At 62.8% G+C, this 56,704-nt stretch carries 52 protein-coding genes (2 of these 52 running past the window's edge); 27 read left to right on the top strand and 25 right to left on the bottom strand.

Going from position 1 to position 56,704, the window contains the following annotated elements:
* From NKH97_RS07620 to NKH97_RS07590, 7 genes are all read left to right on the top strand, one after another.
* Window positions 1–723, top strand: partial view of an ABC transporter substrate-binding protein gene (locus tag NKH97_RS07620; RefSeq protein WP_127258460.1) — the 3' portion only. Its footprint begins 282 nt before the window's first position; 723 of the gene's 1,005 nt are visible here — the last part of the coding sequence; its start codon lies beyond the left edge, outside the window; its stop codon occupies window positions 721–723.
* Between the two features lie 12 nt (window positions 724–735).
* Entirely contained in the window at window positions 736–1,563 is an 828-nt protein-coding gene (locus NKH97_RS07615; RefSeq protein WP_023812354.1) for an ABC transporter ATP-binding protein, read from the top strand.
* On the top strand, window positions 1,550–2,401 hold the full coding sequence (locus NKH97_RS07610; RefSeq protein ID WP_023812353.1) for an ABC transporter permease: 852 nt from the start codon (window positions 1,550–1,552) through the stop codon (window positions 2,399–2,401). Before NKH97_RS07615 ends, NKH97_RS07610 begins: the two co-directional genes overlap by 14 nt.
* 4 nt (window positions 2,402–2,405) lie before the next feature.
* Window positions 2,406–3,704, top strand: coding sequence for a cytosine deaminase (locus tag NKH97_RS07605; RefSeq protein WP_352795951.1), 1,299 nt, complete (start codon window positions 2,406–2,408; stop codon window positions 3,702–3,704).
* Window positions 3,704–5,107 (top strand): FAD-binding oxidoreductase, encoded by a 1,404-nt coding sequence (locus tag NKH97_RS07600; RefSeq protein WP_352795966.1) that lies wholly within the window; start codon window positions 3,704–3,706, stop codon window positions 5,105–5,107. The genes NKH97_RS07605 and NKH97_RS07600 overlap by 1 nt, the downstream gene beginning before the upstream one ends.
* A gap of 205 nt (window positions 5,108–5,312) precedes the next feature.
* Window positions 5,313–5,894, top strand: a complete 582-nt coding sequence (locus NKH97_RS07595) for an NAD(P)H-dependent oxidoreductase (RefSeq protein WP_128304399.1) — start codon at window positions 5,313–5,315, stop codon at window positions 5,892–5,894.
* Complete coding sequence (locus NKH97_RS07590; RefSeq protein ID WP_352795948.1) at window positions 5,894–6,481, top strand: NAD(P)H-dependent oxidoreductase; 588 nt, start codon at window positions 5,894–5,896, stop codon at window positions 6,479–6,481. The genes NKH97_RS07595 and NKH97_RS07590 overlap by 1 nt, the downstream gene beginning before the upstream one ends.
* 100 nt (window positions 6,482–6,581) lie before the next feature.
* Here NKH97_RS07590 and NKH97_RS07585 read toward each other — a convergent pair whose 3' ends face one another.
* From NKH97_RS07585 to NKH97_RS07565, 5 genes are read right to left on the bottom strand one after another with little or no spacing between them, the layout of a single operon-like run.
* A complete protein-coding gene (locus tag NKH97_RS07585) occupies window positions 6,582–9,032 on the bottom strand; it encodes a GcvT family protein (protein ID WP_352795946.1) in 2,451 nt (816 codons plus the stop codon).
* Window positions 9,029–10,210 (bottom strand): pyridoxal phosphate-dependent aminotransferase, encoded by a 1,182-nt coding sequence (locus tag NKH97_RS07580; protein WP_352795944.1) that lies wholly within the window; start codon window positions 10,208–10,210, stop codon window positions 9,029–9,031. Before NKH97_RS07580 ends, NKH97_RS07585 begins: the two co-directional genes overlap by 4 nt.
* Window positions 10,203–11,108, bottom strand: a complete 906-nt coding sequence (locus NKH97_RS07575) for a homocysteine S-methyltransferase family protein (RefSeq protein ID WP_352439853.1) — start codon at window positions 11,106–11,108, stop codon at window positions 10,203–10,205. Before NKH97_RS07575 ends, NKH97_RS07580 begins: the two co-directional genes overlap by 8 nt.
* Window positions 11,105–13,558: a GcvT family protein gene (locus tag NKH97_RS07570; protein ID WP_352795942.1), complete on the bottom strand. Its 2,454-nt coding sequence runs from the start codon at window positions 13,556–13,558 to the stop codon at window positions 11,105–11,107. Before NKH97_RS07570 ends, NKH97_RS07575 begins: the two co-directional genes overlap by 4 nt.
* Window positions 13,559–13,578: 20 nt before the next feature.
* Window positions 13,579–14,166, bottom strand: a complete 588-nt coding sequence (locus NKH97_RS07565) for a helix-turn-helix domain-containing protein (RefSeq protein ID WP_502895795.1) — start codon at window positions 14,164–14,166, stop codon at window positions 13,579–13,581.
* 180 nt (window positions 14,167–14,346) lie between these two features.
* Here NKH97_RS07565 and NKH97_RS07560 point away from each other — a divergent pair, with 180 nt between their 5' ends.
* A complete protein-coding gene (locus NKH97_RS07560; protein ID WP_023812343.1) occupies window positions 14,347–15,051 on the top strand; it encodes a nitroreductase in 705 nt (234 codons plus the stop codon).
* A gap of 11 nt (window positions 15,052–15,062) precedes the next feature.
* Here the strand turns inward: NKH97_RS07560 and NKH97_RS07555 are convergent, their stop codons facing one another.
* The 5 genes from NKH97_RS07555 to NKH97_RS07535 form a co-directional block, all read right to left on the bottom strand.
* Entirely contained in the window at window positions 15,063–16,505 is a 1,443-nt protein-coding gene (locus NKH97_RS07555; protein ID WP_352795939.1) for an MFS transporter, read from the bottom strand.
* Between the two features lie 168 nt (window positions 16,506–16,673).
* Window positions 16,674–17,276: a sarcosine oxidase subunit gamma gene (locus NKH97_RS07550; protein WP_023812340.1), complete on the bottom strand. Its 603-nt coding sequence runs from the start codon at window positions 17,274–17,276 to the stop codon at window positions 16,674–16,676.
* Window positions 17,269–20,277, bottom strand: a complete 3,009-nt coding sequence (locus tag NKH97_RS07545) for a sarcosine oxidase subunit alpha (protein ID WP_352795937.1) — start codon at window positions 20,275–20,277, stop codon at window positions 17,269–17,271. Before NKH97_RS07545 ends, NKH97_RS07550 begins: the two co-directional genes overlap by 8 nt.
* A complete protein-coding gene (locus NKH97_RS07540) occupies window positions 20,274–20,588 on the bottom strand; it encodes a sarcosine oxidase subunit delta (RefSeq protein ID WP_023812338.1) in 315 nt (104 codons plus the stop codon). The genes NKH97_RS07545 and NKH97_RS07540 overlap by 4 nt, the downstream gene beginning before the upstream one ends.
* A 17-nt stretch (window positions 20,589–20,605) precedes the next feature.
* Window positions 20,606–21,865, bottom strand: a complete 1,260-nt coding sequence (locus NKH97_RS07535) for a sarcosine oxidase subunit beta (RefSeq protein ID WP_023812337.1) — start codon at window positions 21,863–21,865, stop codon at window positions 20,606–20,608.
* Window positions 21,866–22,105: 240 nt separating this feature from the next.
* Between NKH97_RS07535 and NKH97_RS07530 the strand changes: the two genes are divergently transcribed.
* The 12 genes from NKH97_RS07530 (at window position 22,106) to NKH97_RS07475 (ending at window position 37,268) form a co-directional block, all read left to right on the top strand.
* Window positions 22,106–24,592, top strand: coding sequence for a mechanosensitive ion channel family protein (locus NKH97_RS07530; protein WP_023812336.1), 2,487 nt, complete (start codon window positions 22,106–22,108; stop codon window positions 24,590–24,592).
* 154 nt (window positions 24,593–24,746) lie between these two features.
* Window positions 24,747–25,010: a hypothetical protein gene (locus NKH97_RS07525; protein ID WP_023812335.1), complete on the top strand. Its 264-nt coding sequence runs from the start codon at window positions 24,747–24,749 to the stop codon at window positions 25,008–25,010.
* 202 nt (window positions 25,011–25,212) lie between these two features.
* Window positions 25,213–26,646 (top strand): UbiA family prenyltransferase, encoded by a 1,434-nt coding sequence (locus NKH97_RS07520; RefSeq protein WP_352795934.1) that lies wholly within the window; start codon window positions 25,213–25,215, stop codon window positions 26,644–26,646.
* A gap of 2 nt (window positions 26,647–26,648) precedes the next feature.
* Window positions 26,649–28,001: an FAD-binding oxidoreductase gene (locus NKH97_RS07515; RefSeq protein ID WP_352795932.1), complete on the top strand. Its 1,353-nt coding sequence runs from the start codon at window positions 26,649–26,651 to the stop codon at window positions 27,999–28,001.
* A gap of 124 nt (window positions 28,002–28,125) precedes the next feature.
* On the top strand, window positions 28,126–28,575 hold the full coding sequence (locus NKH97_RS07510; protein ID WP_352552501.1) for an EamA family transporter: 450 nt from the start codon (window positions 28,126–28,128) through the stop codon (window positions 28,573–28,575).
* On the top strand, window positions 28,572–29,579 hold the full coding sequence (locus NKH97_RS07505) for an NAD-dependent epimerase/dehydratase family protein (protein WP_352795930.1): 1,008 nt from the start codon (window positions 28,572–28,574) through the stop codon (window positions 29,577–29,579). Before NKH97_RS07510 ends, NKH97_RS07505 begins: the two co-directional genes overlap by 4 nt.
* 104 nt (window positions 29,580–29,683) lie before the next feature.
* The gene (locus tag NKH97_RS07500) at window positions 29,684–31,114 is read left to right on the top strand and encodes an aspartate aminotransferase family protein (protein ID WP_352795964.1); all 1,431 of its coding nucleotides are present in this window, start codon (window positions 29,684–29,686) and stop codon (window positions 31,112–31,114) included.
* Window positions 31,115–31,122: 8 nt separating this feature from the next.
* Window positions 31,123–32,355 (top strand): hypothetical protein, encoded by a 1,233-nt coding sequence (locus NKH97_RS07495; protein ID WP_352795928.1) that lies wholly within the window; start codon window positions 31,123–31,125, stop codon window positions 32,353–32,355.
* On the top strand, window positions 32,352–33,110 hold the full coding sequence (locus NKH97_RS07490; RefSeq protein ID WP_352795926.1) for an FkbM family methyltransferase: 759 nt from the start codon (window positions 32,352–32,354) through the stop codon (window positions 33,108–33,110). The genes NKH97_RS07495 and NKH97_RS07490 overlap by 4 nt, the downstream gene beginning before the upstream one ends.
* Window positions 33,111–33,265: 155 nt before the next feature.
* Complete coding sequence (locus tag NKH97_RS07485) at window positions 33,266–35,827, top strand: GcvT family protein (RefSeq protein WP_352795924.1); 2,562 nt, start codon at window positions 33,266–33,268, stop codon at window positions 35,825–35,827.
* A gap of 84 nt (window positions 35,828–35,911) precedes the next feature.
* Window positions 35,912–36,760 carry a DUF1194 domain-containing protein gene (locus NKH97_RS07480; RefSeq protein WP_352795920.1) on the top strand — a complete coding sequence of 283 codons (849 nt, stop codon included), beginning with the start codon at window positions 35,912–35,914 and terminating at the stop codon, window positions 36,758–36,760.
* A 166-nt stretch (window positions 36,761–36,926) separates the two neighbouring features.
* Window positions 36,927–37,268 (top strand): peptidase inhibitor family I36 protein, encoded by a 342-nt coding sequence (locus NKH97_RS07475; RefSeq protein WP_023812325.1) that lies wholly within the window; start codon window positions 36,927–36,929, stop codon window positions 37,266–37,268.
* Window positions 37,269–37,344: 76 nt separating this feature from the next.
* On the opposite strand, the gene NKH97_RS07470 is transcribed toward NKH97_RS07475, so the two are convergent.
* From NKH97_RS07470 to NKH97_RS07460, 3 genes are all read right to left on the bottom strand, one after another.
* Window positions 37,345–38,283: a GlxA family transcriptional regulator gene (locus NKH97_RS07470; protein WP_348625597.1), complete on the bottom strand. Its 939-nt coding sequence runs from the start codon at window positions 38,281–38,283 to the stop codon at window positions 37,345–37,347.
* A gap of 345 nt (window positions 38,284–38,628) precedes the next feature.
* Window positions 38,629–38,763, bottom strand: coding sequence for a hypothetical protein (locus NKH97_RS07465; protein WP_023812324.1), 135 nt, complete (start codon window positions 38,761–38,763; stop codon window positions 38,629–38,631).
* A 338-nt stretch (window positions 38,764–39,101) separates the two neighbouring features.
* Window positions 39,102–39,287 carry a hypothetical protein gene (locus NKH97_RS07460; RefSeq protein ID WP_013531162.1) on the bottom strand — a complete coding sequence of 62 codons (186 nt, stop codon included), beginning with the start codon at window positions 39,285–39,287 and terminating at the stop codon, window positions 39,102–39,104.
* A gap of 218 nt (window positions 39,288–39,505) precedes the next feature.
* Here NKH97_RS07460 and NKH97_RS07455 point away from each other — a divergent pair, with 218 nt between their 5' ends.
* A complete protein-coding gene (locus NKH97_RS07455) occupies window positions 39,506–40,405 on the top strand; it encodes a LysR substrate-binding domain-containing protein (RefSeq protein WP_127291815.1) in 900 nt (299 codons plus the stop codon).
* A 27-nt stretch (window positions 40,406–40,432) separates the two neighbouring features.
* Here NKH97_RS07455 and NKH97_RS07450 read toward each other — a convergent pair whose 3' ends face one another.
* The 10 genes from NKH97_RS07450 to NKH97_RS07405 form a co-directional block, all read right to left on the bottom strand.
* Window positions 40,433–41,380: an alpha/beta hydrolase gene (locus NKH97_RS07450; protein ID WP_128304386.1), complete on the bottom strand. Its 948-nt coding sequence runs from the start codon at window positions 41,378–41,380 to the stop codon at window positions 40,433–40,435.
* Between the two features lie 233 nt (window positions 41,381–41,613).
* Window positions 41,614–41,793, bottom strand: a complete 180-nt coding sequence (locus tag NKH97_RS07445; protein WP_348629751.1) for a hypothetical protein — start codon at window positions 41,791–41,793, stop codon at window positions 41,614–41,616.
* Window positions 41,794–41,986: 193 nt separating this feature from the next.
* Window positions 41,987–44,137 carry an ASKHA domain-containing protein gene (locus tag NKH97_RS07440; RefSeq protein WP_352795916.1) on the bottom strand — a complete coding sequence of 717 codons (2,151 nt, stop codon included), beginning with the start codon at window positions 44,135–44,137 and terminating at the stop codon, window positions 41,987–41,989.
* A complete protein-coding gene (locus NKH97_RS07435; RefSeq protein WP_023812319.1) occupies window positions 44,088–45,062 on the bottom strand; it encodes a methyltetrahydrofolate cobalamin methyltransferase in 975 nt (324 codons plus the stop codon). Before NKH97_RS07435 ends, NKH97_RS07440 begins: the two co-directional genes overlap by 50 nt.
* 141 nt (window positions 45,063–45,203) lie before the next feature.
* A complete protein-coding gene (locus NKH97_RS07430; RefSeq protein ID WP_352795913.1) occupies window positions 45,204–46,295 on the bottom strand; it encodes a methylenetetrahydrofolate reductase in 1,092 nt (363 codons plus the stop codon).
* Window positions 46,292–46,930 carry a methylenetetrahydrofolate reductase C-terminal domain-containing protein gene (locus NKH97_RS07425; protein WP_128304382.1) on the bottom strand — a complete coding sequence of 213 codons (639 nt, stop codon included), beginning with the start codon at window positions 46,928–46,930 and terminating at the stop codon, window positions 46,292–46,294. Before NKH97_RS07425 ends, NKH97_RS07430 begins: the two co-directional genes overlap by 4 nt.
* The gene (locus tag NKH97_RS07420; protein ID WP_023812316.1) at window positions 46,923–47,225 is read right to left on the bottom strand and encodes a virulence factor; all 303 of its coding nucleotides are present in this window, start codon (window positions 47,223–47,225) and stop codon (window positions 46,923–46,925) included. The genes NKH97_RS07425 and NKH97_RS07420 overlap by 8 nt, the downstream gene beginning before the upstream one ends.
* A gap of 203 nt (window positions 47,226–47,428) precedes the next feature.
* The gene (locus NKH97_RS07415; protein ID WP_128304381.1) at window positions 47,429–48,208 is read right to left on the bottom strand and encodes a formyl transferase; all 780 of its coding nucleotides are present in this window, start codon (window positions 48,206–48,208) and stop codon (window positions 47,429–47,431) included.
* 93 nt (window positions 48,209–48,301) lie between these two features.
* On the bottom strand, window positions 48,302–48,877 hold the full coding sequence (locus NKH97_RS07410) for a DUF4893 domain-containing protein (RefSeq protein WP_352795910.1): 576 nt from the start codon (window positions 48,875–48,877) through the stop codon (window positions 48,302–48,304).
* 112 nt (window positions 48,878–48,989) lie between these two features.
* Window positions 48,990–49,619 carry a DUF1638 domain-containing protein gene (locus NKH97_RS07405; protein WP_352795908.1) on the bottom strand — a complete coding sequence of 210 codons (630 nt, stop codon included), beginning with the start codon at window positions 49,617–49,619 and terminating at the stop codon, window positions 48,990–48,992.
* A 64-nt stretch (window positions 49,620–49,683) separates the two neighbouring features.
* Between NKH97_RS07405 and NKH97_RS07400 the strand changes: the two genes are divergently transcribed.
* Window positions 49,684–49,824 (top strand): EncA/B family entericidin, encoded by a 141-nt coding sequence (locus tag NKH97_RS07400; protein ID WP_352795906.1) that lies wholly within the window; start codon window positions 49,684–49,686, stop codon window positions 49,822–49,824.
* A gap of 84 nt (window positions 49,825–49,908) precedes the next feature.
* Here NKH97_RS07400 and NKH97_RS07395 read toward each other — a convergent pair whose 3' ends face one another.
* On the bottom strand, window positions 49,909–50,607 hold the full coding sequence (locus NKH97_RS07395) for a cobalamin B12-binding domain-containing protein (protein ID WP_352678289.1): 699 nt from the start codon (window positions 50,605–50,607) through the stop codon (window positions 49,909–49,911).
* A 274-nt stretch (window positions 50,608–50,881) separates the two neighbouring features.
* Here NKH97_RS07395 and NKH97_RS07390 point away from each other — a divergent pair, with 274 nt between their 5' ends.
* The 5 genes from NKH97_RS07390 to NKH97_RS07370 all read left to right on the top strand — a co-directional run bounded on the left by NKH97_RS07390 (window position 50,882) and on the right by NKH97_RS07370 (window position 56,187).
* The gene (locus NKH97_RS07390; protein ID WP_127382453.1) at window positions 50,882–52,456 is read left to right on the top strand and encodes a trimethylamine methyltransferase family protein; all 1,575 of its coding nucleotides are present in this window, start codon (window positions 50,882–50,884) and stop codon (window positions 52,454–52,456) included.
* A gap of 89 nt (window positions 52,457–52,545) precedes the next feature.
* The gene (locus NKH97_RS07385; protein WP_352795903.1) at window positions 52,546–53,241 is read left to right on the top strand and encodes a 4Fe-4S dicluster domain-containing protein; all 696 of its coding nucleotides are present in this window, start codon (window positions 52,546–52,548) and stop codon (window positions 53,239–53,241) included.
* A 125-nt stretch (window positions 53,242–53,366) separates the two neighbouring features.
* Window positions 53,367–54,044, top strand: coding sequence for a FadR/GntR family transcriptional regulator (locus NKH97_RS07380; protein WP_352795901.1), 678 nt, complete (start codon window positions 53,367–53,369; stop codon window positions 54,042–54,044).
* Complete coding sequence (locus NKH97_RS07375) at window positions 54,041–55,345, top strand: CynX/NimT family MFS transporter (RefSeq protein WP_352795899.1); 1,305 nt, start codon at window positions 54,041–54,043, stop codon at window positions 55,343–55,345. Before NKH97_RS07380 ends, NKH97_RS07375 begins: the two co-directional genes overlap by 4 nt.
* 104 nt (window positions 55,346–55,449) lie before the next feature.
* A complete protein-coding gene (locus NKH97_RS07370; RefSeq protein WP_352439871.1) occupies window positions 55,450–56,187 on the top strand; it encodes a dienelactone hydrolase family protein in 738 nt (245 codons plus the stop codon).
* Window positions 56,188–56,328: 141 nt separating this feature from the next.
* Here the strand turns inward: NKH97_RS07370 and NKH97_RS07365 are convergent, their stop codons facing one another.
* A protein-coding gene (locus NKH97_RS07365) for a DUF308 domain-containing protein (RefSeq protein WP_352795897.1) crosses the window boundary here: on the bottom strand, window positions 56,329–56,704 show its 3' portion. The gene runs 182 nt beyond the window's last position; 376 of the gene's 558 nt are visible here — the last part of the coding sequence; the start codon falls outside the window, past its right edge; the stop codon is at window positions 56,329–56,331.

Below are 56,704 nucleotides of genomic sequence, written 5' to 3'. Positions count from 1 at the left end.
CAGCAAGGCATTCCGATGCGGGTGGTGGCGGCGGATTTCCAGAAGGACCCGCAGGTCATCATGTCCCATCCCGGCGAAGGGCTCGACAAATGGGAGGACCTGAAGAACGCCGACCAGTACATATTGGGTGACGAGGGCGTGCAGACCTTCTTCCAGTGGATGGTCATCGAACTCGGCTTCGATGCCTCCAAGCGCGCGCCCTACACCTACAACACCGCTCCCTTCCTCGCCAACAAGAAGTCGATCCAGCAGGGCTACGTCACCTCCGAGCCGTTCGCGGTCAAGAAGGAAGGCGGCTTCGTGCCGAACCAGTTCCTGCTCGCCGACTATGGCTGGGACACCTACTCGACGACGATCGAGGTGATGCAGGACACGATCGACAAGAAGCCGGAGGTGGTCCAGTGCTTCGTCGATGGCTCCGCCAAGGGCTGGTACAAATATCTCTACGGCGACAACAAGGCCGCCAACGACTTGATCAAGAAAGACAATCCCGACATGAGCGACGAGCAGATCGCGTTCTCGATCGAGCAGATGAAGAAGTTCGGCCTGGCCGATTCCGGCGACACCGAAAAGCTCGGCATCGGCGCCATGACCGACGAGCGGATCAAGAGTTTCTACGACAAGATGGTCAAGGCCAAGGTCACGCCAGCCGGCATCGACATCAAGAAGGCCTACACGCTGACCTTCATCAACAAGGGCGTCGGGCTCGAGCTGAAGAAATAGGCCGGTCCCGGCATGATAAGGGAAAAAGTGGCGCCAGCGCCGGCTGTGTCGGGTACGGCCCCGACGCTTCTGGCGCTGCGCGGCGTCGGCAAGGTATTTTCCAACGGCGTGACGGCGCTCAGCGACGTCGACCTGACCATCCGGGAAGGCGATTTCCTCAGCCTGCTTGGGCCGTCGGGGTGCGGCAAGTCGACGGCGCTGCGGCTGATCGCCGGCCTGTCGACGCCGACCTCCGGCGTGCTCGACTGGCGCGGCGGTGGCTCGCTTGACCGTTCGAACATCGGCTTCGTCTTCCAGGAGCCGACGCTGCTGCCCTGGGCCAATGTTTTCGACAATGTCTGGCTGCCGCTTCGGCTGAAAGGCATTTCGCGCGCCAAGGCGACACCGGCGATCACGGAGATGCTGGCGCGGGTGCACCTGACCGGTTTCGAAGACGCGGTGCCGCGCGAACTGTCCGGCGGCATGAAGATGCGCGTCTCGATCGCGCGGGCCATGGTGACCAAACCGCGCGTGCTGCTGATGGACGAACCGTTCGCGGCACTCGACGAGATCACCCGCTTCAAGCTCAACAACGATCTCCTGGAACTGTGGCAGGACGAACGCTTCACCGTCGTTTTCGTCACCCACAGCGTCTTTGAAAGCGTGTTCCTCTCCAACCGCGTCGTCGTCATGGCGGCGCGGCCGGGCAGGGTGTTCGACGAACTCGCCATCGAGGCCACCTATCCGCGCGACGAGGCGTTTCGCACCTCGCCCGACTACGCGGCACTGTGCCGTCAGGCCTCCGATGTGCTGGTCAAGGCCATCAATTCAACAGCAGGCGCGCATCATGACGGCCATTGACGAGCGTGTGCTCAAACTCGACCCCGAGGAAGCACGCCGCGTGCGCCAGGAGCGGTTCGAACGGATCGGCCGCTGGGTGCTGCCGCTGGCGATCATGATCCTGGCGATCTGGCTGTGGGATCGCATCTGCGTGTGGAACGCGATCCCGCAATACATCCTGCCGCGTCCCGGCGTGGTGCTGTGGACACTCTACAACGATGCCGGCCTGCTGTTTTCCTCGCTGCTGGTCACCTTGCGCATCACCTTCCTCAGCCTGGCTCTGGCCGTCATCGGCGGGGTCGGGCTGGCGGTGCTGTTCGCGCAGTCGAAATGGGTCGAGATGTCATTCTTCCCCTTCGCCATCGTGTTGCAGGTGACGCCGATCGTGGCGATTTTCCCGCTGATCAACATCTATGTGAACGACCAGACGACCAAGCTTCTGCTGTGCGCCTGGATCGTCGCCTTCTTTCCGATCCTGTCCAATACCACGCTTGGCCTCAACTCCGTCGACCGCAATCTGCGCGATATGTTCAAGCTCAACGGCGCGACGCGTTGGCAGCAGTTGCGCTATCTCAGGCTGCCGGCGGCGATGCCCTATTTCCTCGGCGGATTGAAGATCGCCGGCGGCCTGTCGCTGATCGGCGCCGTGGTGGCCGAATTCGTCGCCGGCACCACCGGCCAGTCCTCTGGCCTTGCCTCGCGCATCATCGAGGCCGGTTACCGGCTCAACGCGCCGCGGCTGTTCGCGGCGCTGTTCCTGATCTCGCTGACCGGCATTTTGATCTTCCTCGTGCTGTCGCTGATTTCGCATCTCATTTTGCGGCGCTGGCACGAAAGCGCACTGAAGCAGGAGCGCTAGGCCCTTGATTCCGAACACAGGTTCATACCGGCTCGCCAATGTCAGGCTTCACGCATCCCTGACCCCAGGCCTTGGCGCTGCTCTCGACAGGGATGGCTTTGCGCTTGCCGACGTCACTATCGCGGACGGCAAAATCGCAGGCATTGCCGCCCACGGTCGTGCAGCGCCTGCTGATGCCGTCGATCTGGGCGGCCGCATCGTGCTGCCATGCTTCGTCGACTGCCACACGCATATCGACAAGGGCCATATCTGGCCGCGAAAGCCCAATCCCGACGGCACGTTCTTGGGCGCGCTGAATGCCGCCGGCGCCGATCGTGTGGCACGCTGGAGCGCCGAGGACGTTGCGAAACGGATGGATTTCTCGCTGCGCTCAGCCTACGCCCATGGCACCAGGGCGCTGCGCACGCATCTCGACAGCGTCGCGCCGCAGGAGGAAATCTCTTGGCCGGTGTTCGAGGCGATGCGCGAGGCATGGCGCGGCCGCATCGAGTTGCAGGGCGCCTGTTTGCTCGGCATCGAAGGCGTACGCGACAAAAAGTGGTTCGACAGGCTGGCAAAGAGGGTTGCCGCGGCAAAGGGCGTGCTCGGTGTCGTCACCTATATGGTGCCGGACCTCGAAGAACTGCTCGACCATGTCTTCGTGCAAGCCATCAAGCATGGCCTCGATCTCGATTTCCATGCCGACGAGACCGATGACATCTCCGCCATATCGCTGAAGAAGATCGCCGAGGCTGCTCTCTGGAACGGTTTCGAAGGCAACATCCTCGCCGGCCATTGCTGTTCGCTGGCGCGCCAGCCGGACCTCGATGTGCTCGACACGCTGGACAAGGTGGCGAAAGCGGGGCTCGCCGTCGTCTCGCTGCCAATGTGCAACCTCTATCTGCAGGACCGGCGCGGCGACCAAACCACGCCGCGCTGGCGCGGCGTGACGCTGCTGCACGAGATGAAGGCGAGGGGCATTCCGGTGGCAGTCGCTTCCGACAACACGCGTGATCCCTTCTACGCCTATGGCGATCTCGACATGTTGGAGGTCTACCGCATGGCGACGCGCATCCTGCATTTCGATCATCCGGTCGCCGACTGGCCGCAAGCGGTCACCGCGACGCCGGCCAAGGTGATGCGGCTTGATGGCTTCGGCACGCTTGCCGCCGGCGGCGATGCCGATTTTGTCCTGTTTAAAGGCCGAAGCTGGACGGAATTGCTCTCGCGGCCCGAATCGGATCGCATCGTGGTGCGCGGCGGCAAGGCGATCGACCGGCAATTGCCCGACTATGCCGAACTCGACGAACTGATGGTGGAATGATGGACGTTTCGGCGCTCAAACGCGATCTTGACGGACTCAAGGTCGACGACAACCCGGCCATCGTCCAGCAGAAGAGCCGTGATTTCTACTGGTACAGCCCGGTGCTGAAGCAGCAACTGGACCATGTCACCGGCGATCTGATCGTGACGCCAAGGCATGAGACCGAACTGATACGCGTGCTTGCTACGTGTCATCGCCATGGTGTGCCGGTGACACCGCGCGGCAGCGGCACCGGCAATTACGGCCAGGCGATGCCGCTCTCCGGCGGCGTCGTGCTCAACCTTGCCGAGATGAACGAGATCAAGTCGATCGCACCGGGGCGCGTGGTGACCGGACCGGGGGCCGTTCTTGCCGATATCGACAAGGCGACGCGGGCGCATTCCGGGCAGGAGCTGCGGCTGTCGCCCTCCACCTACAACACCGCCTCGATCGGCGGCTTCATCGCCGGCGGTTCGGGCGGCGTCGGTTCGATCAATTTCGGCGGATTGCGCGATTTCGGCAATGTGCTGCGCCTGCGGGTGGTGACCATGGAGGCCGAGCCGAAAGCGCTCGAACTCACCGGCGAGGATCTGCACAAGGTGACCCATGCCTACGGCACTAACGGCATCATATCGGAGGTCGAGATGCCGCTGACCGCGGCCTATGAATGGATCGACGTCATCGTCGGCTTCGACGCTTTCATGGATGCGGCCCGCTATGGAAATGCACTGGCGTGCCAAGACGGTATCCTGACCAAGCTGATCACGCCGATAGCGGCACCCGTGCCACAGCTTTATTTCAAGCGGCATCAGAAATTCCTGAAGCAGGGGCAGAGCATCTGCGTCGTCATGGTGGCGCGGCACGGGCTGGATGCCTTCCTGGCCTTTAATCGCCGTGCCGGCGGCGAGGTGATCTTCAATGCAGCCTCAGCGACGCTGGACGAGAAAAAGGGCCTGCCACCGGCCTATGAGCTGGCCTGGAACCACACCACACTGAGGGCGCTGCGCGTCGATCCTTCGATTACCTATCTGCAGTCGCTCTATCCCTTTCCCAAGCAACTGGCGCTGGTCGAAAAGATGGATGCGATGTTTCCGGGCGAGGTTTTCTCGCATCTGGAATTCGTACGGCTGGACGGCAACATCACCTGCTTCGGCCTGCCGCTGGTCAAGTTCACCAGTGAAGCAAGGCTCGACGAGATCGTGCGGCTGCATGAGAAGAATGGCTGCCCGATCTTCAACCCACATCGCTACACGCTGGAAGAGGGCGGCATGAAGCAGACCGACGCGGTGCAGCTTGCCTTCAAGCGCGAAACCGATCCGCAAGGCCTGCTCAACCCCGGCAAGATGATCGCCTGGGAGAACCCGGACTATGACTACCGGTCGGGCCGGACATTCTTGTTCAAGGGGTTGCAGAGGATGGGATGAGGACAGGTTTGCGCTTGAACACCCCCCTCTGTCCTGCCGGACATCTCCCCCGCAAGGGGGGAGATTGGCAGCCTTTGAGTCGCGACCATTCTGCGGCGTCGACAGTTGGCGAAAGCGATACGGCAGTCCGATCTCCCCCCTTGCGGGGGAGATGCCCGGCAGGGCAGAGGGGGGTGCCTCGCACTGACCTTGCGGATATTCCCCTGTGAACATCCTCGTCCTTTACGCCCATCCGGTCGAGACTAGCTTCAATGCCGGCCTGCACCGCATGATCGTAGAGCGGTTGACGGCGGCGGGCCATACGGTCGATGACTGCGACCTCTACGCGGAGGATTTCGATCCGCGGATGACGCGGCAGGAAAGGCTGGGCTACCACAATCCGCGCGGCGCCGCTGACGCTGCCGCACCTTATGTCGAACGCCTGCTGCGAGCCGATGCGCTGGTGCTTTCCTATCCGGTCTGGAACTACGGCTTTCCAGCGATCCTGAAAGGCTTTTTCGATCGCGTCTTCCTGCCCGGCGTGTCGTTCAAATTGGTCGACGGCAAGGCGCAGCCGTCGCTGCACAACGTACGCAAGGTTGCCGCGGTGACTACCTATGGCGGCAGCCGGTTCCGCGCCATGCTGATGGGTGATCCGCCGCGCAAACTGATCAAGCGCATGCTGCGCGCCACCGTCAAACCGGGCGCACCGGTGAGCTATCTTGCACATTATTCGATGAATCTGTCGACCGACAGCACGCGCAAGACCTTCATGGCCAAGGTCGCGGCACGCATGGATGCCTTCTGATGCGCGCGCTGGTGGTCTACTGCCATCCGGTGCCGGACAGCTTCTGTGCGGCAATTCGCGACACCGCCATCGACGTGCTGATGCGACGAGGCTGGGAGGTGCGGCTGCTCGACCTCTATGCCGAGAAGTTCGACCCGGTGATGGGTTGCGACGAGCGACGCTCCTACAATGACCAGGCGCCGCAGGACCCGGCGCTGAAGCCGCATTTCGAGCTGCTCAACTGGGCCGAAGCGATCCTGTTTGTATATCCGACCTGGTGGTACGGACTGCCGGCGATGCTGAAGGGCTGGCTCGACCGGGTGTGGGCGACGGACGTCGCCTTCAAGCTGCCGGCCGGCAAGGGGCGGATCAAGTCGCTGATGACGCATGTGACCAAGGTTGGTGTCATCACTAGCTGCGGCGCCCCGACCTGGTGGAGCGTCGTCGTCGGCCAGCCGGGACGCAAGACCCTGCTGCGCGGCATGCGGGCGCTATGCGCGACGCGCAGCCGGACGTTTTTCCTGGCGCACTATTTGATGGATGCCTCGACGCCGGCGACAAGGGCGGCGTTTCTGGCGAAGGTGCGGGCAAAGCTGGAGCGGTTTTGAGAAGCGGGGTCTCGTAGGGCGCTTTCCCCACCCCGTCCCGCAATCTCCGCTCCGCTCCGACCGCGAGCCGACCCTCCCACAAGAGGGAGGGTAAGAGGCGCTACATCCTTGTCCGCTCCGATTTCGGATCGTACATCGGCTTCAGCGAGGCTTCCGCCGCAAAGCGCTCGCCGGCGATCTCGATTTCGTAGGATGAAGCCAGCACATCCGCTTCGCTCTCGCCCTGGCATGGCACATAGCCCAGCCCGACCGCGCCGCCGAGATGATGGCCGTAATTGCCTGAGGTGATCGGACCGACGATCTTGCCGTCGCGCAGGATCGCCTCGTTGTGGAAGAGCAGGGGCTCCGGATCCTTCAGGCGGAACTGGACGAGCCGGCGTGACAGGCCGGCTTCCTTCTTGCGCAGCACGGCATCGCGGCCGATGAAGTCGCCCTTGGCGGTCTTCACCGCGAAGCCAAGGCCGGCTTCCAGCACATTGTCTTCATCGGTGATGTCGTGGCCGAAATGCCTGAAGGCCTTTTCGATGCGGCAGGAATCCAGCGTGTGCAGGCCGCAGAGCTTCAGGCCGCCTTCGGCGCCGGCCTCATCGATCGCCTCGAAGACATGAGCCGCCTGGTCGGTCGAGACATAGAGTTCCCAGCCGAGTTCGCCGACATAGGTGACGCGGTGGGCGCGGGCCAGGCCCATGCCGATCTCGATTTCCTGGAACGTGCCGAACGGATTTTTATCATTGGAAAAATCGTTGGGGCTGACCTTCTGGATCAGCTTTCTTGCGTCCGGGCCCATCAGGCAGAGCACGCTTTCGGCCGCCGTCACGTCGGTGACGACGACGAACTCGTCGGCGACGTGCTTGCGCAGCCAAGCCAGGTCGCGCTGCAGCGTGGCGCCGGGGACGACGAGGAAGAAAGCCGTTTCCGACAGCCGCGAAACCGTCAGGTCGCTCTCGATGCCGCCGCGCTGGTTGAGCATCTGGGTGTAGACGATCTTGCCCGGCGCGACGTCCATGTCGTTGGCGCACAGTCTTTGCAGGAAAGCGCTGGCGTCGCGGCCCTCGACACGGATTTTGCCGAAGGAGGTCATGTCGAACAGGCCGACGCCATTCCTGACCGCGAGGTGTTCTTCCCGCTGGTTGTCGAACCAGTTCTGGCGCTTCCAGGAATAGCGGTATTCGCGCTCCTGGCCCTCGCGAGCGAACCAGTTGGCGCGCTCCCAGCCGGCGACTTCGCCGAACACGGCGCCGCGCACCTTCAGATGCTCGTGCAGCGGCGAACGCCTGACATTCCTCGAGGTCGCCATCTGCCGATAAGGGAAATGGTCGGCATAGAGCAGGCCGAGCGTTTCCGAGACGCGTTCCTTCAAATAGCGGCGGTTCTTCTGGAACGGCTGGGCGCGGCGGATGTCGACTTCCCACAGGTCGAACGGGGCTTCGCCGTCATTGATCCACTGCGCCAGCGCCATGCCGGCGCCGCCGGAGGAGACGATGCCGATCGAGTTGTAGCCGGTCGCCATCCAGTAGCCGGACAGCTCCGGCGCCTCGCCGAGATAGTAGCGGTCGTCGGGCGTAAAACTCTCAGGACCGTTGAAGAAGGTGTGGATGCCGGCGGTTGCCAGCATCGGCATGCGGTTGACGCCCATTTCGAGGATCGGCTCGAAATGCTCCATGTCCTCCGGCAACTGGTCGAAGCAGAAATCCTCGCGGATGCCGTCCATGCCCCAGGGTTTTGCCACCGGCTCGAAGGCGCCCAGCATCATCTTGCCGGCGTCCTCCTTGTAGTAGGCGCACTCGTCCGGCACCCGCAGCACCGGCAGACGGGTGAGGCCGGGGATCGGTTCGGTGACGAGGTAAAAATGCTCGCAGGCATGCAGCGGGATGGTGACGCCGTTCTGCGCTCCCAGTTCGCGCGCCCACATGCCGGCGCAGTTGACGACGATGTCGGCTTCGATCGTGCCTTGGTCTTCGCCCTGTGCCCAGGACACGCCGCTGACGCGGCCGGCCTTGGTATGGACCTTGGTGACCTTCACATTCTCGACGATGGTGGCGCCGCGCTGGCGCGCGCCCTTGGCCAGCGCCATGGCGATGTTGGCGGGGTCGCACTGGCCGTCGAGCGGCAGATGAACGGCGCCGACGACATCGGAAACATTGAGATGCGGGTACATCTCGCTGACTTCCCTGGGCGAAATCTCGCGCACGTCGACATCGAAGGCACGCGCCAGCGACGCTTGCCTGTAGATCTCGTGCTTGCGCTCCTCGGTCAGCGCCACGGTGATCGAACCGACCTGGCGCATGCCGGTGCCGACCTCGGTCTCGGCTTCCAGCTTGACGTAGAGATCGGCGGAATATTTGGCCAGCCGTGTCATGTTCTGCGAACCGCGCAACTGGCCGATCAGGCCGGCGGCGTGCCATGTCGTGCCCGACGTCAGCTGTTTGCGTTCGAGAAGCACGATGTCAGTCCAGCCGAGCTTGGCCAGGTGATAGGCGACCGAACAGCCGGAAACGCCGCCGCCGATGATGACCGCTCTTGCTTTGGCGGGAATTGCCTTGGCGGTCATGCTGCCTCGCGACGGTAGCTGGAAGCAAAGCGGCGCAGACGAAGTGCAGCTTCCTGCAGCACGGGTTCGGGCTGGCAGAGGCTGATGCGAATGTGGCCGGCGGCCGCTTCGCCGAAGCTGGAGCCGGGCATGACGCCAACCTTTTCGCTGTCGAGCAGGGCCCAGGCGAATTTCTCGTCGTCCGGTTCGACGGCCGAGATGTCGAGCATGACATACATGCCGCCCTCCGAACCGCGCACGGTGACATCGTTCATGCCCCGCACGGCGTCGAGCAAGACGGTGCGGCGTGCCGCGTAACGTTCGGCGATCTCCTTGACGCCGTAACGGTTCTCCAGCGCCTCGGAACAGGCGATCGAGATGAAGGCCGGCAGGCCGTAGGTCGTCACCAGATTGAGATTGATCATGAGCGTGATCATCTCCTCCGGTCCCGTCAGCCAGCCCATGCGCCAGCCGGTCATGCCGTGGCTCTTGGACATCGAATTGATGACCAGCGTCCGCTCGGCCATCCCTGGCAGCGAGCGCGGCGAGACGTGCTCGCCACCGCCCAGCGTCCAGTAGACTTCGTCCGACAGCAGCCAGAGGTCGTGCTCCCGGCAGACTTCTGCCAACTGCTCCAGCCGCTCGCGCGAATAGACAGCACCTGTCGGATTGTTCGGCGTGTTGATCAGGATGGCGCGCGTGTTCGGCCGGATTGCCGCGCGGATCATGTCGGCACGTGGCTGGAAGCCATCCTCGGCCGGTGTCTCGACGACGGTGAAATCAGCGCCTGCGGCGCTGAACGTGTTGGGATAGGTGGCATAATAGGGCGCCACGACGATAGCGTGATCGCCCTGGTCGAGCACGCCCTGCACCGCGGCGTAGAGTGCGGCCTGGCCGCCCGGCGTGGCGATCACCTGATCCGGCGACGTCTCGACGCCGGTGCAGGCGGTCGAGGCCACCGCCATCGCCCTGCGCAGGCGCGGCAGGCCGGGAAGCGGGGTGTAGTGATGATTGCTGCCGCGAACCGCGGTCACACAGGCTTCGATCGTCGGCGAGGGCGTGTCGAAATCATGGTCGCCGACGGACAGCATGATGATGTCTTCTCCGGCCTCCTTGCGCGTCCAGGCGGCGAAATGGACTTCCCAGCCGTCCTTGCCCGAAGGCACGATGCCGGAAATACGCGATGATGGTCTAGGCATGCAAAACCCCCGAAATTTCGTAGCCGGCCTGTTCGAGCCGGTCGCGCAGAGCGGCGATGTGCGGTGGTCCGACTTCGCAGCAGCCGCCAACGATGCTTGCCCCAGCCTCGACCCAGCCGATCGCCTGGTCGGCATAGGCATCCGGGCCAAGGTCGTGACGGGCGTGCAGCACATCGACGGTGCCGCCGTGCTTGAGTGCTTCGGTTGAAGTGAAGCCATTGGCGTAGGCGCCGACCGGGCCGCCGAGGTCGATCAGTTCAGGCAAAGCCGCGGCGATTGCTTCCGGCCGGCAGCAATTGACCAGCCGCGCGGCGACTGCCAGGCCATCGAGCGCGCCTGCCGCGGCGGCTATTGTCTCGCCGCTGCGCAGCCGTGGCTTGCCGTGGTCGGCCAGCGTCCACGACACCCATACCGGCTTGCCGCTTTCCGATGCCGCGGTGACCGCCGCGCGGGCTTCGTCCGCCGACGCCATGGTTTCACACAGGAACAGGTCGACGCCCTCGGCCTGCTCGGCAACGATGCGGCGGTAGATATCGAGCGTCTCCTCGAAGGAAATGGTCAGCGCCGGTGCATAGCTGCCGAAAAGCGGCGACAGGCAGCCGGCGATGGCCGCATCGCCGGCTTCGTCGCGGGCCTGCCTGGCCAATTCGATGCCGCGCTTCTGCAATGGCTTGAAGAGGTCTTCCGCGCCCTCGCGCGCCAGGCGTTCGGGTGTCGCAGAATAGGTGTTGATGGTGATCACGCGGGCGCCGGCACGGATGAATTCCGCGTGCAGGTCGCGCACCAGATCCGGTTCGTCGATCAGCACCCTGGCCGACCATAGCGGCGTCGGCTCGGACTTGCTGCGGCGGACCAGTTCCTGGCCCATCCCGCCATCGGTGAGGATGATTTTCTTCATGCGCGCAGCCTTTCGTTCTTCGGATCCCACAGCGGTTCATCCTTCTGCACGATCGCCTGAAAGCGGTCACCGAAGATTTCGACCTCGACTGATGTACCTGGTTCGGCCAGGTCGGCGCGCAGCATGCCGAGTGCGATCGATTTGTCGACCCGGTGACCCCAGCCGCCCGACGTCGTCTCGCCGACGATCTTGCCGTCGTGCCAGAGTGTAGAAACTGACGGAGCGTCGCAATCGCCGGGGTTTTCCACCACCAGTGTGACGAAACGCTTCTTCACGCCTTGCTGTTTTTCGTTCTGCAGGGCTGCCTTGCCACGGAAGTCGGGCTTTTCCCATTTGACGAAGCGCTCAAGACCGCCCTGCAGGATCGAGTAGTCGGTCGACAGATCCCCCTTCCAGGTGCGGTAGCCTTTTTCGAGCCGGAGCGAATCCAGCGCATACATGCCGAACGGCTTCAGCCCATGCTGCTGTCCTGCCGCGCAGACGGCGTCGAAGATGGCGGCGGTGTCGTCGACCCTGGTGTGGATTTCCCAGCCGAGTTCGCCGGCGAAGGAGACGCGCACGAGCTTGGCCCAGCGGCCGGCGATCTTCGTTTCCTGATGCGTCAGCCACGGCAAAGCGAGGTCGGCTTCGCAGACATCGGCGAGGATTTTTCGCGAGTTGGGGCCGGCCAGGATCTGGGTGGAAAATTCCTCGGTCCGGTCGATCAGCTTGAACGGGGCGTCCTTGGGCAGGCGCGATTTCAGCCATTCGAAATCATGCCATTGGGCGACCGCCGCGGTGATCAACGTCATCACGTTCTCGTCGTGGCGCACGACGGACATTTCGGTGACGATGCGGCCCTTGTCGTCGGCAAAATAGACGAGACCGATGCGGCCGGGTTTTGGCACCAGCCCGGTGACCTGCAGGCTCAGCCATTCGGCAGCGCCCGGACCCTCGAGGTTGAAGCGCGAGAAACCCGGCAGGTCCAAAATGCCGGCGGCATCGCGCACCGCCAGGCATTCCTCGCGCACGCGATGATGCCACGGTCCGTCGCGGCGGAAGGTCAGCGTGGCTTCCTCGGAAACATCGTCGCCGTCCTGTGCATACCAGGTGGCGCGCTCCCAGCCATTATAGGCATCGAAGCGGCCGCCGAGCGCCTTGGTGCGATCATGGATCGGCGACAGCTTGCGGTCGCGGCCTTCCGGCCAGGCATGGCGCGGGAACTGGATGGCGTATTCGTTGCCGTAGATCTCCATGCCCTTGGCGACGCAATAGTCCGGCGCCGCGGCAAAGGAGGTGAAGCGGCGCGGGTCGCATGACCACATGTCCCATTCGGTCTGGCCCTCTGTCACCCATTCGGCCAGCACCTTGCCGGCGCCGCCGCCCTGGGCGATGCCGAAGGTGAAGACGCAGGCCTCGAAGGCATTGGGAACGCCGGGCATTGGGCCGATCAGCGGATTGCCGTCCGGCGTGTAGGGGATCGGGCCATTGATGACCTTGGACAGGCCGGCGGTGCCCAGGATCGGCACGCGGGCGACGGCGTCGGCCAGATAATGTTCGAGCCGGTCGAGATCGTCGGGGAACAGCTGGAAGGAAAAATCCTCCGGCATCGGGTCGTTGTGGGTGGCCCAATGCGCGCGGCAATTGCGCTCATAGGGGCCGAGATTCATGCCGTTCTTCTCCTGGCGAAGATAGTAGGAGGTGTCGACGTCGCGCAGCAGCGGCAGTTTCTTCCCCTGTTCCTTCGACCATGCCGCCAGTTCGGGAATCTCCTCGAACAAAATGTACTGATGGCTCATCACCATCATCGGCACGTCGCGGCCGAACATCCGGCCGACTTCGGCGGCGCGGTAGCCGGCGGCATTGACGACGATCTCGCAGCGGATCTCACCTTGTGCCGTCTCGACCACCCATTCGTCGTTCTCACGGCGCACGCCTGTGACCGGGCAGAAGCGGATGATCTTCGCGCCCATGTCGCGCGCACCCTTGGCCAGCGCCTGGGTGAGCTGCGCCGGATCGATGTCGCCGTCGCTCGGGTCGTAGAGCGCGCCTTTCAAATCATGCGTCTCGATGAAGGGATAGCGACGCTGGATCTCGTCGACACCGACAATGTCGATGTCCATGCCCTGGTAGAGGCCCATGCCCTTGGCGCGCTGAAATTCCTGCATGCGCTCTTTCGTGTGGGCAAGGCGCAGCGAGCCGGTGACGTGATAGTTCATGGGATAGTCGACCGCGTCGGCCAGCCCGCGATAAAGCTCGGTCGAATAGCGCTGCATGTTCATCAGCGACCAGGACGAGGAGAAAGTCGGCACGTTGCCAGCGGCATGCCAGGTCGAGCCCGAAGTCAGCTCGTTCTTTTCCAAGAGCACGCAGTCGGTCCAGCCCGCCTTGGCGAGATGGTAGAGCGAGGAGGTGCCGACGGCACCGCCTCCGATGATCACCACGCGCGCCGTGCTCGGCAAACCCGCCATGTTCTTCTCCAAACTTGAACTCAATAGACGGGTGGTGAAACCACCCAGATGACAATTGCCGGCTCGGCACCCGGATTGCGCCAGCGGTAGGGCTTGCCTTCGAAGCGAAAGGAGTCGCCCTCGCCAAGCCGATGCCAGACACCTCCGATCTCGATGTCGAACAGTCCGGAGGCGACGTATCCGGCTTCCTCGGTCGGTCGCTGCGCCTCGGCCTTCAGTTCCGCGCCTGGCGCGAAGACCGAACGCACCATCTCGAAGCTACCGCCGAGATCGGGCGACAGAAGCTCCTCCACCAGGCCGGATTCGCTTGTGCCAAGCGTGCGGCGCCTGCCGGCGCGCACGACCACGCCGCGCTCGCTTTCGACAGGTACGTCATGGCTGAAGAACAGGCTGATCGGCACGCCGAACAGTTCGGCGAAGGCCCTGAGGTCACCGAGCGATGGCGTCGACAGGCCGCGTTCGACCTGGCTGACCCAGCCGACGGAACGGCCAAGATTCAGGCCAATCTCGGCGAGTGTCAGCCCGCGCGCCTTGCGCAAGGCCCTGATGTCGCCGGCCAGCACGCGTTCGTCAGGTCCCTGCAATGTTCTTGCGGTAGTCGAAGGCAAAACGCTCTCTTCATGAAAAATAACTGTCAAATTTCATGAGAAATCAAGCTCATGAAAAAATCAAGTGGATTTTCACGGATGCACAAGATTTGCTTGCGCGATTTTGACGGTTCATGCAAAGGCTCCGCCGAGAGCGGCGAATGGGGACGTCCGATCGAGACAAAGGGTAAGGGACGGCCCATGCTGGAAAATAACCCCCGAATTGCGGGCGATGCCGAGATTGTCGACGAGGCGATCCTGTCGCGCCGTTCGGTGCGCGCATTCCTGCCCGACATGGTCGACGACGACACCATCCGCGCCATTCTGGCGGTTGCGGCGCGCGCCCCATCCGGCACCAACATGCAGCCATGGAAAGTCTATGTCACCAAGGGCGAGAGCAAGCAGCGGATATCAGACGCCATTCTCAATTCCGGCATTCGCGCCGAAAAAGCCGATTGGGACGAGTACCGGTATTATCCCACCCAGTTCTTCGAGCCGTATCTGACCCGCCGCCGCGCCAACGGTTTCGGCCTCTATGGCGCGCTCGGCATTGGTCGCCGCGAGGTCGACAAGATGCGCGCCCAGCACGACCGCAACTTCGTCTTCTTCGACGCTCCGGTCGGCATGATCTTCACCATCGACCGCCGCCTCAACCAGGGCTCGTGGATTGACTACGGCATGTTCCTGCAGAACATCATGGTCGCAGCTAGAGGCAGGGGTCTGCACACCTGTCCGCAGGCGGCCTTCGCGCCCTATCACCGGCAGATCAGGCCGGTGCTCGACATTCCGGACGAAGAGATCGTCGTCTGCGGCATGGCGGTTGGTTACGAAGATACGTCAAAACCTGAAAACGCCTTCCGCACCGACCGCGTGCCGTTGGAAGAGTGGGTGACGTTCAGCGAGTAAGCCAGCCAGCTTCATTCCGTGTTCATCTGTGCGCCGTGGCCGCTGACATGGACGCCGTCTTGCGGCGTCAGCTTGAGGTAGGCAAGCAGCGCGCAGAGCGTGATGACGCCCTCGATCACGAACAGGATGCGAAAGTCGTCGGCGACGGCAGGGCCGCCGCCCGCCAGAAACGACAGTGCCGCGGCGGCCAGGCCAACGCTGATCGCCACTGCCAGCTGCCATAATATGTAATAGAGCGCGCTGAAACGGGCGAGCTGCTCGGGCGCGATGTCGGAATAGGCGAGGTTGCCGGTCGAGGCCCATTGCGCGGAGCGGAAGACGCCGAAGACGAAGATGTAGGTGAGCACGATCCATACCGGCGTCGTCGCCTGCATCAGCGCGAAGCCGGCAACCAGGGCGGCGACGATGGGCGTGTTGTAGACCAGCACGCGGCGAAAGCCGAAACGGTTGAGGACACGCGGCATGAAGAACCGCATGGCCACGGAGCCGACCGCGGCGACGAAGGTCAGCGATCCCGCCTGAACCGCGCTCATGCCGAAGCCGAGCTGGAACATCAGCGGCAGCAGGAAGACGACGGAGCTGAGGCCGATCGTGTCCAGCCCGCCACCGGTGAGGAACGAAATGCGGAAGGTACGGATGCGCAACAGCTTGAGATCGAGCAGCGGATTGCGCACGCGCAGGCAGTAGAACGAGGCGATGGTCAGGATAACGAGCGCCAGCGCCAGTTCGGCGGCGATGATGCCGCCCGCGGCATCCTTGGCGGCAAGCGAATCCATGCCGAAGACCAGCAGGACCATGCCGCTGCCGACCAGCAGGAAGCCCGGAAAATCGAACGGCGTGCGCACCGGCTTGGTCATCGTCGGAAACAGCGAGGCGGCAAGAATTGCCGCAGCCAGCGCGAACGGCACGTTGATGAAGAAGATCCAGCGCCAGGAAATGTAGGTGGTCAGCGCGCCGCCGACGAGCGGACCGACCAACGGTCCGGACTGGCCGGCCAGCGAGATGGACATGTTGATCTTCAGCGTTCGGCTGCGCGGAAAGGTCGACAGGATGACGACCTGGCCGAGCGTGCCCATCAAGGCGCCGCCAAAGCCTTGCAGCGCGCGGGCGCCGACCAGCGTCCAGATGTTGTCGGACAGCCCGCAGAGCGCCGACGAGGCGGCGAACACCAGCAAGGCAAAGCAGTAGACGTTGCGCAGTCCGAAGCGGTCGGCGGCCCAGCCGCCAAGCGGCATCGAGATGATCAGGCTGGCGACATAGACGGTAATCAAGAGGCCGAGCTGGCTGGGCGGACGCCCGAGGCTTTCGCTGATGCCCGGCAGCGCGGTCACCACGACATTCTGGTCGAGGCTGGTCATGAACACGCCGCAGGCGACCGTTAGCGGCAGCAGGAGCAAGGCTCTGGCCGGCACATCGGCGCAATCCGTGGCGCCGGCGGATAGTTCTGCGGTCATGGAGATGTTCGAACCAAACGAATGTGCCGACTCTGAGACGGGATTTACCCCTTGGACCGGCCTGGCGGTCATGTTTCCAACCATGAGCGCCCGAGGCGCGATTCTCTAGCGGCAGAACCGGCTGGCGTTGATGCCAGAAGTGACGCGGCGCCCTGGCCGACAGGGCGCCTACTGCACCTCGTAGCCGACTTCCTCGCTGGCATGGCAGAGCGCCTTCCAGAACGAGCGTGCGAATGAGCGGAAGACATAGATGTCGAACTGGTCGGCGCCGGTGCGCTGGATCTGGGCGAAGATGTCGTGATGGGTGGTCGAGCGGCCGGCGCCGATGGGAAAGGCCGGCAGCGAAAAGTCGATGGCGAAGAATTTCGCCAGCACCCATTCAGCCTTAGGCCCGGCAATGCGGATGGCGGTGCGGCCATGTGAAAGATCGGTCACGGTGCCGATGGCCGGCGTTACCACTTTGGCAAAGGCGGGGGCCAACCCTTCGGCCTCGTCGGCGATAGTGAACTTTCCCGGCGCGAAGCCGAACACCGATTTCACGCCGTCGCTCAAGCCGCCGCCTGCGCCATCGGGCAGAGCAAGCCCGGTGACGGTGCGGATGGCTGCTATCAGCTTCTTCTCCTCGCCGGGCCACGCTGCCAGCTGCACGATCGAGCCAGGCCGCGTCTCGGTCAGGATGATCTCGACGCCATGCTCGAAATTGCCGTGTGAGCCGACGTGAAATTCCGGTTCGAGTGGCGACAAGGGTTCGGGTGACTGGCGCTCAACCATGCATGCGGCTCCCGTCCGGATCGAAGAAGTGGTTGGAGACGATCTCGACCGGTCCAAAGCGGTTGCGCAAGGGATCGGAGACATGGGCGCGCGTGCCCTGCCGTGCCTTGCCGCCCTTGACCAGCGCCAGCGCGATATGCTTGCCGAGCGCCGGCGAATAGCAGCAGGCGGTGATATGGCCGATGGAGTCGTGCGGATTGGCTTCGTCAACCTCCTCGACGATGTGGGCGCCACCGTTGAGTGGCCGGTTATCGAGGGCGATCAGGCCGACCAGTTCAAGGCGGTCCGATGCGATCAAGCCTTCGCGGTCCATCATCGCCGAGCCGATGAAAGGCTTCTTCTTCGACAGCATCCAGTCGAGATGCAGGTCGCGTGCCGTGGTGCGGCCGTCGATCTCGGCGCCGGTGACATGGCCCTTTTCGATGCGCATGGTGCCCAGTGCCTCGAGCCCATAGGTGGCCAGCCCGAACGGCTTGCCGGCTTCAATAAGCGCTTCCCAGACATGGGTGCCGTGGCCGGCGCCGGAATAGACTTCGAAGGCCATTTCACCGGAGAAGGACAGCCGGCAAATCATCACCGGCACGCCTGCTATATCGCCACGCACGATGCCCATGAAGGGCAAGGCGGCGTTGTCGACCGACGTGCCGGTGACACAGGCGGCGAGGATCTGCCTGGCCTTCGGCCCGCCGATCGCGGCACCCGCCCATTCGTCGGTCACCGAGGTCACGTGGACTTTCAGCTCCGGCCAGATCACGTCGAGGAAATACTCCAGATGCTGCATCACCTTGCCGGCATTGGCCGTGGTGGTGGTCATCAGGAAATCCTGATCGCCGAGCCGCCAAGTGGTGCCGTCGTCGAAGGCTAGGCCGTCCTCGCGCAGCATCAGCCCGTAGCGTGCCTTGCCGGCGGCGAGCGTCGAAAACATGTTGGTGTAGACGCGGTCGAGGAATGCGGCGGCGTCAGGGCCTTGCACGGCAATCTTGCCCAGCGTCGAGACATCGACGATCCCTGCGCTTTCGCGCGTCGCCTTGGCTTCGCGCACATAGGCCTGCTCGACCGTCTCGCCGGCATGACCGTAGATCATCGGCCGGTACCAGAGGCCGGCGGAATACATCGTCGCGCCACTGGCCAGATGCCAGTCATGCATCGGAGTCAGCCGCTCGGGCTTCAGGTCGCCAAAACGCTCGGCCGCCAGCGAGCCGATCGACACCGGTGCAAAGGGCGGCCGGAAGCGCGTCGTGCCGACCTCGGGGATCGGCTTGCCCAGCGCTTCGGCCATGATTGCGAGGCCAGGCACGTTGGAACTCTTGCCCTGGTCGGTCGCCATGCCGAGCGTGGTGTAGCGTTTCAGATGCTCGACCGAGACGAAGCCCTCGCGGTGGGCCAGCCGCACGTCCTCAGCCGTGACGTCGTGCTGGAAATCGACAAAGCTCTTGCCCTTGGCCCTGATCTCGAACACCGGGGCGGGATCGGGATCGCCGGGCACTGCTTCGACGGTCGGCAGCATGGACGGTGTGCTCTGCCCGCCGGCGGCGGCGAGGCCGGCGGCGCGGCCTTCGGCGATGGCTTCGGTGGTGGAAAAACTGCCGGTGAAGGCACCGGCGCCGATCCATTGCTGTGGGGGCCACTTTTGTGTCGGCTTCGGCGGCAGAAAGGCTTGCCGGGCGGCGTTCCATTCCGCCTTGGCACCGGCCTGGCTGGCCAGATGGATGGTCGGCGACCAGCCGCCCGACATCAGCAGGCAATCGGCATGGATGCTGCGTGCATCACCGATGAGCGTGCCGTTGGTCATGTCGAAGCGCTGCAGTTTGAGGCCGGACAGCGCCTTGCCGCCTTCGGTGGCGACGACGGCATGGCCAGCGAAGATCTCGGCCTCGGCTTCCGCGGCCAGCTTGCGCATCTCCGGCGAAAGTTCCGGCCTGACATCGGCGATGGCGACGACCGCGGCACCGGCCTTCTTCAAGGCGACCGCCGCCCGATAGGCGCTGTCATTGTTGGTGAACAGTGCGATCCGCTCGCCCGGCAGCACGCCGAATTCGTTGGCGTAGCGCTCGGCGGCATGCGCCAGCATCACACCGGGCCTGTCATTGCCGGGGAAGACCAGCGGCCGCTCGAACGCACCAGTGGCCAGGACCACGGATTTGGCGCGGATCGCCCAATAGCGATGGCGCGGCTCGCCCTTGCCTGGCTGATCCTTATGGTCGCTGACCCGTTCGAGCGCGGCAAGCGTGTTGTTGTCGTAGTAACCCCAGACCGTGGTGCGCGGCAAAAGGCGGACATTGTCTCGGCCTTCGAGCTGGGCGACCGTGCGACGGGCCCAATCGGCGGCAGGCGCGCCGTCGATCGTTTCATCGGACCAGTTGGCCGAACCGCCGAAAAGCGGCTCGAGATCGGCCAGCATGACGCGCGCGCCCTGATCGGCGGCGGCCTTGGCGGCCATCAGTCCGGCCGGGCCGGAGCCGACCACCAGCACGTCGCAAAAGGCGTTCATGCGTTCGTAGCGGGCCGGATCCTTCGCCGATCCGGCACTGCCGAGACCGGCTGCGCGGCGGATGAAGTGTTCGCAGAACATCCAGAAGCGCGTGCCCTTGAGCGGACCGAACACCGGTCCCATGAAGGTCTTGTAGTAGAACCCGGCCGACAGGATCTTGCCGCCGAGCTGGTTGACGGCGTTGATGTCCCAGGCAAGCGAGGGGAAGCGGTTCTGGCTGATGGCAACCAAGCCGTCATGGATCTCGACCATGGTCGCCGGGATGTTGGGTTCACGGACCTCGCCCTTCAGCACCGTCACCAGCGCATTGGGCTCCTCGACGCAGGCAGTCAGCAATCCGCGCGGGCGGTGGTATTTGAACGAGCGGCCGTACAGCGTGACGCCCTTGGCCAGCAGGGCTGACGCCAGCGTGTCGCCGGCATGGCCGGTGTAGGATGCGCCATCGAAGGTGAAGCGGATGGTTTTCAGCCGGTCGATGCGGCCGCCGGTGTCGGTGCGGCGCGGGCTCATGACTTGTCCTCCGCCTTGCGGCGCGCGGCGGAGCCATGATCGCCGCGCCCTTGATGATCACCGCGCACAAAAGCAACGCTGGAAATCTCATGCGTCAGCGTGTTGCGCACGACGCGCAGATGCGTGCGGCAACCGCCGGAATGCTGCCAGATCTCGTTGTGATCCCCGGCCGGGTTCAGCCTGTCATAGACATAGGCATTCCACGCCTCGAAATTCTGAGAGGCAGGATCGGGACGCTCGCGGTTGCCGTCACCCTGATAGGTGAACTCGATGACGTCGCGCGGGCCGCAATAGGGGCAAGTGATCAACATTGAACTCTACCTAATGCCTAATGCAGCCGCGGGTTTGCACCCTGGCCCTTGTCGTCGATCACCAGGCCGCGGTGGAAGCGGTCGAGGGTGAAGGGGGCGTTGAGATCGTGCGGCTGGTCCTTGGCGATGGTCCAGGCGAAGCACCAGCCGGAAGCCGGCGTCGCCTTGAAGCCGCCATAGCACCAGCCGCAGTTGAGATACATGCCGGGCAGGGGGCCGGTGGTGATGATCGGCGAGCCGTCCATCGACATGTCGCAAACACCGCCCCAGGAGCGCAGCATGCGCACGCGCGCAAGGCCCGGAAACAGCGCCAGCATTTCGCTCATCACCTCGTCGACGACGGGCAAATTGCCGCGCTGGGCGTAGCTGTTGTAGCCGTCGATGTCGCCGCCATAGATGAGGCCGCCCTTGTCCGACTGCGACATGTAGAAATGGCCCATGCCGAAGGTGACGACCGTGTCGATGAAGGGTTTCAGCGATTCGGTGACGAAGGCCTGCAGCACATGGCTCTCGATCGGCATTGTCTCGATACCGGCAAGCTGCATGACACGCCCGGTGCTGCCGGCGACCGCAACGGCCACCTTCCTGGCGCGGATGTCGCCACGGGACGTCGTCACGCCTGAAATGCGGTCGCCGTCGCGCAGGAAGCCGGTGACCTCGCAGTTTTCGATGATGTCGACGCCGCGACGGTCGGCGCCGCGCGCATAGCCCCAGGCCACCGCATCATGGCGGGCGGTGCCGGCGCGTCGCTGCATCAGGCCGCCAACCACCGGAAAGCGCGCGCTGTCGGAGATGTCGAGCGCCGGAATCAGACGTTTGATCTCAGCCTTCGTCATCAGTTCGGCATCGACGCCGAGATGGCGCATGGCATTGCCGCGTCTTGCATAGTCGTCGAACTGGGCCGGCGTGTGCGCCAGGTTCAGGCAGCCGCGCTGCGAGAACATGACATTGTAGTTGAGCTCGTGCGAAAGGTTTTCCCACAGCTTCATCGAGTGTTCGTAGAAGCGGGTGTTGGCCGGCAGCAGATAGTTCGAGCGCACCGCCGTTGTGTTGCGGCCGACATTGCCGGAGCCGAGCCAGCCCTTTTCCACAACGGCGACATTGGTGATGCCGTGTTCCTTGGCAAGATAATAGGCGGTCGCCAGCCCATGACCGCCGCCGCCGATGATGATGACGTCATAGGACGCCTTCGGGTCCGGCTTGCGCCATGCCGGCTTCCAATCCTTGTTTCCCTTGAGCGCGTTCGCGAGCAGCGAAAAGGCCGAGTACTCTGCCATTGATGTCATCCGGTTTGGGCGATGCGGCAGACTATAGAGCAGGCCGCATCCGCAAAGCCAATATTGCGCCATCGCCTTTCGACTGGCCGACGCCTGGGATGGGATCAATCGGAGTGAGTGATCGGTTGAGGCCAATGATCGGACGGGCTCGCGATACGACGGCTTGCCCCATGATAGGGCCGTCTTTATCAAGAGCAGGCTTTCAAATTGCCTTTGCCGCCGATGAGTCGCCAACAAATCATGCTTTTCCGATTGCTTCGTCTCATTTTGATCCTCACGCTTGTCGTCTCGGCGCCGCTGTCGTTCGATGCGGTGGCACAGGGGCTTGGCCAGGCGCCTGCCGGACTGGTCGCCGACCAGCAGAAGATCATCCAGGCGCTGACGACCAAGACCGACAATTTCGAGAAGCAGATACAGCAGGACGGCGAGGAGGATAGCAGCCTTGTCGATATCCGCTTGCAACTCGAGGAGCTGTCGCGGCAATCGCTGAACAGCGCACTGGCCTTCCGTACGCGTCTTGGCGAGATCAACAGCCGTCTCGAGCAGCTTGGCGCGGCACCTGCGGCGGGTCAGCCGCCGGAGCCCGACATCGTCAGCGGCGAACGCGAGGCGCTGGTGTCGGAAAAGGCGGAGATCAACGCCGTCATTGCGCAAGCCCAATCGCTTTCGATCCGCATCAGCGGGCTGATCGACAAGATCGGCAACATGCGCAGCGAGCTGTTCCGCAATGTGCTCACCAAGCGCTATGTGCTGTCCGACGCGCTCAGCCCGCAGGTCTTTTCGGACGCCAGGGACGAATTCGGCAATTTCTACAAAGCGGTGTCGTCATGGCTAAGCTTCGCTTTCAAGTTCAAGTTCCAGGCCATTCTGGCGGCAACCTTCGTGGCGCTCGGGCTGGCGCTGGTGCTGCTGGTCGGTGGCCGGCGCCTGTTCGGGCGCGTGTTCGAAGCCGACCCTGCCAATGAGGATCCATCCTATCTCAGCCGCTTGTCGGTGGCCTTCTGGTCGACCTTGCTGCCGACGCTGGCGGTTGGCGTGTTCTTGGCCTCCACGGTGTTCTTTTTCAACTATTACAATGTGTTGCGTGGCGACATCGGCCTCTTCCTGAATGCGCTCGCGGCCGTCATCGGGGTGGTGTTCTGCGTCAACCGATTGACCAATGCGGCGCTCGAGCCGCGGCTGCCGAATTGGCGCCTTATCCCCGTCGAGACAGGTCCGGCGCGCTGGCTGGTGCGGCTGACGACCGCCATGGCCGTGGTCATCGGCGTCAATTATTTCCTGTCGGTCATCAACGACAAGATGGGCTCGCCGCTGTCGCTGACCATCGCCCGCAGTTTCGGCGCCACCATCATCGTCGGCGTCATCCTGATCCTGATGGCGATGCTGAGGCCGTTCAAGGCGCGTGACGGAAGCTGGCGGCCTTGGCCGGCATGGCTGCGCTATACGGCGCTTGCGCTCGGTCTTTTCACCATCGTCGCGGCGCTGCTCGGTTACATCGGCCTTGCTCTGTTCGTTTCGTTGCAGGTCGTCGTTACCGGCACCGTGCTGATCACCGCCTATATCGGCTTCCTGTCGGCGCAGGCGATCGGCGAGGAGGGTGCTTTCGCCAACACGACCGTCGGGCGCTGGCTGTCGGCCAAATCCAGCTACGAGGATACAGCCCTCGACCAGCTCGGCCTTGTCGTCAGTGTTGCCATCAATGTGATGATCGTGCTGGTGTTCCTGCCGTTGATCCTGCTGATGTGGGGTTTCCAGCCCGGCGATATCCAGGCCTGGGCCTACAAGCTCGCAACCGGGATCAACATCGGCTCGGTGACGATCTCGGTCACCGGCATCCTCTCCGGCATCGTCGTCTTCGTCATAGGCTATTTCCTGACGCGCTGGTTCCAGGGCTGGCTCGACGGTTCCGTGATGGCGCGTGGCAAGGTCGATACCGGCGTGCGCAACTCGATCAGGCTGGCGGTCGGCTATGCCGGCGTCGCGCTTGCGGCACTGGTCGGCATCTCGGCGGCGGGCATCGACCTGTCCAGCCTGGCACTAGTCGCCGGCGCTCTTTCCCTCGGTATCGGCTTTGGCCTGCAGAACGTGGTGTCCAATTTCGTTTCCGGCCTGATCCTGTTGGCCGAACGGCCGTTCAAGGTGGGCGACTGGATCGTTGCCGGCGATGTCAGCGGCACAGTCAAGAAGATCAGCGTGCGCGCCACCGAGATCGAAACCTTCCAGCGGCAATCGGTGATCCTGCCCAACTCGAACCTGATCAACAATGCCGTCGGCAACTGGACGCACCGCAACAAGCTCGGCCGCATCGACATCAAGGTCGGCGTCGCCTATGGCAGCGACGTCAAGCAGGTTCATGCCGTCCTGCTGGAGATCGCCCGCAGCCACCCGATGGTGCTGAAGAACCCCGAACCCTTCGTGCTGTTTTCCAATTTCGGCCCTGCCGCCCTGGAATTCGAGATCCGCGTGTTCCTGGCCGATGTGATGAACGGCAACATCGCGCAGAACGACATCCGTTTTGCCGTGCTTGAAAAATTCAGCAGCGAACACATCGAGATGCCCTCGACGCCACGCGCCGTGGTCGAGGCCCACAAGCCCAAGGCCTGGCCGACAGACGACGACAAGATCGAGGCCGACTTCGCCGAACAGGAGCAGGTGAAGGCCGAAGCCGAGGCGGAGAAGAAGCGACTGGTCAAGTCCCGCAAAACCAGGAAGCCAGATCCGGACTAGGCTGGGAATCGGTGGGTCTCAACCATCGAAAGCCGATTGCGGCATGAATGGGGCATTCAGTTGCGGTTCAGCTTCCATCTCATATAAGCTCCATGCAAAGGCGAAAATGCCTTGCGAAATGCAACAGAGGCGGTGGGAACACCGATATTGCACCATGTGGAAGTCTCTCGTCGCTGCCGTCGCCCTGGTCGCCGCTATCGGCTCGGTCCATGCCGCGAGCGCGGTCAACAAGGACGCCGAGACCCGAACGCTGGTCGTCACCGAGGGCGGCAGCAAGACCGACCTTGCGTTGGCCGGTGGCGAAACGGTTGAGTTCTGCCCGAATGGCTGCTTCGTCACCTTGCCCAATGGCGACCTCGAAGCCCTGACCGGTTCGGAAACCGTCGAGATTTCGGGCGGTGTCGCCCGCATCAAGTAATCCTGGCGTCACGATTGCGGAGGCCGGGAATTTGCCCGGCCTTTTATCGTTTCCGGTAGCGGTTGTTTAACAATGACGCCGGAAATACGCCCATGGCAGCCGTCTGCAACCGTGCGTTTTAACGTTCGCTACGTCATCGCCCGCTATACCAGCCTCAAGACGCCGAAAAGCGGCGCGCAACTCTACGCGGGCAGGGCAGGACATGGATGTGCGGTCGGACAGGAACGCAATACCGCTTGCGGTCGATCTCGACGGCACGCTGATCGCGACCGACCTGTTGTGGGAAGGGCTGTTCATCCTTCTCAAGGAGAACCCGCTCTATATCTTCCTCGTGCCTTTCTGGGCCGCCGGCGGGCCGGCGCGGCTGAAGCAGGCGATCGCGCAGCGCATCGACATCGATCCGGCATCGCTGCCCTATCGTGAGGTGCTGCTTTGCCGCCTCCGGACTGAGCACGGCGAAGGCCGCAAGATCGTGCTGGCGACCGGTACGCCGCGCAAGTTCGCCGACGCCATCGCGGCCCATCTCGGCATTTTCGACCAGGTGCTGGCCACCGATGGTCTCGCCAATCTCACCTCGGGCAGGAAGCGCGCTTCGCTGATTGCAGCCTATGGCGATGGCGGTTTCGACTATGCCGGCAACAGCCGTCACGATCTCCAGGTCTTCGATGCAGCGCGCAACGCGATCGTCGTCGCGCCCGACCGCCATGCCGCGCGCTGGCAGGCGGCACATGGCGCCGAGACGATGCCGGCGCCAAAGCCGACTTTGCGGACCATCGTCAAGATGCTGCGTGTCCATCAGTGGCTGAAGAATTCGCTGATCGCAGTGCCGATGGTGCTCTCGCATGAATATTTCGACACCGACATGATCTGGGAATGCCTGCTGGCATTCGTCTCGTTCAGCGCGGTGGCATCGGCCATCTACATCCTCAACGATTTCTTCGACCTCGCGCTCGACCGCAAACACCTCACCAAGCGCAACAGGCCGTTCGCCAGCGGTGCGCTGTCGATCCCGTTCGGACTTGGCGCGATCGCGGTGCTTCTGGCTATCGGCATCGGCACCGGGCTGTTCCTGTCGCCCGAATTCATGGCTGTGCTCGGCGGCTACATGGTCGTCACCACTGCCTATTCGCTGTCGTTCAAGCGCATGCTGCTGGTCGATGTGCTGACGCTCGCCGGCCTCTACACGATCCGCGTCCTGGCCGGTGCGGCGGCGACCGGCGTCGACGTCTCGTTCTGGCTGCTGGCCTTCTCTATCTTCTTTTTCCTGTCGCTGGCGCTGGTGAAGCGCTTCGTCGAATTGCGCACCACCGCCATCCCGCCTGGCGAGCGGATTGCCGGTCGCGGCTATCGCACGGAAGACCAGGAGATCGTCGCCCAGGCCGGCATGGCCTCGGCCTTCTCCTCGGCGCTGGTGCTGGCGCTCTACATGGACAGTGTCGCGGTGCGCGAGCTCTATCCGCATCCGTGGCTGATCTGGCCGCTGGCGCCGATCGTGCTTTATCTCACCATGCGCGTCTGGATCCTGGCACGCCGCAACGAGATGCATGACGATCCGGTCGTGTTCATCATCCGCGACTGGCGCAGCCAGATCGTGGTGCTGATCGGTGCGGTGATGCTGGTCATCGGGGGCTGGTAGGCATGGCCACGGAGCGGTTCCCGAGCTTTGGCCTTGTCACACCGTCGGCGCCACGCGCCATCGGGGCCGATGAGGCGATCGCGCTGCTGAAGGGCGGTCGGGCCAAGCCGGCGTCGCTGCTTGCCTATGGCAATGGCCGCTCCTACGGCGATTCCTGCCAGAACGAGGCCGGAGCGGTCGTCGATATGCGATCGCTGAACCGGATCCACGCCTTCAACGCCGAAACTGGTGTTCTCCAGGCGGATGCCGGCGTGCTGTTGTCCGACATCATCGCCCACGCCGCCCCTTACGGCTTCTTCCCCGCCGTTGTGCCTGGTACGCAATTCGTCACGCTCGGTGGCGCCATCGCCAATGACGTGCATGGCAAGAACCATCACCGGCGCGGCACCTTCGGCTGCCATGTCGAGAGCTTCACGCTGCTCAGGTCCGACGGAAAGACCTATCGCTGCTCGGCGGCAGACAATGCGCGCCTGTTTGCGGCAACGATCGGCGGTATGGGGCTGACCGGTCTCATCCTGTCGGCCTCGATCCGGCTGATGCGGGTTCATTCCCTCGACATCGTCGAAAAGGCGACACCGTTTCGCGATCTCGACGAATTCTTCGGTTTGGCCGAGGCGGCCGATCAGGCCAATGAGTATGCGGTCGCCTGGATCGACCAGTTGGCCGGCGGCCGCAACAGCGGTCGCGGGTTGCTGTTTACCGGCAATCACGCCGAGCACGGCTCGCATGCCGCCTCGCGCGCCGGCGGCAATCTCTCGGTGCCGTTCCAGCCGCCGTTCAATGTGCTCAACCGACCGTTCCTGACCGCCTTCAACACCGCCTACCGGTGGAAGAAGGGCCGGTCGCCCGCACCGCGCCAGGTCGGCTATCAGGGTTTTTTCTTTCCGCTCGACGGCGTGCGCGACTGGAACCGGCTTTACGGGCCGAAGGGGCTTTTTCAGCACCAGAGCGTGGTGCCGGAAAAGGCGGCGCGCGAGGCCGTGCCGGCGCTGCTGGCGGCTGCAAGGCAAGCCGGGCAGGGCTCGTTCCTCACCGTGCTGAAACGCTTCGGCTCCATCCGCTCGCCGGCGCTGCTGTCGTTCCCGCGTCCCGGCTACACGCTGACGCTGGATTTCCCCAACAGGGGGGCTGCGACGCTGGCCTTGTTGCGGGAACTCGATCGCATCACCGTCGAGGCAGGCGGCGCCGTCAATCCCTACAAGGACGCCCGCATGGGCGCCGACATCTTCGCTTCGTCCTTTCCCGACTGGCAGCGGCTGGAGGCACTGCGCGATCCCGCCTTCCTGTCGAGCTTCTGGGCACGGACGGCAAGGAAGCTGGACACGCGGCGAGGTGCGGTCGAGGCGGCGGAATAGATAAAAATCGAGTAATTCTTGGTTACCGAATCGTTAAATCCACGATTCACTCAAAACATTCTTGTGGCTTCACGAAATGTTTGCGGGTTTGTAATAGGAAGCGTGAAGGGGTGGCTTGGAACACATGAAATACATCGTCTTCATTCTCTTTACGGTCATGACCAATGCCGCCGCGCAGCTGATGCTGAAGCAAGGCATGATGTCGCTCGGGCCGATCTCGTTCGAGGGCGTCAATCCGCTCGTCAAGCTGCTGCAGATCGTCTTCAGCCCGTGGGTGTTCCTGGGCCTGTGTACCTTCGTCATCTCGATGGCCTCGCATCTCTATGTGCTGTCGAAGGTCGAGCTCTCCTTTGCTTATCCGTTCCTCAGCCTCGCCTACGTTGCCGTCGCTATCTTTGCTTATTTCGTCTTCCGCGAGGACCTCAATGGCTGGCGCATCGCCGGTATCGCCTTCATCTGCGTCGGCACGGTGCTGATCGCGCAAAGTGGTCGAGATTTGGGTGGTCGAGAGCATGAGGACCAGACCGCTTCCATCACGCCCGACAAGATCCAAGCAAACGAGATCGTTCGATGAGACATGTGATTTTCGGCGGTGACGGTTTCGTCGGCCGCCATCTTGCCCCGAAGCTTGCGGCCGATGGTGAAGAGGTTGTCGTCGCCGACATCGTCAAGAGCGACCTGCCGCATTACCGCACCGTCCGCTTTGTCCAATGCGACGTCACCGATCCGGCGTCGGTCGCTGCGGTCGGGCTCACGGCCGACGACATGGTCTACAATCTGTCGGCAAAGATGCTGTCGCCGATCCAGGTGCGCGCCAAGCGGCACGATTTCTTTTTCCCGGTGAATTTCCACGGCACCGAGCACATCATGCAGGCCATGGACAGAGCCGGTGCGACAAAACTCGTCCACTACACGACCGACATGATCTACGGCCACACGGTCACGCAGCCGATGACCGAGGAGCACCCGGTGGCGCCGCTGGGCGAATATGGCTGGTCGAAGCAGAAGACAGAGGAGTTGGCGGCCGAATGGCGCAAGCGCGGCATGTCGATCTCGCTGTTTCGCCCGCGCCTGATCATCGGCCCAGGCCGGCTTGGCATCCTGGAAAAGCTGTTCAAGCTGATCGACTGGAACTTTCCGGTGCCGATGATCGGTTCGGGCAGGAACCCCTATCAGTTCATCTCGGTGTTCGACTGCGCCGAGGCCGCGCGCGCGGCCTGGAAGGCCGGTGTGCCTGATGAGGCTTATAATCTGGGTTCGCTCAACCCGCCGCCGGTCAAGAAATTGCTCGGCGATTTGATCCGGCATGCCGGCTCGAAATCGATCCTGATCCCGACACCGGGCTGGGCGGTCAAGCGCACGCTCGACCTGCTCGACCTCTTGAACATGCCGATCATGGACCCGGAACAGTATCTGATCGCCGACGAGGACTGCGTGCTCGACGTGTCCAAGGCCGGGCGCCAGCTCGGCTGGGTGCCGCAATATCGCGACGAGGACATGCTGATCGCCGCCTATAGCGAGTACCGCGCAAAGAAAGCCGGCCACGCAGTCGCCACCAAACATGTGCCCGCCGAATAGCGGCTCGCAAAACAGCTTTCGTTGCGCCCGATCCTGGTCGTGCGTGCAGACAGGAGATTGAAATGACCGTCATGGCCAAGCCCGAACAGACGAACGTGCGCACCATGGTCAGCGCGCCGTCGCTATCGCCCGCCACCATCGCCAAGCCCCATCTGATCAGCGTCGAGCAGGCCAAGGCGATGGATGTCGCCCGCATGACCGACCTGTTCAAGGCGCATCTCAACCCCGGCCAGCTGCATTTCATGAAGCTGCTCGGCTTCCACAAGATCAAGATCGAGCGCGCCGAAGGCATGTTCTACATCGACCAGAACGGCCGCAAGATCCTCGACTTCTTCGGTGGTTTCGGATCGCTGGCCTTCGGCCACAATCATCCGCGCATCCTGGAAGCACGCAAGAAATTCCAGGAGGAGAAGCGCCAGGAAATCGCCATCGCCTTCATGTCGCAATATGCGGCGGCACTTGCGCACAACATCGCCAAATGCTCGCCCGGCGATCTCGACATGGTGTTTCTGGGTTCGTCCGGCTCGGAGGCGATGGAAGCGGCGGTTAAGCTCGCCGAGCGCGCCGCCGGTCCGAAGCGACCGAAGATCGTCTATGCCGAGAATTCCTTCCACGGCAAGACCAAGGGCGTGCTGGGCATCACCGACGGCCAGCTCTACCGCGCCGACTTCAAGGTGGCCGAAAACACGGTCCGCATCCCGTTTGCCGACATCGAGGCGGTCGAGCGCCTGTTCCGTTCCGACCCGGAGGTCGGCGTCATCGTGCTGGAAACCATCCAGGGCGGCGGCGGCATCATCCAGGCGCCTGCTGAATATTGGCAGAAGCTAAGGGCGCTGTGCGACCAGTATGGCGTGTTGTGGGTCGCCGACGAAGTGCAGTGCGGCTATGGCCGGTCAGGCCGCTTCTATGCTTTCGAGCATTACGGCGTCATTCCCGATGTGACCGCGCTGGCCAAGTCGCTTGGCGCCGGCAAGGCGGCGGTGGGAGCCATGATCGCACGGCGCGAGGTTTACATGAAGGCCTATGGCACGCCGAAAACGGCGATGATCCATGCCATGGCGACTTTCGGCGGCATGGGCGAGGCCTGCGTCACCTCGATCGAGGGGCTCAACGTGCTCTATGACGAGGGGCTGATCGACAATGCCGCCGTCACCGGCGACTATTTGCTGCAGCGCCTGCAGGCACTCAGGGAAAAGTACCCGAAGATCATCAAGGATGTGCGCGGCAAGGGTTTTATGATCGGCCTGGAGTTCCACGACTTCTCGCAGACCTTGCCGATGGTGTTGCGGCCGATCGTCAGCGTGCTCGACGACAAGCTGAAGGGTTCGCTGTCGGGCTTCATCGGGGCGCTGCTGCTGCGCGACTACGATGTGCTGGTCGCCTTCACCGAATACAACCGCAACGTCATCCGGCTCGAGCCGCCGCTGATCTGCCAGCGTGAGCATGTCGACCGCTTCGTCGATGCCTTCGACAGCCTGCTGTCGCGCGGCATCGTGTCGATCGTGAAGGATTTCGTCAAAAGCCAGGTTCGTTGAGCAGAACGATGCTGACCAGGTCGCCTGCTCCACAAAACCCGCTCGACCGGCTCATCGGAGCCGGTCTGGTGTGGGGCGAGGGGATTTATGCGCGGCTGGCGGCATCGATCGGCGCGGCGGCCTTCGCGCTCTACATTCTTTTTACAGCGTTCACCGCCTGGGTGATACCAGACGCCAACTGGGACATGCTGCCCTATCTCGCTATATCGGAGGAAGGCACCTATCCCGATGCCCAGGCGCTGCATGACTATGCCTACAACACCGTCAAATCAGGCGTTTCAGCTGGCGACTACAAGGCGCTGACCGACGATGGCGGTGGCTTTCGCAGCCACATGGCGGAGAATGCCGCCGACTTCCATTCGCTGCTCGGCATGTACCGGATCAAGTTCCTCTACGCCGAGATCCTGTCGACGATGAGCGCGGTGATGTCGCCGGTCGAGGCGATGCGCCTGGTCTCAGTGTTCTCGGTTCTGCTGTTCGGCGCGATCGCCCTGATGTGGCTGCGCTCCGAGGGGGCACTGGCCTTGGCGCCTGTGGTCGGCGCGGTGCTGATCATGGCCGATTTCGGCGATGCGGCGCGCGCCTCGACGCCGGATCTGCTCACTTCAGCGCTGTTGCTCGGCGGGCTTTACGCCTATGTCCGCGGCCGCGAGATGGCGACCGCGATCCTGCTCTTCCTCGCCTTCATGGTCCGGCCGGACAATATTGTTTTCCTTGCTGTTTTTGCTGTGATTCTCGTCGCCTTCCGGCAGAAGTCATGGGGTGCTCTGGCCGGCTTTGCCTCGTCTTTCGTCGCTTATTTCGCCATCTCGCACTGGGCGCATCATCCCGGCTGGTGGCCGCATCTGTGGTTCTCCAGCATCGAGCAGCACTACAATATGGACGGGTTCGAACCGCCATTCTCGGTCACCGCCTATCTCAAGGCGTTTGCCACCTCGCTGCTGCGCGCCGTCAGCCTGAACAATTGGGTCGGGGTGTCGGTGCTGGCATTGGCAGGCTGGTTTGCCGCCGGCCGTGCCGGCTTCCATCTAGATCGCCGCGCCGGCATCCTGTTTGCAGCGCTGGTGCTCGGCGCGCTGGCGAAGTTCACCGTCTTCCCGATCCACGACACGCGCATCTATTTCCCGCATCTGATCCCGCCATTCCTGCTGCTGGCGACGCCGTTCATGGCGTTGTGGGCGGCCGCGGCTCGCGGCAAGCGTCCCGCCGCCTTGCATGCCATTTCCGGAGACAAGTCATGAGTTCGCTATCCAGCCTGGCGCGCGTTGCCCTGTCGCTTGGTCTTCCAAGTGGCGTTCTCGATCGCGGGCCATCCCTGCGTGGCACGAAATTCCTGGCCAGGGCGGCGCTGAAGGCGCGGTTTGGTGGGACAGGACGGCCGTTCCAGATGGTCAATGTCGGCGCCTGCGACGGCGCGCTGTTCGATGACGTCACGCCGTGGCTGCACCGCATAGCTGGCGCACGCGCGATGCTGGTCGAGCCGATCCCCTACAATCAGAAACGGCTGCGCGCCAACTACCCCGACACCAGCCGGTTCATCATCGAGCCGGTGGCGGTGACAAAGGCCAAGGGTACGATCACCGTCCACACCTTCGATGCCGCCGCGCTCGAGGCCGGCACGCTGCCCATCGAGTTCATCGGCTGCTCGTCGGTCACCGACACCAATCTGATGTCGGGCAAGAATGCCTGGGGCGAGGCCGACGCCAATTTCAACAAGTTCGCGCCGCACCTCAGGGACATCGAAGTGCCGTCGGAAACGCTGCAGACGCTGCTCGACCGCAACGGCATCAGCCATATCGACGCTTTCCTCGTCGATTGCGAGGGCGCCGACTGGATCGTCTTCGAACAGCTCGACCTCAAGCGCTACCGTCCCGGCATGATCAAGGTCGAGGTTGGCGCGCTGCCCGCTCCAGAGATCGGCCAGGTCGTTGTCAAGCTGAAGACCTCAGGCTATCAGGTCGGCTTCCAGGCCGAGGACATCTGGGCCTTCGCCTGAGCTGATCCAGCGAAAAGAGAGCCGCACAAGGCGCCCGGTGTGAACCATTCTGCCGTCTGGTCGCTCGGCTTTTTGCCAATGTCGCAAACAGGCTTCAATCGTCCTGCCGCTCCGCCCTATAGTCCGCCCGCTTTATCACTTTGGAGTCGCGGGCAATGGCAGAGTTTCCGAAAAAGGCGAAGGTCGTCATCGTCGGCCTGGGCGGTATCGTCGGCGCATCGATCGCCCATCATCTGATCGAACGTGGCTGGGATGACATTGTCGGCATCGACAAATCAGGCATCCCGACCGATATCGGCTCGACGGCGCACGCCTCTGACTTCTGCTACACGACCAGCCACGATTTCCTGTCGTGCTGGACGACGCTCTACTCCATCGATTTCTACGAGAAGATGGGCCACTACGCGCGCATCGGCGGCCTCGAAGTCGCCCGCGTCGGTGACGACAGCCGCATGGAAGAGATCAAGCGCAAGATCGCCTCCGCAAAGGCGTTTGGCACGCGCGCCCGTCTGATCGAACCGGCCGAGATCAAGGAAAAATTTCCGCTTATCGAAGAAGCGATGGTGCAGGGCGGCCTGTGGGATCCCGATGCCGGCCTGGTCATCCCGCGCTCGCAGACAGTGGCCGGCAAGCTGGTCGACCAGGCGGAAGCCTCGGGCAAGCTCAAATCCTTCGCCAACACGCCGGCTCGGTCGCTTGTCGTCAAGGACGGCCGCATTTCAGGCGTGGTGACCGATCGCGGCACCATCGAGGCCGACTATGTCATCGTCTGCGCCGGCATATGGGGCAGGCTGATCGCGGAAATGGTCGGCGAGGATCTGCCTGTCATGCCGATCGACCATCCGCTGACCTTCTTCGGCCCCTACAACGAGTTCGCCGGCACGGGCAAGGAGATCGGCTGGCCGCTGCTGCGCGACCAGGGCAACTCGGCCTATATGCGTGACACCGGTGACCCCAGGACCGCCGAGGGCGGGCAGATCGAGTGGGGTTACTACGAAGAGACCAATCCGCGCCTTTGCCATCCGCGCGACCTGCTGGAGAAGGACCAGGCGCGGCTGTCGCCGTCGCAGCGCGATCTCGACATGGAGCAGATCCTGGCACCGCTCGAACGCGCCATGGAACTGACGCCGATCCTCGGCGAACTCGGCTATAATGAGAGCCATTCCTTCAACGGGCTTCTCCAGGTGACGGCTGATGGCGGCCCGTCCATGGGCGAAAGCCAGAAGGTGCGGGGCCTTTGGTATGCCGTCGCCATCTGGGTCAAGGATGGTCCCGGCATGGGCAAGCTGATCGCCGACTGGATGACCGACGGCCGCACGGAAATCGACCATCACGCGATCGACTATGCGCGCTTCTATCCGCACCAGACCAAGGAGCAGTTCATCTGGGATCGCTGCACCGAGACGGCGATGAAGGTTTACAATCCGGCGGTACATCCGCGCGAGCCGTTCTCCAAGGCCCGCAATATCAGGCGCTCGCCGTTCTGGGAGCGCGAGAAGGAACTCGGTGGCTATTTCATGGAGCTGGGCGGCTGGGAGCGCGCCCATGGCTATGCCGCCAACGAGCATCTCTTGGAGAAATACGGCAACCGGGTGCCAGTGCGCGAGAACGAGTGGGACAACCGCCATTTCTGGCGCGTCTCCAATGCCGAACACCTCGCCATGAGCGAGGATTGCGGCATCGTCAACCTGTCGCATTTCGCCATGTACGACATCGAGGGTCCCGACCATGTCGCGCTGCTGGAATGGCTGTGCGCGGCCAAGATCGGCGGCGACAACAACATCGGCAAGGGTATCTACACCCACTTCCTCGACGAGGAAGGCATGGTGCGCGCCGACTTCACCGTCATCCGCATGGCCGACCGCTGCCGTTTGATCGATGGCGCCGACGCTGGCCCGCGCGACTTCCAGTACATGCGCCGCACGGCACAGGACAAAGATTTCGATGTCACCATCACCGACGTGACCGAGAAGTATGTCACCATCGGCATCTGGGGGCCGAATGCCCGGGCGACCTTGCAGAAGGTGGTCGAAAATCCGGACGGGCTCTCTGTTGAGAACTTCCCCTTCGCGGCGATCAAGCCGGTCCGGATCGGCGGCAAGGATGTCACCGCTTTCCGCATCTCCTATGTCGGCGAGCAGGGCTGGGAACTGCACATGCGCTACGAGGACGGCCTGGCCGTCTGGGACGCCTTGCGCTCGACCGGCGTGATGCCCTTCGGCGTTGAGACCTATGCCAACACCCGCCGCATGGAAAAGAGCCTGCGCCTGCAGAACGCCGACCTTTTGACCGAGTACAATCTGCTCGAAGCCGATCTTGCGCGTCCGAAGGTCAAGGAGAACGACTTTTGCGGCAAGGCCAAGCATGTCGAATACCGCGCCCGCGAGCGCCAACCGGCCATGCTGTGCACGCTGGTGATGACCAGTAATGTCGATTCCAAAGGCGTTGCCCGCTATCCTGTCGGCACGATGCCGGTGATGGACCCGAAGACCGGCGAGACGCTGGTCGACGAACTCGGCCGCCGGTCGTTCACCACGTCGATGGCCTATGGCCCGACCATCGGCAAGAACATCGGCCTCGCCTATCTGCCATGGGCCTACGCCCAGGAAGGCCGCAAGCTCATTATCGAGTATTTCGGCGAGACCTATCCGGTTGAAGTCGCCGCTGTCGGTTACAAGCCGCTTTATGATCCGGAGAATTTGAAGCCGCGCAGTTGAAGCCGCAGAATTTGAGAACGAAAAGCCCGGCCTTGGCCGGGCTTTTCCCTTTTTAAACAGGCTGTTTTCGCTTACCCTTGCGGCATGTCTGCTTTTGCCTGCGCAAGACATTTCCTTTCAAGCTGCGCCGCGTTCGCGCTGACGCTCTGGTTGACGCCCGCGACCCATGCTGACGAGCCCGTCGATGTCGAGTTGGTGCTGGCCGTCGATGTCTCGCTGTCGATGTCTCCGGACGAACTCGAGATCCAGCGTCACGGCTACGCAGCGGCGCTGACGCACGACAATGTGCTGCAGGCCATTGCCGACGGCGCCCATGGCAAGATCGCCGTTACCTATGTCGAATGGGCCGGTACCACCTGGCAGCGCGTCATCGTGCCGTGGACGGTGATCGCCAGCCGCACCGACGCCGAGCGCGTGGTTGCGCAGTTGTCGGCGCAGCCGCCCAACAGCGCGCGGCGCACCTCGATCTCCGGAGCGCTGGAGTTCGGCAACGACCTGTTCGCCGAAAGCGGCTACCGAGGCACGAAGCGGGTCATCGACATTTCGGGCGACGGCCCCAACAATCAGGGCGCGCCGGTCAACCTGACCCGCGACGAGCTGATCAAGCAAGGCATCGTCATCAACGGCCTGCCGCTGATGACGCGAGGCGGCTTCATCGGCGCCTACGACGTCAGCAATCTCGATCGCTACTACAGCGACTGCGTCATTGGTGGTCCCGGAGCCTTCATGATCCCGGTCAATGACTGGACGCAGTTTCCCGAAGCCATTCGCCGCAAGCTGGTGTTGGAACTCGCCGGTCCGGCCTCGCCGCAATGGGCGGCGGAAGAAGCCGCGCATCCGCCGGTGATATTGGCACAGGAGAGATCCACCACCGATTGTCTGGTCGGCGAGAAAATGTGGCGAAACCGCAGCTGGATGTTCGACAGCCGCTAAAGCTCTTCCCCATTGAGCGTGATCTTTGCCGAACCGGCTCCCGCTCTTGCCCCGCTGCCTACCTGTTCGGGCTTACGCTCCAGGCTTGCCTCCGCGACCGAAGCAGTGGCAAACTGGGCAGGCCGCGTGACCCAGCCAGGAGCGCTGCCGAACCGAGGAAAAACCGATGAGACGTCTTGCCATCCTGACCGCAGTCGCGTCCGTGCTGTATGCCGACGTCGCCAGCGCCCAATACAACCAGGCTGCCTGTATCATGTTCGAGAACGGGAATTTTCGCGGGCGGTCCATCGGCATGGGTGCCGAGGATTCCGTAAATTTTCGTGGCGGCCAGTTCTGGAATGACCGTGTGTCGTCGGTGATCGTTCGCCGCGGCTGCACGCTCGTGGCCTATGAGGATTCTAGGATGGGCGGCCGCTCGATCGAGATCACGCGCAGGATCCGCAATTTGGGCGGCAGCGACTGGAACGACCGTATCTCCTCGGCGGAATGCACCTGCGACGATTACTGAGGTTGGTTCCAGGCAGCGGGGCGCCGCTGCCTGACGATATCATGACACTAGCCTGTTTGTCCGTGGGCGTATCGGATCAGGCCGCCAGCAGTTGCTTGCGGTCGACGCGCTCCTGCTGCGGCGAGCGGGCGTAGAGTTCTCGGTAGCATTTGGAGAAATGCGATGCCGAGACGAAGCCGCAGGCGACCGCCACCTCGACCACCGGCATCGAGGACTGGATCAAGAGATGCCTGGCGCGGTCGAGCCGGATTTCGAGATAATAGCGGGCGGGGGAGCGGCCCATCTCGGTGCGGAACAGCCGCTCGATCTGGCGGCGCGACAGGTCGACATGGTCGGCGATCTCGATCAGTGACAGCGGCTCCGACAGATTGCCCTCCATCAGTTCGATGATGGTCAGCACCTTTGAGTTCTGGACGCCGAGGCGGGCGCGTAACGGCAGGCGCTGGCGGTCGGTGGGGCTGCGTACGCGGTCGGTCAGCACTTGCTCGCAGACGCGGTTGACGAGGTTCTCGTCAAAGTCGTCGCCGATCAGCTTCAGCATCATGTCGAGCGCGGCAGTGCCGCCGGCGCAGGTGTAGATATTCTGGTCGATCTCGAAGAGGTCGGCAAAGACATTGGCCTTCGGAAACGCCTCTGAAAAGCCCGGCAGGTTCTCCCAGTGGATGGCGCAGCGCTTGTTGGACAACAGGCCGGCGGCGGCGAGGATATGCGCGCCGGTGCACAGGCCGCCGACGGCGACGCCGCGATTGTATTCCTCGCGCAGCCAGGCGAAGGCGGACTTGTTCTGGTAGCGCTCGACGTTGATGCCGCTGCAGACGATGGCCATGTTTGGCCGGTCGGGACCTGCCATCTTCTTGCGCTCATCCTCGAGCGAGGTGTTGACCGCGCATTCGACCCCGTTCGAGGCGCGCACCGGCTTGCCGTCGATGCTGGCGAGGCGCCAGCGATAGGCCTCGTAGCCGAGCATGCGATTGGCCGAGCGCAGCGGGTCGAGCGCGGTCGCAAAAGCGATCATGGTGAAATCGGGAATAAGGAAGAATACAAACGATCGCTTGATCGGATGCTTTACCGCGTTCAAGGGAACCTCACACAGCCATGGCGCGAACAGGATGTCGCGAATAGCATAGCGACATCAGGAAAAACCATGTCTGTCAATCGGCTACGCCGCTACGACAAGATTAAATTTGCGACATGGGTCGCAAATGGGCAATCGGCGTGCAGCGAGCCCTGGAAGTGGCACGAACTGTTCAAGGGACGGGCAACGTACGGCCTGCGCACAGAACAAAACGCCGCTCTGGCTGGAGCCAGGCGGCGTTGCAATTTTAAAGCAGCGGCAGGGATGCGCTGCCTCTAGAAATCTTCAGGCGATGAAGCCGAGGCGCGCCGCATTCATGGCGCCGGTCTGGCCGGGCATGGTGTTGGCAAGACGCTGACGCTCGAGAGCGGTGGTCAGGTTCATTTCGCGGCGGGCAAAGAGGCGTGCAAAAAGCTTCATAATCATCTCCATTTGTTGCTTAGACGGGTCGCCTTCGCTTGATGGAGTGGGGCAGCTCGTTTGCTGGCGCTGATATAGGCTTGTGTAAGTAGAAACTAAATCGCAAAAGCGAAGCGCTTGATATGAAATGCGACATCGATTGCGACAGATTTGAGCAAGGTGCCCAAAATTTACGATTATTTACAAGGCATTAATTGGAAACAGGAGCCGCTATGCGGCTTTCTCATATGCGTCATGCGCCGGCGACATGGCTCCAAAGCTCAGTTGAATACAAGTAAAACAGAGAAGGCCTGCCGGGCGGGCTGCGCGGCAGGCCTTCAGCACATGGTACACACGATCTACTTTGCTCCAGCCCAGGATCCGATGCCATTGCGAGTACCGGTCTTGGTGTCGGAAGCTTCAGGCCAGCCGATGTCCTTCTGCAGTTCGATCGGCAGGGAGCGGATAGCGCGCTCGGTCTGATAGCGCGCGCGTGCCGCGCTGAATTCGGTCGCGATGCGACCAAGGGACGACAGGATAGACATCTCTTTCTCCTTTGGGTTGGCTAGTGCCAGACAGCGAGTTGGCTACTGCGGGTTTGTTTCAACTTCATTTCGTGTCGAATGCAGGTCTGTGTCGAGGTCGTTTCATGGCTGCTTGTGGCAGCTACTGCTTCGATGGAGTTGACTATCCACCCATTCTGATGTTCAATCAAACGAAATGGAATGATGTTTTGTATCAGAAAAATTGAAGGTCGGTTGCCATGAACGCCCCGCTCAATCATCCGCTGCCACTGCTCGATCTCGATGTTTTGCGCACGTTCGTGGCGATTGCCGAGACCGGCAGCTTCACCACCGCCGCCAATGCCGTGTTCCGCACGCCGTCGGCCGTTTCCATGCAGATCAAGAAGCTCGAGGACATTCTCGGCCGCTCCGTGTTCGCGCGCGACGCTCGCTCGGTGTCGCTGACGACGGACGGCGAGATGCTGCTCGGCTATGCCCGCCGGCTGCTGTCCATCAATCGCGAGGTGGTGTCGAAGTTCATCATTCCCGACATTGTCGGTGTGGTGCGGCTTGGCTCGCCGGACGATTACGGTGAGCGCGTGCTGCCGCATGTGCTGAAGCGTTTCGCGCAGTCGCATCCGTCGATCGCCGTCGACGTCACCATAGACCAGAGCAGCAATCTGCGCCGGCGCATGGACGACCGGGCGCTCGACATCACGCTGTTGACCAATTCCTACAAGACCAGCGCGCTCGGCGCCGAGGTGCTGCTGACCGAGCCCATCGTCTGGGCCGGTGCCAAGGGCGGCTGTGCGCATCTGCGCGAGCCCTTGCCGGTATCGCTGTGGGAAGAGGGCTGCGCCTGGCGTGCCGGGGCGCTCGACGCGCTTGGCCGCGAGGGCCGCAACTACCGCATCGCCTATATGAGCGCGCACACGGCCGGCCAGCGCGCCGCGATCATGTCCGATCTCGCCGTGGCGCCATTGCCGAAGTCGTTCCTCGGCAACGACATGGTCGAACTCTGCCCGAAGGACGGCATGCCCGACATCGGGACCTACAATCTGGCGATGGTGGTGGCGCCGGATGCCAGTGCCCCCGTCAAGGCCGTTGCCGACCACATCCGCGCGACTTTCGAAGTCTTCCGGGAAACCGGCAAGTTCTGACCGGCTGGCAAGGACGATAGTATAGAGCTACTCCGCCGCTTCGGCGGGGCGCTGTTCATGCCTTACTCTCGTATCGTGCACGATCCGGCTCTCCCCGAGAAAGGCGACGATGCGCTCGCGGGCGCGCCGCGCTTCCGGCATGTCGATCAGCGGCCAGACGTGGAACATGCCTTCCTCATAGACAAGATCGATTTCAACGCCGGCTGCGCGGGCTTTTTCGGCGAAGATCAGATTGTCGGGAGTCAAAAGATCGCGCGAGCCGGTCAAAAGCAGCGTCCTTGGCAGCACGGACAAATCTCCATAGACCGGGCTGATGTGCCAATCGCTGGGATCGATGCCGGCACTGTACAGGCGAATTGCCTCTCGTCCGCCAGCTATGCCCAGCCAAGGGTCGTTGCGTTCCGCCTCGAACACTGCGGGATTGGTGAGCGACACGTCGAGACCCGGCGAAATGAGCACATGCCGCGACGGCAGGGGCAGTCCTTCTTCGGCGGCCATCATGGTCAGCACCACAGCCATATTGCCGCCGGCGGAATCGCCCATGAAGACGATGTCTTCGGCTTCCGTCTCGGCGAGCATCTGCCGGTAGACATCGCCAACCATTCCGAACATGGCATGGAAATCGTGTTCGGGAGCGATTGGATAGATCGGCACCGTGATCCCGTAGCCCAGCCGATCCGCCATCTCGGCGATTAGGTGCCAATGATAGGGTGTGATTTCAAAGACATATGCACCACCGTGCAAGTAGAGAATCCGCTTCTGCTCGCCGGTCCTGGGTGCGATTTCGTAGACGGGGAAGCCATCGACCGTATGCATCTCGATGTCGAGACGCTGGTGCAGCGAGGCGGGCGGCCGGTGGTTCTCGGTCTTGCGCGCGGCCGCGATCCAGCGCTGCAGATTTTCCGGACTGGCAAATGCCTGCTTGCGGCTGTGCCGCAGGACAAAAGACACGACATGGCTTTTCAAACTTGGCATGCGGATACGCGAACTTCGGCCAAAGCCGACTAAGAGAACCCCCACTATCTTCGAAGATCGTGCCGTGGCCGAAAATGTCAAGATTCGCGCCGTATCTACACGCTGGTGTGATCCGCGCCGCGATGCTCAGCGGCGCGGCAAAAGTGCGGCACGCAGCCGGTTGCTGGTGGTCGCCGGGGACATGCGAGATCCCCGGCGCATGCCGAGCAATTTGCATTTGTCTGCGAAGGTCATCAGCGCGCGGCGCTCCAGATGGTGTTGATGAGTGCTGCCTTTTCGCTGGATCGCGGCGACACCGGCCAGCCGATGTCCTTCTGAATCTCAGGCGGCAGGCTGTTCAACAAGCGCCGCGCCTTGCTGCGGTCGTGAGCATTCTTGATGGCCGTGCCATAGCGGCCGAGGCTTTCGAGCATTGACATCGTTGTCTCCTCTGGAGCGTTGCGACGGCTGAAAGATATCTCCAGCCTGCCATTCGATGCCGGTTGAATGCGCCTGCCATGTATCTGGCGAATTTCACGAAAACAGCGTTTTGGTTTCCGGATCAAGCGATCCGGAAACATTTGCATGCAAATGAGTTTGGAAAGGCGGTGGCCTGGGCGCGGCCGCTTATTCCCGTCCACGCCTGGCGGCGTGGCCTTCGCGCGAACGCCGTCGGGGAGCGGCGTCGCCGGCAACGCCGTCCTCGCTGATCGTCTTGCGCGGCGGCAGTTTCACCGCTGCCGACAGTTTTGGGAACGGATCGACCTTGTTGGGCAGCGCCATGGCGTAGACGAAATGCTCCTGGAATTTCGGTTCCAGCGCCGTCTCGATCTTCTCGATCTTGCTGACCGTGTCCTCGATCTCGCGGCGGTAGCCGCGATTGAGCAGCGCCATGCGGGCGCCGGCACCTGCGGCGTTGCCGACGGCCGAGACCTTGTCGAGGTCGCAATCCGGGATCAGCCCGAGCACCATGGCGTATTTCGGATCGATGAAGGAGCCGAAGGCGCCGGCGAAATGGATGCGGTCGACATGCTCGGTGTTCTGCTTTTCCATCAACAGCTTGGTCCCGGCATAAAGCGCTGCCTTGGCAAGCTGAATGGCGCGCACATCGGTCTGGGTGATGGTGATCTTCGGCCCATCTTCCGTCAATGCGGCGGAGCCTTCCTTCAGCACATAGGAGAAGGTGCGGCCGTTGGCGGTGACGCGCGGCGAACGGGCCGAAAGCCCGCCGTCGATGACGCCGTCCTCGGAAATGATGCCGGCGAGATACATCTCGGCCACCACCTCGATGATGCCGGAACCGCAGATGCCGGTGACGCCGGTTGCCTGGACGCTCTCCAGGAAGCCCGGTTCGTCGGACCACAGTTCCGAGCCGATGACGCGGTATTTCGGCTCCAGCGTGTCTGGGTCGATGCGCACGCGCTCGATGGCGCCGGGTGCTGCCCGCTGGCCGCCGGAGATTTCGGCACCCTCGAAGGCAGGGCCGGTGGGCGAGGAAGCCGCAACCACCCGCTGGCGATTGCCGAGTACGATCTCGGCATTGGTGCCGACATCGACGATCAGCATCATCTCGTCCTGGCGATGCGGGCCTTCCGACAGCGTCACCGCCGCCGCGTCCGCTCCGACATGGCCGGCGATGCAAGGCAGCATGTAGAGCCTGGCGCCCTGGTTGAGCTTCAAGCCGATGTCGGATGCCTTGATATGCACGGCGCCCGAAACGGCCAGCGCAAAGGGCGCGCCGCCAAGCTCGGTCGGATCGATGCCGAGGAACAGATGGTGCATGATCGGATTGCCGACGAAGACGCTGTCCAGGATGTCGTTGCGCTGGACATTGCCTTCGGCACAGACCTTGTCGACGAGACCCGAGATCGCCTCGCGCACGGCGACCGTCATGCCTTCGCGCCCGTCAGGATTCATCATCACATAGGAGACGCGGCTCATCAGGTCCTCGCCGAAGCGGATCTGCGGGTTCGAGGTGCCCGACGAGGCGGCGACGCGGCCCGACAGCAGCGATACCAGATGCATGGCGATGGTGGTCGAGCCGATGTCGCAAGCCAGCCCATAGGCTTCGTTCTTGAGGCCGGGCCAAAGTGCCACGACGCGCGCGGTCTCTGAGTCGGCATCCTTGTAGATCGCGGCGGTCGCGGTCCAGTTGCCCTTGCGCAGGATGCCTTGCACCTGCGGCAGCAGATAGAAATCGAAATCGAGGCTTTTCAGGCCCCAGTCGTGCATCAGCGCGATCTTCAGCCGGTCGAGATCGCCAAGCGGCTTGTGCATGTCGGGTTCTTCGATCTCGACATAGCACATGCGGATCGCCGAATCGCGGGCGATGACCCTGGTGTCGGCATCCTTGCGGATGGTCTGCGCGTTGATGACGGTGTCCTGCGGCACGTCGATGACGAGGTCGCCGAGGATCTGCGCCGAGCAGGAGAGGCGGCGCCGTTCGGGCAGGCCGCGGACGCGCTCATAGCGCTCTTCCTTGGCACCCTTGGGCGTGATGTGGTCGTTGGAGGAGGTGATCTTGTGCTTGGCGAAATTGCCTTCCTGCACTTCGATCTGGCAGCGTCCGCAGGTGGCGCGTCCGCCGCAGACGCTTTCGACATAGACGCCAAGCTGGCGCGCGGCATCAAGCACCGGCGTGCCGACAGGAAACCGCCCGCGCTTGCCGGACGGCATGAAAAGCACGAGCGGATCGGTGATGTTTGCAGGTGAGTTCACGATTGCGCGCTTATCCTCGGCCCATCCGGGCTTCACGGCCGCCACGGCGGCGGCCGCCATTGCCGGCGCCGTCGCCCGGCGCGTTGACCTGCGTCGGGGCGGCGACGGCCTGGCCGCCTTCGGCCGGCTTGTAGTCCTTGTAGGTCCTGATCCAGTTGGTGCAGTTCTCGTCGGTGCCGTTCAGCACATTGGCGCCGCGCACGGCTTCCATTTCCTGCGGGCGCACCGGGTTCATGATGGCTGATGTCATGCCGGCGCCGATCACCATCGGGATGAAGGCGGCGTTGATGCCGTGGCGATGCGGCAGGCCGAAGGAGATGTTGGACAGGCCGCAGGTGGTGTTGACCTTGAGTTCTTCGCGCAGGCGACGCAGCAGCGCGAACACCTGGCGGCCCGCATCGCCCAGCGCGCCGATCGGCATGACCAGCGGGTCGACGACGACGTCATGCGCCGGAATGCCGAAATCGGCGCAGCGCTGCACGATCTTCTTGGCGACGGCGAAACGCACGTCCGGATCCATCGAAATGCCGGTCTCGTCGTTGGAGATGGCGACGACAGGCACATTGTACTTCTTCACCAGCGGCAGGATGGCTTCGAGCTTTTCTTCCTCGCCGGTGACGGAGTTGACCAGCGGGCGGCCCTTGGCGACCTTCAACGCGGCTTCGATCGCGGCGGTGACGGAGCTGTCGATCGACAGCGGCAGGTCGACAAGCCCTTGCACGATCTCCAGCGTCTGCACCAAGAGGCCGGGTTCGGTCTCGTTCGGATTGACCGAGGTGACGCCCGCGTTGACGTCGAGCATGGTGGCGCCGCAGGCTGCCTGCTCCAATGCGTCCCTGATGACGGTCTCGAAATTGCCCGCGATCATCTCGGCGGCCAGCTTCTTGCGGCCGGTCGGGTTGATGCGTTCACCGATCACGCAGAACGGCTGGTCGAAGCCGATGATGATTTCTCGTGTCGCCGAAGCGACGATGGTACGGGTCATGAATTCTCTCCGCCGTGATATAAAGATTTCTTTATATCGTTGTCTGGTTTCGTTCAAGCGAATGGGTGGCCGTCCGCGCTTCGCCTCGAGTTAAAGTATGTCGTTGTCCCAAAACCGGTTCCCACTTTTGGGCGACATACATCAGTGCGCGGTCTTCACCATGTCCACCTGCGTTTCGGTAATGTCGTCGTGCAAGATGCTGTCGAGCCGGTCGGCGACAAGCTGGTCGTCGCGACGGATCTCGCGTTTCCACGGCTGGCGGCCCTTCAGCACGCCCGATTCATCGACGATCTCGGCGACATATTCCTCTTGCCGGTAGGCCATCACGTGAACGCCGGAAACGCCTGATATTTCCTTCACCTCGTTGATGATGTCGATGCAGAGCTGCTTGCCTTCCTTTTTCTGGTCCTGGGCGCCTTCCAGCCGCTTGACGACAGAATCGGGAATATGGATACCCGGCACGTTGGAGCGGATCCACTTGGCTGTCTTGGCCGAGGCGAGCGGGCCGACGCCAACCAGAATGAAGCATTTTTCGGTGTAGCCGAGGTCGCGCACCTTCTGCATGTAAGTGCGGAACATCGGCACGTCGAAGCAATACTGGCTCTGTACGAATTGCGCGCCGGCGGCGATCTTCTTGCCCAGGCGATGCGGCCGGAAATCGATCGGCGGCGCGAACGGGTTGATCGCAGCACCCAGGAAAAGCTGCGGCGGCGTCGTCAGCTTGCGGCCGGACAGGAACTTGCCGTTGTCGCGCATGATGCGGCAGGTTTCCAACAGTGACATGCAGTCGAGGTCGAACACCGGCTTGGCGCCGGGCTGGTCGCCGGCCTGCACGCCGTCGCCGGTGAGGCACAGCATGTTGGCCACGCCCATGGCGGCACCCCCCAGCACGTCGCCCTGAATGGCGATGCGGTTCTTGTCGCGGCAGGCGATCTGCATGATCGGCGCATAGCCCATGCGGGTCAAAAGCGCACAAATGCCGACCGACGACATGTGGCAATTGGCGCCCGATGCGTCGACGGCGTTGATGGCGTCGACCCAGCCATCGAAGATTTTTGCCCTGTTATAGACGTCTTCCGGATCGGCACTGTCGGGCGGGTTGAGTTCCGTGGTCACCGCGAACTCGCCGCGCCGCAGGACGCGTTCCAGCCGGCCGCGCGAGGTGTGGCCGGGCAGGGGTTCGAGCGGCAGGTGGATGCCGGCCGGGTTCTCGTCGCGCTGGCGGCCGATCATGCCGACGCCCCGGTGTTGGCCGTCTCATTCTTGGCGGCAGCGGCCGCTTCGCGCGCGGTGGCCGCCTGCGCGGTCACCCGCAGCCAGGCCGAGGTTTCGCGCAGTGACTGGTCGACCGGCTTCTGCACGGTCAGGATCCTGTCGCCGTGCACCATGTTTTGCGAGCCTTCCCAGGCCTTGACCCAGACGCAGGGCATATCGGGCTCGACCTCGCAATTGCCGTTGGCGCGGACGCCGCCGCAAGGGCCGTTGCGCAATTGCTTGGGGCAGTTCATCGGGCACGACATGCCGGTCGAGGACAAGATGCACTGGCCGCACATGCGGCAGTCGAACATGAAGCCCTTGACGCGCTTCTCGACGAATTTGATCGGTCCTTCGACGCGGCCGTAGCCTATGCCCTTCCAGAGGGGATGGAGGAGCAGAAACATGTCGGCGAATTTGGCGTAGAACCATTCGAGCAGACGCGAATGCCTGATCGACCACAGCCGAACCGCAAAGGAACGCTGCACGCGCCGCTGCGGCGACACGTCGGCCGGCTTGTAGTCGGATTTCGGCGCTGCCTTCTTGACCAGAGTGGCTTGGGTAACCGGCTGGACAACCCTTTGGCCATCCTTGGCAGGAATGGTTTCAGACATTTTCTTTGCCGCCTGCCTTGACCAGGGCGACCAGCCGCTCGCGGTCGTATTTCGTGTCGATATCGTTGAATGCCTTCTCGACCTCGGCTTCGAGGTCGTCGCCGACCGGGACGGGATCGGCCTTGCGCCATTCGGCCAGATAATCGTCGGTGCCGCCGGCGCCAGTGCGCATCGCGCACATGTCGATCGCCTCGGTGAAGCGCAGCGGCAGTTCGCGCTTGGCGTTCTGCCGGCCCTTCTTGACGATGATTTGGGCTGGGATGTCGCGCCAGTAGACGACGATCAGATCGGCCATGAATTCTCACTCCTCGATCTGCGAGCATTGCCGGAAGCGCAGTGGGGCCGCTTGTTATGGGACGACGCGCGCGCATTCAAAAGCGACGCATTTGGATGTCGTAAAATGAAAGGTGGGTTTATTCGTTTGCGGCGTGTGCTGGCGGCAGGTTCGACGCGCCGGAAGAGCCAGCGTGCGGCATGCGGATACGGGCGAGGAACTCGCTACCAGATGCCGGTTCTGAGGCCCGTCCAGACGTAGAACCAGATCGTCGGATGATACCACAGCTTCGAAGGCAGGCCGGGATCGATCGTCGTGAGTTTTCCAGCCAGTGCATCGCTGACGGCCTCGACGCAGATGTCGCGCGAGAACGCCGTCTGGCGTAGCGCGTGACTTGAGATGGTGTCGCCCTTTTTCGATCGTCCGCGCGCCTGCTTCAGCACGCCACCGGTGTCGACGCCAGCGTCGACGAGGTGGACAGTCGTGCCGAAATTCTGCGCATCGCCTGATACCAGAGCCCAATAGCCGCCATTCATGCCGCGATATTTCGGCGTGATGCCCGCATGGTAATTGAGCACCGGGCAGGGCATTTTGCTCAGCATCTCCGCCGAGATTAGTCGGCAACCGTTGAGCAGCACAACGCCTGGCCGGATCTTCTGGATTACCTGCAGGCACTCAAGCCCATTGGCCGAGGATACTTGGATGATCTCCTGGCCTGGTCGCGGCTCAACCTCCAGCTTCTCCTCGGCAATCAATCGCGCGCTATGGCCGGCCAGGAATCGCTTGCCCAACCTGCTCAGCACCATCGTGCCAAGCTGGCCCATGGCGGAGATCCAGCCTTGGCGGCGAGCCCGGCCACGCAGCAATTGCTTTTTGGATTCAGGGGTTTCGAGGACGACGCTGACAGGACCAACGCGATCGGCGATTGCATTGATCATAGCCCAGACATGCTGGCCGCCTCCGGTGACGACCACGATCCGCGTGCTGGATTCTGATGCTGCCATGGATATTGCCCCCTCCAAGCAACCCGTTCTTGATAATGGTTGGGATGCTAGGGCGTCCGGGTTAATCCTTGGTGATCAGCCTTCGATACACAGTCAGCGCTTGAATTCGATGATATCGAGCTTCGATTCGTAGTAGGGCGCCGGAAATTCGATACGCCATTCCTTGGCGCTGTTGCGGAAGGCGTAGCCGACCTGGTCGGTTTGCGGGCCGCTTCCATAGGGCTTTGCCGGATCATCCTTGACATAGAAGGAGCCGAGATAGATCGCGCGTTTCTCGCCATCGTCGAAGAAGCGGCCCTTGGTGCGCTGCGAACCGCTCATCTTTTCCAGCCGCCAGCCGGAACCGTCGTCGGTCACCTTGCACTTGAACCAGCCATAGATGACGAGCGGCAAAGGCCCGCCGGCCTTGATGGTGCGGCACCGCCAACTGCCGGTCAGGTCCTTGTCGGAAAAGGCCACCAGCGGTTTTGCCAGCAAGGCGTCGAGTTGCTTGACCTCGGCCGCGTCTCCAGCTTTCGCTTCGGCAAGCGCCGCCTTGCGCGTCTCGCCATAATTGTCGAGCCGCTTCTTGTCGGCCGGGGTGATGAGTTTCTGTATCTCGCCATCGGCATGAGCGGGCAGGGCGAAACAGAGGAGACCGAGTGCGGCTATCAAGAGGCGAGGGGTCATCGTGCGTTTCCACGTTCGAATGGCTGGAGGGCCTGTTGCCTTGTGGCGCACAACTTACCCGTTCTCGATGGCCTGTCATCCAGGGTTGGAGCATGGCGGGTCAAGAATTGCTTCAGGCGTGTGCAGCCGCCTGCGCCATTCCGGCCGTCAGGTCGCCGTAGCCGGTTGCGCGGCGTTCATAGACGAGACCAAGCATTTTTGCGGCTTTTTCGGCGACCTTGTCGAGTTCCGGATCGTTGGTCTGGGCCAGGTAGATCAGCTTTTCGTAGTTGCCGAAATAGTCCGTGATCAACTCCGGGTGCTTGTCGAGGCCAAGCGGCTTCATGAAGAAGGCGTCGAACTGCCGGCAGAGGAAGTCGGTCATGTAGAACGACATCATGTCGTCGTCGGCGATTTTCGCGTAGGCTTCCATGCCTTGATAGAAGGCAAAGCAGTGTGGCCCGGCCATGCGCTCGACACCGTGCTTCTCGCATATACGGTCGAGCAGGCCGCCGGTGCCGCAATCGGCATAGCCGACGAAGATGTTGACGTAGCCTTCCGCCTTGGCCTTTTCGATTGCCTTGTCCATGGCCGGGGCGATGCGGTCGGGATAGAAATGGAATTCCGCCGGCAGGCAGGTCAGGTCGAGGTGATCCAGTCCGAGCTGTTCCTTGACGGCCAGAACTTCGCGCGCAATCATCCCACAGGCGATAACCAGCAGCCTGTCGTCTTGATTCGGTTTCGTTTTTTGCGTCTTGACCATGGAGCCAGTCGAGCCGGCCTTCGTTGCTGTGGGGCTAATTTATCTATTGAGGGAGACACCGTCCATGAAACTGCTACGCATCACGCCAATTGCCATTCTGGCCTGCGCCCTGGCCCTCACGGCCTGTGCGAACACCGTCCGCGGCGTCGGCAAGGACGTCAAATCAACTGCCAATGCGGTCGAGGAAACCGTCAACAATCCCTGATCCGCGCTCGGCCTTCTTCATCTGGGAACAAAAAAGCCGCGCTGCAAGGCGCGGCTTTCTTGATATCCATGCCGAAACGGCCAATCAGGCCGAAGCCCGCAAATTGTGCTTGCGCTTCATGTAGTCCTTCGCGGTCTCCACGGCCACCGCAGCGTCGCGGCAATAGGCATCGGCGCCGACGGCCTTGCCGAATTCCTCGTTCAGCGGCGCGCCGCCGACCAGCACGACATAATCGTCGCGGATGCCCTTTTCCTTCATCGTATCGATGACGACCTTCATGTAAGGCATGGTCGTGGTCAGCAGTGCCGACATGCCGATGATGTCCGGCTGGTGCTGTTCGATCGCATCGAGATATTTCTCGACCGCATTGTTGATGCCGAGATCGATGACGTCGAAGCCAGCACCTTCCATCATCATGCCGACGAGATTCTTGCCGATGTCGTGGATGTCGCCCTTGACGGTGCCGATGACCATCTTGCCCTGCTTCGGCGCGCCGGTGGCGGCGAGCAGCGGACGCAGGATGAACATGCCGGCCTTCATCGCATTGGCCGACAACAGTACTTCGGGCACGAACAGGATGCCGTCGCGAAAATCCTCGCCGACGATGCGCATGCCTTCGACCAGTGCCTCGGTCAGCACCTTGTAGGGCACCCAGCCGCGCTCGAGCAGGATGTTGGTGCCTTCCTCGATCTCTTCCTTCAGCCCGTCATAGAGATCGTCGTGCATCTGCTGCACCAACTCGTCGTCGGAAAGTTCGGAAAGGATGATCTCGTCGTCGGACATTTGTATCGAGCTCCTGCCGGCATCGCGACCATGTCGCAAGGCACACATCTTCGCGTTCATACCTAACCCGCTGAGGGCATGTATCCATAGCTGATTTGCGACTTCCCGCAAAAGGAAAGCGACCGTAACTCTCTTGGAATTCTTGTCGATTTTGCGACAGGCGTTGGCGCTGGCGGGCCGTTTCGAATAGGGTGCATGGCTACGATCTGGCAAGAAGCGGCGAGATGCAGCCGCTATGGATTCCAGACAAGAACAGATTCAGGGAAGAACCACCATGAGCGAACACGCGGCAGTCGATCAGGAAGCGTCAAACGCGCGACGTGGGCGTGGCGCCAGCGGCGGGGCTGCAGCCCGGCGGGCAGCACGTTCGGGCGGTGGCCCGGGTACGCAGCTCACCTACATCAAACGCAAGATCAACGTTTACGAGGTGCTGGACGAGGAAGGCCTGGCGCTGATCGAAAAGAACACCGACACGGTGCTCGAGGAGATCGGCATCATCTTCCGTGATGACGCGGAAGCGCTGCAACTGTGGAAAGAGGCCGGCGCCGACGTCAAGGGCGAGCGCGTGCACTTTCCGAAGGGGCTGTGCCGTTCGCTGCTCAAGACCGCGCCGTCCGTCTACACCCAGCATGCGCGCAATTCCGAGCGTTCGGTGCAGATCGGCGGCAATGCCACCGTCTTTGCGCCGGTCTACGGTCCGCCCTTCGTGCGTGACCTCGATGGCGTCAGGCGTTATGCGACGATCGAGGATTTCCAGAATTTCGTGAAGCTCGCCTATATGGCGCCGTCGATCCACCATTCGGGCGGCACGGTGTGTGAGCCCGTCGACGTGCCGGTCAACAAGCGCCACCTCGACATGATCTACAGCCACATCAAATATTCCGACAAGCCGTTCATGGGCTCGGTGACCGCGCCGGAACGCGCCGAAGACACCGTCGCCATGGCCAAGATCGTGTTCGGCGACGATTTCGTCGAGAACAACACGGTGCTGACCAGCCTGATCAACGCCAACTCGCCGATGGTGTTCGACGAGACCATGCTCGGCGCGCTGAAAGTCTATGCGCGCCACAACCAGGCCTGCATCGTCACGCCGTTCATCCTTGCGGGCGCGATGAGCCCGGTGACGGTGGCCGGCACGCTAACGCAGGTCCTGGCCGAAGTGCTGGCCGGCGCCTCGTTCACGCAGTTGATCCGTCCCGGCGCGCCGGTGCTGTTCGGCACCTTCGCCTCGTCGATTTCGATGCAGTCGGGAGCGCCGACCTTCGGCACGCCGGAGCCGTCGCTGGTGTCTTATGGCGCCGCGCAGCTGGCGCGTCGGCTGGGCCTGCCGTTCCGCACCGGCGGCTCGCTCTGCGCGTCCAAGGTTCCGGATGCTCAGGCGGCCTATGAAAGCGCCAACACGCTGAACTCGACCATCCTGGCCGGCACCAACTTCGTGCTGCACTCTGCCGGCTGGCTCGAGGGCGGGCTCGCGTCCTGTTATGAGAAGTTCATGATGGACATCGATCAGCTCGGCATGACGCAGAAGTTTTCCGAGGGCGTCGACCTGTCGGAAAACGGCCAGGCGATGGACGCCATCCGCCAGGTCGGCCCCGGCAGCCACTATCTCGGCTGCGACCACACCCAGGCAAATTTCCAGACCGCCTTCTACCGCTCCAACATCGCCGACAACAATTCCTATGAGCAGTGGCTGGCCGAAGGTGAGAAGACCGCGCCGCAGCGTGCCAACGAACTCGCCCGCCGCTGGCTGGAAAGCTACGAGGCGCCGTATCTCGATCCGAGCATCGACGAAGCGTTGAAGGACTTCATCGCCAAGAAGAAGGGGTCGATGCCCGACGCCTTCACTTGAAAGGAGCCCGAGTCAGGCGGGGCTAAAGTCGCCAACATCATCCACAAGGAAGTCTGGCGGAGCGCGTTCTCCGATCCGGTCAAGAAGGAATGATTGCGCCTGCCGGCAGCGTTGATCTTATTGCTGAGGCGCTTCTCGCTAACGGCCTTGTTCTTCGTGGCGGTTTCAATTTTGCACCAGGCGAAGCGCCGCCAACGGGATCATCAGGTGCGCCGGCAGCGGCCGTCCTGCTGGTGGGGCAGGCTGGCGCGGCACCCTGGCTGCATTTCCTGCGTTGGCGGGAGCAGCAGCCACAGGCAATCGCCAATCCGCTCGATACGTGGTCACGCGAAGTGATTGGCGCGGTGGCGGAGACATTTGGAGCGCGGGCCGTTTCCCCTTCCGACAAGCCTTATCTGCCGTTCCAGCAATGGGCGATGCGGGCGGAGGGGCTGAGGCCGTCGCCGCTCGGCATCCTCATGCATCCGCAATACGGGCTCTGGCACGCCTATCGCGGTGCGCTGCTGTTTGACGACGAGCTTCCGGTTCAGGCCGCTGAGGCAGCGCCCCACCTTTGCGATACCTGTGTCGAGAAACCCTGCCTGAAATCCTGCCCGGTCGACGCCTATTCCGCACAAGGATTCGCCTACCAGTCCTGTCTGGTGCATATGCGAGGGGTGAATGGCGAGCCGTGCCGTAGCGGCGGCTGCCTTGATCGAAATGCCTGTCCGTATGGCACGGCCTATCGCTATCCCTTGGAGGTCCAGGCGTTTCACATGGCAAGCTTTGCGGCAGCGGCCGACTGATCGAAATGCGACGCTGATACCCGTTTCGCATCGGTGCGTGTATGCGGATTCCAAGAGAGCATCTTGACGGCTGGCAGGTGCAAGCCTATTCATCAAGTCATCAGATGACTTGATGAATAGGCTTCATGCAACCCGCCATCAGAACCAATCTCACTGACAGCGCGGCTGAGAGCCTGCGTGCCGAGATCGTCAGCGGCCGCTGGGGCGTCGGCGAGCGTATTCCCAATGAGGCAGCTCTTACCGATCTTTTGTCGGTCAGCCGTGGCACGGTGCGTGAAGCGGTGAGGGTGCTGGTTTCGCAAGGTTTGCTCGATACGCGTCAGGGCTCGGGTACCTATGTGCGCTCCGCCGTCGATGCCTCTGCCTCGCTCGACCGGGTCAAACGCAGCGGCTTGCGCGATCAGTGGGAGGCGCGGGCGGCGCTGGACCTCGAGGCCGCGAGGCTCGCCGCCTTGCGTCACACGCCAGCCGACCTCGAGCGGATGCGGCAATTGCTTGCCGCGCGCGGCACCGTCGCCGACGGCGGAAGCGAAGCCTTCATCCGGCGCGATCTTGCTTTCCACAAATCCGTCGTCGCGGCGTCCGGCAACAGGGCGATGATGGAGCTCTATGACTTCTTCACCGCCGCCATCACCGAGACCATCCATGCCACCATCGACGGCGATCTGCCCGAACCGGACCACCAGGCGCATGCGGCAATCGTCGACGCCATTGCCGCGAGCGATCCCGAGCGCGCCGTTGCCGCCGTCCGAGCCTTCATGGCGCCGGTGCTTGCCCAACTTGAAAGACTGCTTTCGCAATGAACGAGACTTTTCGTCAGCCTGACCCGAAGGCGCAATCCGAGGCCATCGAGGGGCTGCAGCTCATCGATGCGGAAGCCGACAGCCTGCCCGTGCCGCAGCCGCCTGAACTGCACAGCCGTGCGGCGCGTATCGTGCTCGGAGCGAGCCTTGTGCTGATCGCCTTCAGCCTGCGGCCGCTGTTTTCCAGCCTGTCGGTGCTGTTGCCCGAAGTGATGCAGGCGACCGGGCTGTCGACGACCGGCGCCAGCCTGCTGACGACGCTGCCCGTCCTGTGCCTGGGTCTGTTTGCGCCCTTCGCGCCAAAACTTGCCCAACGCTATGGGGCGGAACGCACCTTGCTCGGCGCGCTCGCCTTGCTGGTGCTGGGAACCGGGCTGCGCGGGTTCGGATCAGTGCCGCTGCTGTTTATCGCCACCTTCCTTGCCGGCGGCTCGATTGCCATCGGCAATGTGCTGCTGCCGGGCCTGGTGAAGCGCGATTTCGCCGACAGGGCCGCTGTCATGACCGGGCTCTACACCATGGCGCTCTGCGCCGGTTCGGCCGCCGCCGCGGGCTTCACGCTGCCGATCGAGCATTTTGTCACCGGTTCATGGTCCGGGGCACTCGCTGCTTGGGCGGTGCCTACATTGGTCGTGCTTTTGATCTGGATTCCGCAGGCGCTGGGCAGCCGTCGGCAGGTCAGTCATCGCGGCTTTCACGTCGTCGGGCTTTGGCGCGATCGCCTGGCTTGGCAGGTGACGCTGTTCATGGGGCTGCAGTCGGCACTTGCCTATTGCATCTTCGGCTGGCTGGCGCCGATCCTGCGCGAGCGCGGCTTTGACGCGGCCACCGCCGGTGCGATGGTTTCGGTGTCGGTGATGGCGCAGGTCATCACGTGCCTCGCCGTGCCATCCTTTGCGATGCGGCTGAAGGACCAGCGCGGCATCAATGTGGCGCTCGTTGCCACGGCGGTGATCGCGCTGCTCGGCATTCTCTTTGCGCCGACCTCGACGGTGCTGTTCTGGGCGGTCCTGCAAGGCATTGGGCAGGGGGGCCTTATCGCGGCTGCCATGAGCTTGATCGTGCTGCGTTCGCCGGATTCGCATGTCGCCGCGCATCTTTCAGGCATGGCGCAAGGCGTCGGCTATGTACTGGCGGCATTCGGCCCGCTGCTGGTGGGCCTGATCCGCGATTGGACCGGCAGTTTTTCGGGGACGGCGTTCCTGTTCGTCGCGCTCGGGCTTGGCGTAGCCATCATGGGGCTCGGTGCCGGCCGTGCGCTGCATGTCGGCGCGCGGACCGTGCGCGAGGGCGAGCAATAGCGTCACGCAATCCTGCACGAAATGTTGACTGTCAGGTTCAGGGAACGCCTTGCCGTATCGGCTTGGCCGGATATGTATCGCGCATCAATCGAACGGAGCGGGCGATGACGAAGCAGGACCTGCAGATCAAGACCAGGGATGGCGTTGCCAAAGCAGGGCTTTTTCACTCGGCAAACGCATCTCCTGCCAAGGCCGGCGTCATTCTCTATCAGGACGCCTTCGGTCCGCGACCGGCGCTCGACAGCCTGGCCGAGCGGCTGGCGAATGAAGGTTATGCGGTGCTGGTGCCCGACCTGTTCTACCGCAACGCGCCTTACGGGCCGTTCGACGCCAAGACCGCGTTCGTCGAGGAAAAGACCAAGACAGCGCTGATGGCGCTGGTCACCGGCACGACGCAGGAGATGACCATCAGCGACAGCGGTGCATTCCTCGACGCGCTTGCGGCGGAAGGCATCACCGGGCCGATCGGTACCGTCGGCTATTGCATGGGTGGCGGCCGGGCACTGAATGCGGCTGCAACCTATCCCGACAGGATCAAGGCGGCGGCAAGCTTCCATGGCGGCAATCTGGCCAGCGACGCCGCCGACAGCCCGCATCGTAAGGCAGCCTCCATCAAGGCGCGCGTCTATATCGGCATGTCGGGTGTCGACAGAAGTTTCCCGCCGGAACAATCGATGCGATTGGAGGAAGCGTTGCGGGTTGCGGAAGTCGACCACGTCATCGAGAACTATGCCGGCATGGCGCATGGCTGGTGCGTGCCCGATCATAGCGTTTTCAATGCCGCGGGTGCCGAACGCCATTGGAAGCGGCTGACGACGTTGTTCGCCGAGACGCTGATCTAAGGTCAGGGGTCGCGCCCCTGAGCAGGACGCTACGTGACTTTGAACCAGAATGGCAGCCGATGCGGCGAAGAGTGAGCGATGCTTGCCCTTTCGACGGCGGCAGATGACTGTTCACCTTGCCGCCGCCGGATCAGGCTGCGCCTAGGCGTTTGCCTTGCGATAGGCTGCTACGACAAGCCAAATTGCGGAGAGCAGAAAGTAAAACGCGCCGAACCCGGCATAAGGGGCGATGTCCAGAATCGTCGGCGCAACAGTGCCGAGGGATAGGCTGATCATGAAGCCGCCGGCGAGGGCCGATTGCGCACCACTCAGGATCATCGCCCATTGCGCGCCATAGCAGCGCCAGCGCCTTAGTCCCGTATTCAGCTGCAGCAGGCCCGAGAGGATCGCCCAAACCCCAAACACGGCCAGAACGGCATACATGCTGTTGCTGACCGCCACGATGACGGCGAGCGCCGTTATCAGGCTGACCACGACATTCAATGCTTGAGACGAGTTGGCTTTCAGGCCGCCATTT

Source organism: Mesorhizobium sp. M0870 (genome assembly GCF_040319775.1).
GTDB lineage: Bacteria > Pseudomonadota > Alphaproteobacteria > Rhizobiales > Rhizobiaceae > Mesorhizobium.
The sequence above is the reverse complement of the archived record's forward strand: the minus strand, read 5'-3'. Positions and strand labels throughout refer to the sequence as shown.

Excerpts from the sequence above, each read along its gene's own strand:
- NKH97_RS07570 (WP_352795942.1), bottom strand. The coding sequence starts at position 13,558 with ATGGCGGGTTTGCCGAGCACGGCGCGCGTGGTGATCATCGGAGGCGGT.
- NKH97_RS07600 (WP_352795966.1), top strand. The coding sequence starts at position 3,704 with ATGGACGTTTCGGCGCTCAAACGCGATCTTGACGGACTCAAGGTCGAC.
- NKH97_RS07590 (WP_352795948.1), top strand. The coding sequence starts at position 5,894 with ATGCGCGCGCTGGTGGTCTACTGCCATCCGGTGCCGGACAGCTTCTGT.
- NKH97_RS07505 (WP_352795930.1), top strand. The coding sequence starts at position 28,572 with ATGAGACATGTGATTTTCGGCGGTGACGGTTTCGTCGGCCGCCATCTT.
- NKH97_RS07575 (WP_352439853.1), bottom strand. The coding sequence starts at position 11,108 with ATGAAGAAAATCATCCTCACCGATGGCGGGATGGGCCAGGAACTGGTC.
- NKH97_RS07485 (WP_352795924.1), top strand. The coding sequence starts at position 33,266 with ATGGCAGAGTTTCCGAAAAAGGCGAAGGTCGTCATCGTCGGCCTGGGC.
- NKH97_RS07410 (WP_352795910.1), bottom strand. The coding sequence starts at position 48,877 with ATGACCCCTCGCCTCTTGATAGCCGCACTCGGTCTCCTCTGTTTCGCC.
- NKH97_RS07555 (WP_352795939.1), bottom strand. The coding sequence starts at position 16,505 with ATGACCGCAGAACTATCCGCCGGCGCCACGGATTGCGCCGATGTGCCG.
- NKH97_RS07435 (WP_023812319.1), bottom strand. The coding sequence starts at position 45,062 with ATGACCCGTACCATCGTCGCTTCGGCGACACGAGAAATCATCATCGGC.
- NKH97_RS07415 (WP_128304381.1), bottom strand. The coding sequence starts at position 48,208 with ATGGCAGCATCAGAATCCAGCACGCGGATCGTGGTCGTCACCGGAGGC.
- NKH97_RS07420 (WP_023812316.1), bottom strand. The coding sequence starts at position 47,225 with ATGGCCGATCTGATCGTCGTCTACTGGCGCGACATCCCAGCCCAAATC.
- NKH97_RS07455 (WP_127291815.1), top strand. The coding sequence starts at position 39,506 with ATGAACGCCCCGCTCAATCATCCGCTGCCACTGCTCGATCTCGATGTT.
- NKH97_RS07540 (WP_023812338.1), bottom strand. The coding sequence starts at position 20,588 with ATGTTGATCACTTGCCCCTATTGCGGCCCGCGCGACGTCATCGAGTTC.
- NKH97_RS07525 (WP_023812335.1), top strand. The coding sequence starts at position 24,747 with ATGTGGAAGTCTCTCGTCGCTGCCGTCGCCCTGGTCGCCGCTATCGGC.
- NKH97_RS07615 (WP_023812354.1), top strand. The coding sequence starts at position 736 with ATGATAAGGGAAAAAGTGGCGCCAGCGCCGGCTGTGTCGGGTACGGCC.
- NKH97_RS07425 (WP_128304382.1), bottom strand. The coding sequence starts at position 46,930 with ATGTCTGAAACCATTCCTGCCAAGGATGGCCAAAGGGTTGTCCAGCCG.
- NKH97_RS07370 (WP_352439871.1), top strand. The coding sequence starts at position 55,450 with ATGACGAAGCAGGACCTGCAGATCAAGACCAGGGATGGCGTTGCCAAA.
- NKH97_RS07510 (WP_352552501.1), top strand. The coding sequence starts at position 28,126 with ATGAAATACATCGTCTTCATTCTCTTTACGGTCATGACCAATGCCGCC.
- NKH97_RS07480 (WP_352795920.1), top strand. The coding sequence starts at position 35,912 with ATGTCTGCTTTTGCCTGCGCAAGACATTTCCTTTCAAGCTGCGCCGCG.
- NKH97_RS07440 (WP_352795916.1), bottom strand. The coding sequence starts at position 44,137 with ATGGCGGCCGCCGCCGTGGCGGCCGTGAAGCCCGGATGGGCCGAGGAT.
- NKH97_RS07500 (WP_352795964.1), top strand. The coding sequence starts at position 29,684 with ATGGTCAGCGCGCCGTCGCTATCGCCCGCCACCATCGCCAAGCCCCAT.
- NKH97_RS07610 (WP_023812353.1), top strand. The coding sequence starts at position 1,550 with ATGACGGCCATTGACGAGCGTGTGCTCAAACTCGACCCCGAGGAAGCA.
- NKH97_RS07460 (WP_013531162.1), bottom strand. The coding sequence starts at position 39,287 with ATGTCTATCCTGTCGTCCCTTGGTCGCATCGCGACCGAATTCAGCGCG.
- NKH97_RS07580 (WP_352795944.1), bottom strand. The coding sequence starts at position 10,210 with ATGCCTAGACCATCATCGCGTATTTCCGGCATCGTGCCTTCGGGCAAG.
- NKH97_RS07545 (WP_352795937.1), bottom strand. The coding sequence starts at position 20,277 with ATGAGCCCGCGCCGCACCGACACCGGCGGCCGCATCGACCGGCTGAAA.
- NKH97_RS07445 (WP_348629751.1), bottom strand. The coding sequence starts at position 41,793 with ATGCTCGAAAGCCTCGGCCGCTATGGCACGGCCATCAAGAATGCTCAC.
- NKH97_RS07535 (WP_023812337.1), bottom strand. The coding sequence starts at position 21,865 with ATGGCAGAGTACTCGGCCTTTTCGCTGCTCGCGAACGCGCTCAAGGGA.
- NKH97_RS07560 (WP_023812343.1), top strand. The coding sequence starts at position 14,347 with ATGCTGGAAAATAACCCCCGAATTGCGGGCGATGCCGAGATTGTCGAC.
- NKH97_RS07395 (WP_352678289.1), bottom strand. The coding sequence starts at position 50,607 with ATGTCCGACGACGAGATCATCCTTTCCGAACTTTCCGACGACGAGTTG.
- NKH97_RS07490 (WP_352795926.1), top strand. The coding sequence starts at position 32,352 with ATGAGTTCGCTATCCAGCCTGGCGCGCGTTGCCCTGTCGCTTGGTCTT.
- NKH97_RS07550 (WP_023812340.1), bottom strand. The coding sequence starts at position 17,276 with ATGGTTGAGCGCCAGTCACCCGAACCCTTGTCGCCACTCGAACCGGAA.
- NKH97_RS07450 (WP_128304386.1), bottom strand. The coding sequence starts at position 41,380 with ATGCCAAGTTTGAAAAGCCATGTCGTGTCTTTTGTCCTGCGGCACAGC.
- NKH97_RS07380 (WP_352795901.1), top strand. The coding sequence starts at position 53,367 with ATGCAACCCGCCATCAGAACCAATCTCACTGACAGCGCGGCTGAGAGC.
- NKH97_RS07430 (WP_352795913.1), bottom strand. The coding sequence starts at position 46,295 with ATGATCGGCCGCCAGCGCGACGAGAACCCGGCCGGCATCCACCTGCCG.
- NKH97_RS07470 (WP_348625597.1), bottom strand. The coding sequence starts at position 38,283 with ATGATCGCTTTTGCGACCGCGCTCGACCCGCTGCGCTCGGCCAATCGC.
- NKH97_RS07495 (WP_352795928.1), top strand. The coding sequence starts at position 31,123 with ATGCTGACCAGGTCGCCTGCTCCACAAAACCCGCTCGACCGGCTCATC.
- NKH97_RS07520 (WP_352795934.1), top strand. The coding sequence starts at position 25,213 with ATGGATGTGCGGTCGGACAGGAACGCAATACCGCTTGCGGTCGATCTC.
- NKH97_RS07530 (WP_023812336.1), top strand. The coding sequence starts at position 22,106 with ATGCTTTTCCGATTGCTTCGTCTCATTTTGATCCTCACGCTTGTCGTC.
- NKH97_RS07400 (WP_352795906.1), top strand. The coding sequence starts at position 49,684 with ATGAAACTGCTACGCATCACGCCAATTGCCATTCTGGCCTGCGCCCTG.
- NKH97_RS07585 (WP_352795946.1), bottom strand. The coding sequence starts at position 9,032 with ATGACCGCCAAGGCAATTCCCGCCAAAGCAAGAGCGGTCATCATCGGC.
- NKH97_RS07515 (WP_352795932.1), top strand. The coding sequence starts at position 26,649 with ATGGCCACGGAGCGGTTCCCGAGCTTTGGCCTTGTCACACCGTCGGCG.
- NKH97_RS07385 (WP_352795903.1), top strand. The coding sequence starts at position 52,546 with ATGATTGCGCCTGCCGGCAGCGTTGATCTTATTGCTGAGGCGCTTCTC.
- NKH97_RS07390 (WP_127382453.1), top strand. The coding sequence starts at position 50,882 with ATGAGCGAACACGCGGCAGTCGATCAGGAAGCGTCAAACGCGCGACGT.
- NKH97_RS07465 (WP_023812324.1), bottom strand. The coding sequence starts at position 38,763 with ATGAAGCTTTTTGCACGCCTCTTTGCCCGCCGCGAAATGAACCTGACC.
- NKH97_RS07375 (WP_352795899.1), top strand. The coding sequence starts at position 54,041 with ATGAACGAGACTTTTCGTCAGCCTGACCCGAAGGCGCAATCCGAGGCC.
- NKH97_RS07405 (WP_352795908.1), bottom strand. The coding sequence starts at position 49,619 with ATGGTCAAGACGCAAAAAACGAAACCGAATCAAGACGACAGGCTGCTG.
- NKH97_RS07475 (WP_023812325.1), top strand. The coding sequence starts at position 36,927 with ATGAGACGTCTTGCCATCCTGACCGCAGTCGCGTCCGTGCTGTATGCC.